The organism is Desulfovibrio desulfuricans DSM 642, from assembly GCF_000420465.1.
Lineage (GTDB): Bacteria > Desulfobacterota > Desulfovibrionia > Desulfovibrionales > Desulfovibrionaceae > Desulfovibrio > Desulfovibrio desulfuricans.
In genome coordinates this window covers 626,028-680,846 of sequence record NZ_ATUZ01000011.1, presented here as the reverse complement: position 1 = coordinate 680,846, position 54,819 = coordinate 626,028, and the positions used below count along the sequence as shown (strand labels likewise).

Genomic DNA, 54,819 nt, shown 5'->3' with positions numbered 1-54,819 from the left:
GCGTACCCTAGCCAGCCGTGCGCGGCGCGGCAGTAGATGTGCGCGTAATGAGCTTGTGGCTGTATTCCACGCGGGTGATATTTCTGTCAGAAGCAGCACCACTGATTTTATTGTGCAGAATTTCCAGCGCGTTGCGGCCTTTATCTCGCATATAATGCTCAACCGTGGTCAGGGCCACGCCCGCAAAACCTGAGGGGAAAATATTGTCAAAGCCGCAAACGCTGTAATCGCCGGGAATGGTAAAGCCTGCTCCGCGCACGGCATCTATAACGCCGTAGGCCACCATGTCGTTCACCGCCACAAAGGCGGTGATTTTTTTGTCATCAAGGCACTTGCGCGTCAGTTCAAGCCCCACAATGTGCTCAATCTGCAAATTCTCCAGCTCCGTCTCGGGGCTGATATCCCGGCTTTTTACCAGTACCGAGCCTTGCGGGCACAATTGGGCAAAGGTGTCGCGCAGGCCCTGCAATCGCTGCATGCGGATGGGGTTGGCCTGATCCAGAGTGGTGGAAATGTAGGCCAGATGCTGATGCCCCAGATCGTACATATGCCGGGCAATGAGGCTGCCTGCATCATAATTGTTCAATTCCACCGTATCCACGTTAAGATCCTGCCGCCTGTCGCCAATAACGACCATGGGCAACTTGCGGTCAGCCTTTTCAAGTACTTCTTCCGGATGGGCCAGCATGGCAAAAATAATACCCGCCATGCCCATATTGCGATTGCGGGCAAGGCGCAGGGCCGCCAGCTCGCTCTCAAGGCTGCGGTAGGTGGTATAGATGCTGGTGGCGTAGCCCTTGAGCGCGGCAGCCTGCTGCATGGCCTGAATAACCGTGGAATAATATGGATTGGTGACGTTAGGGGCCACCACAAGCACTGAGGGAACGTTTGCACACCCCGTTGCCCTTCTTGCCCCCCGATAACCCAGGCTTTCCGCCGCCGCAAAGACTGCGGCAATGGTTTCGTCTGCAAACGAAACCCCTTCGCGCCCGTTGAGCACCATTGAAACTGTAGCCTGGGAAACTCCGGCTGCTTTTGCCACATGGGCAAGCGTGACTTTTTTTGCGGCGGTATGCCTGACGCGACTCTTGCTGCTTGCTTCTGCCGTCATGGCAGCCTCCTGTTCAGTCATGGGCGATCCCACACGTCAGACGCATGGCAACCAGGCCTAAGGCTTTATTCAGATTTTTATGTATCAAAAAAATTATTTTTTATTTAATAAATATTCAATTGACACAATTTTTTTCAGCGTGATATCAAACCCTAAATTTAGCCATATTCAACATTATTTTTGCAGTGGAGGCAATTAAAAAATTTTATATTAAAATTTTATTGCACAGCATGATTAAAATTCAATTAAAATTTTAATTGCACCCGCAAAAAAAATTGCGGTGCTGACAGCCCACACGGAGGGTGTCTGTATGGACGACAGCTCACAGCAAAAATACGTTCCTTCCAAAAAAGAAATGCGCAAGGTCGTAATTGCCAGCCTGCTTGGCGCCACCATTGAGTGGTACGACTTTTTCCTCTATGGCGTGGTGGCGGGCATTGTGTTCAACAAGCTCTACTTCCCCACCGCCGACCCCTTCATCGGCACCATCATGGCCTACAGCACCTTTGCCATCGGCTATCTTGCACGCCCCCTTGGCGGCTTTATCTTCGGCCATTACGGCGACAAGCTGGGCCGCAAGCGTATGCTCATTCTCACCATGCTCATCATGGGCATTGCCACAATGGGTATTGGCCTTGTACCCACCTATGCCTCCATTGGCATTGCCGCGCCCATCATCCTGCAAACGCTGCGCCTGTGTCAGGGCCTTGGCCTTGGCGGCGAATGGGGCGGCGCGGTGCTCATGACCTACGAATACGCCAGTGATCGCCAAAAGGCCTTTTACGCCAGTATCCCCCAGATGGGTCTTGCCACCGGCCTGTGCCTTTCTTCCGGCATGGTCGCCCTGCTTTCGTGGCTGCTGGACAACGAGCAGTTTCTGGAGTGGGGCTGGCGCTTTGCCTTCCTTGTGAGCGTGGTGCTCATCGCCATTGCCCTGTATGTGCGTACGCATATTCTGGAAACCCCCGAATTCCGCAAGGCCGAAGCCAAGGGCGATACAAGCAAAAAGACCCTGCCCATCGTGACCGTGTGCAAAAACTACCCCGGCAACATTGCCCTGGGTGTTGGCGCGCGGTGGATTGACGGCGTGTTCTTCAACGTGCTGGCCGTGTTTTCCATCACCTACCTTGTGCAGCAGATCCACACCACGCGCACCGAGGCCCTTACGGCGGTCATGTTTGCGGCCCTGCTCATGTGCCCCTTTATCCTGCTCGCCGGCCGCCTGGCCGACCGCTTTGGCCGGGGCCGCATTTACGGCCTTGCCAGCCTTGCCTGCGGCATTTCCATCTTCCCTTCGTTCTGGCTTATGCAGAGCAGCGGCGGCAACATGTTTCTGGTTGGCCTTGCCATCGCCATCCCGCTGAGCATTTTTTACGCTGGTGTTTTTGGGCCTGAGGCCGCGCTGTTCTCGGATCTCTTCCCGGCTGAAGTGCGCTACACGGGCATTTCCATAGTGTACCAGTTCCCGGGCTTTCTGGTTGCGGGCATAGTGCCTGGCGTATGCACCGCCCTGATCCAGTGGAACGACGGCGATCCCTTCTACATCTGCATCTTTGTACTCGTAGCCGCAGCAACCAGCGCGTTCTCGGCCTTTACCATCCAGGCGCGGCACAACAGATTGGCTGCGCACGCTGCGGGAACCGCACAGGATTAGCATCATGCGTATATTGCAACTTTCAGACACGCACCTGCGGGGCGACCACAGCCTGTCTTTCAGGGTGGTAGATACCCGGCGTTGCCTGGACGAAGCCGTAGCTCACGTAAAAAGCCTGACGCAACAGCCGGATATCATTGTCATCACAGGTGACCTTGCCGACAGCGGAGACCTTAACGCATATCACATCCTGCACGACGAGCTCTCGCCCCTTGGGGTGCCAGTGTACGCCGTGCCCGGCAACCACGACAGGCGCGACCGCCTGCGCGGGGTAATGCCCCACTGGTGCCCGGCCAAGGAAGATATTGCGCCCTACCTCTGCTATACGGTGGAAGAAGAAAACCTGCGGCTGATCATGATGGACAGCATGAGCCCAGGCTCCCATTCCGGCCACTTTCCCGCCGAAACCGGCGCCTGGCTGGAACGTGAACTGTCAAAGCGCCCGGATACGCCAACCATGTTCTTCATGCACCACCCCCCGTTTGTTACGGGCATGGGTGCCATGGACGAACCTTTTGAAAATATGGAGCGCTTCGCAGCAATTGTAGAGCGCAACCCGCAGATGCGACTGAGCTTCGGGCACATGCACCGCCCCATCGTCACCGAATGGCACGGGCGGATCGCCATGACGGCACCTGCGGTTTCCATGCAGATAGATCTTGATCTCTCCCCCGAAGGCGGCGACACCTTCCGCATGGAGACACCGGGCTATCTGCTCCACCACTTTGACAAGGGCGTGTGGAATTCCCACATCTGCCAGATTGCAGTGCAGGCTACGTTTGCCGGGCCGTATCCCTTTGCTGGCTCGGTGAATCCTACCCAATAGTGTTTCCCGACATGAAACACCCGCGCAAGCGGGCCGGGGCTGCCGACATCGGGTCGGCAGCCCCGGCACCCTCCCGAAATCACGCCGCCAAATCTGCCTGCCTGCTTTTTCCTGCCCCTTTTCTGCCAAATCCGCTTATTTTGAAACAGATTTCGCAATTCAGATAAATTTCTGCCCACGTCTCCATGCACAGAACAAGTGCAGAATCTTGGTCACATTACCTGCATCAAGTTGATACAAGACTGAGCATAGCAGATATTGACATCACTAGCAGACCGGTCTAATTTTTTAGCCATGAAAGAAAGCGCACGAGAAAAAATCATTGCTGTAGGTGTTGAAATTGTCGCTGTTTCCGGCTTCAACGCCACAGGCATAGACGCCATACTCAAGGCGGCGGGCGTACCGAAAGGCTCGTTCTACCACCATTTTGGCACCAAGGAAAACTTCGGCATTGAGGTCATCAACCTCTTTGCAGAAAACTATACAAAAAAATTGCACGGCTACCTTGATGATGAAACGATGGCCCCGCTCCAGCGCATCCGCAGGTATCTGGAAGAAAGTATTGAACGTACAGTACAGGACAACTTCAGCAAGGGTTGCCTCATCGGGAATCTGGGGCAGGAGCTGGCCGCTCAGAGCGAACGGTTCAGATGCCGCCTGGAAGAAGTCTTCCACGACTGGCTCGGACTTTTTGCCAACTGCCTGCACGAAGCGCAACTGGTTGGCGAACTGAACCCGGGGCTTGATGCGCAATCGCTTGCAGGCTTTCTCCTCTCTGGCTGGGAAGGAGCCATTTTGCGGGCAAAGGTCATGCGCTCGCCCGAGCCACTGAAACAATTTGTGAACGTGCTGTTCTCAAGGGTTTTAACAGCAGGGTAAGTGTTATGCCGCAGCAAAACCGGCTGAGCCTGAAGCTGCGGGCCAAGCCTGCACATACTCAGGCCACTGCCAGCCAAAATCTGCGGCATCCCAACCCACACCACACATACAACAGCGAGCATTCTTATGAACGCGCAGAAAAAAATACTCATGGTTACAACCAGCGCCGATGCCCTGACCAACGGCAGAAAAACAGGCGTGTGGCTTGAAGAAATCGCAGTTCCCTATCTTGCTTTGTCAAAGGCTGGCCTCTCCATAACCGTTGCCAGCCCCAAGGGCGGGGCGGTGCCCGTTGATCCCCACAGCCTTGATGATGCATCCGTTGCCAAATGGCCCGACATCCTTGAACTGCTGAAAAATTCTGCACCGCTCAAGGATATTCAGGCCGAGGGCTTTGACGCCATCTTTCTGCCTGGCGGGCACGGCGCCATGATGGATTTTGCCACCGATGCCGAGCTGAAACGCCTGCTCAACGATTTTGCCAAAGCAGACAAGGTAATTGCGGCAGTGTGCCACAGCCCGGCCGGGCTGGTAGGTGCCAAAAAGCCTGACGGCTCCCCCCTTGTGGCGGGCAAAACCATAACGGCCTTTACCGATGATGAAGAAATTGCCATGCAGCTGGAAAAGGCAGTTCCTTTTATGCTCGAAACAACGTTGCGTAGCGAAGGCGCGAACTTTGTAGTCGGCCCCATGTGGGCGCCGCATGTGGAAGTGGACGGCAAGCTCATAACCGGGCAAAACCCGGCCTCCAGCGAACCCATTGCCCAGGCGGTTCTTGAACGTCTGCGGTAAGTGCTCACGCACAAATACATCAACGCCCGGTTCCCCTTATTATGGAGAACCGGGCGTTTTTCGTTGCCTTGGCCCGCCGTCGACACAAGGCCGGAAGCCGGGCCCCAAATTATTTCACGTAGTGGATGCGCTCCGCATTAAACCTGTCTTGCTGCGTTTTTTGCTCCGCAGGATAGCCCAGGGGGAAAATGGCAAAGGCCCTCTGCCCTGCTGCCACAGGCAGAATTTTTTCTACCTTTTCCATCCGGTCTTCATCAGGAGCCACACCAAGCCACACGCCGCCCAAGCCCAGCGAATCCACCGCCAGCCAGAGGTTTTGCATGGCTATGGCAAGATCAATCTGCGCATATTGTGGAAAGCGGCAGCCCTCTTGCCGATAGGCAGCCACAATGGTCAGGGGGGCATTTGCGGCGCACCCGGCATATGGGCTGACCTGAGCAAGCGCGTGCAGCTTTTCTCTGGATGTCACCACATAAAAATCCCACGGCTGCTGATTGCCCGCAGAAGGTGCGGCCATGGCGGCGCGCAATATCTGCTCGACCTTGTCACTTTCAACGGCGCGGTCTTCAAACTTGCGCACGCTGACCCTGTGGAAAATCTCCTTCATGGGAACCCCCTTGGTTATTGTGCTGCCAATTTCAACTTATTGCAGAATATATGCGCTGACAATTTCGCCATAATAGGCAATGTGCGCATCCCTGTTTGCCCCAACTGCGGAGCCGTCAACATCCTGAGGGTAAAACTTTGACTGGTATTCGGTGATCAGGCTGGGGAGATCCTGCTTCTGCTTGTATACGATCTTGCACTCAAGGGTGAGGGGTAGCTCCTTGATTGCGGGCACAGAAACAAGTTCTGAATCCACAAGGGTCAGGCCAGCTTCAGAAATTTTGTCCAGGTTGCGCCCGCACTTGGAGCCGCAAACGCCGAGGATTTTTTTGCTGTATTCGCCAAAGGGCACATTGACCGTGAATTCTGGATTTTTATCCAGCAATTCACGTGTAAAGCGGTGTTCACGCACATAGGCCACAAATACCGGGCTGGACCAGTCAATGCCGAGGGTTCCCCAGCCAATGGTCATGCTGTTTACCCTGCCATCCGCCTTTGAGGTAAGCAATATGCCCTTGGGCAGAGCTTCAAGAATATTTTTGGCGTAATCGGCAACGATAATTTTTTTCCTTTCCATAATTCAATCCTCATTGGGGTGGTGACATACTGCTGGCTTAAAAGCCACTCGGCAGATTTGTGGGTGCAGCCAGGACGGGTTTGGTGGGGCATTGATGATTCTCACGAAAAGAGCTTGTATTCCCTTGAAAAAAATTTGTCTGCTTCCCGTGTTGTGAATTAATTATTAGACCGGTCGTATAATAAGTCAAGCAGATTTCTTTCAAAATCCATATGGGGGAGGCACGGGAGCGTAGCCATCAGCATAACATTGTGATTTTGCAGAATCAGGCAAATAAACAGGAGAATCGTGCTAGCAAGCAAGCCTTGCCAGAGGTATGAAAATGTCGGGGTTATGGCGTGCCCGCTCTTGGCAGCCCACTGTTGCTGGCAGTATTCTCCCAATGATCGCCGCGACCATGAAGACGAAAAAACGACATCGGGCAACTGCACGTCAGGTGCGGACTTTTTTAACCTTCGCACAATTGTGCAATACCATCATTACGCCAACACTGCTAAACGCAAAGGTGAATATTTATGGAAAAAGCAAAGGTGTACTTTACAGATTTTCGCACCAAGGCTTTTGGCGATGGCTTGCCCACCAAGCTGAAGAAAATGATCAAAAAAGCAGGCATCGGCCATATTGATATGAAGGGCCGCTTTGTTGCCATCAAACTGCACTTTGGTGAGCTTGGCAACATCAGTTATCTGCGCCCCAACTATGCACGGGCTGTTGTTGACACGGTCAAGGATTTCGGCGGTAAGCCTTTCTTGACCGACTGCAACACCATGTATCCCGGTAGCCGCAAAAATGCCCTGGAGCATCTGGAATGCGCATGGCAGAACGGTTTTACGCCCCTTACTGTGAATTGCCCCATCATCATTGGTGACGGACTCAAAGGCACGGACGAAGCCCTGGTGCCTGTTGTGGGCGGCGAATATGTCAAGGAAGCCAAGATTGGCCGCGCCGTTATGGATGCAGATATTTTTATCAGCCTCACCCACTTTAAGGGGCATGAGATGACCGGCTTTGGCGGAGCCATCAAGAACATCGGCATGGGTTGCGGATCGCGCGCCGGTAAAACGGAGCAGCACAGCAACGGCCAGGCCAACATAAACGAATCGCTGTGCGTTGGCTGTAAGGCCTGCATCAAGCAATGCGCCAATGACGCCTTGCACTACTCTACAGAAACCAAGAAAACCACGGTTGACCACAACAACTGCGTGGGCTGTGGCCGCTGCCTGGGCGCGTGTAATTTTGACGCCATTTCTTTCGCGCATGATGCCGCCATTGAAATGCTCAACTATAAAATGGCAGAATACACCAAGGCCGTGCTGGACGGTCGCCCGCATTTCCATATTTCGCTGATTGTGGATGTTTCACCCAACTGCGATTGCCACGGCGAAAATGACGCGCCCATTCTGCCCAATATCGGCATGTTCGCCTCATTTGACCCATTGGCGCTTGATCAGGCCTGCGTAGATGCCTGCATGAAGGCAAAACCCCTGCCCGGCAGTCAGCTTGCAGAAAATCTTGCGAAAAAAGGATTTGTGGATCACCACGACCACTTTAAAAATTCTGGCCCCGAATCCGAGTGGCGTACCTGTATGGAGCATGCCGAAAAAATCGGCCTTGGCACGCGCGAATATGATCTGATTGTGGTGAAGTAAGTAAAAGTTATTGCAGTAGTAAAACTGGCCGCGCAATGGTCTGCACCCGTCAAATGGACAGGTCAAAAAAGGCCAACGCAAATAATCAAGCGGCCAGCTTTTTCCGAAATTCTCTCGGAGAGAGCTGGCCGAGCCTTTTTTGAAATCTCTCCATGTTGTAAAAACGTATGTGCTCTTCTACCAAAGCAATGGTCCCCTGCGGACGGCATAAACTCTTCCCTCCAAACACTCCGGTTTTAAGGTGGGAAAAGAACGATTCCATGTAGGAGTTATCCAGGCAGTTGCTCCGCCGAGAATGGCAGCTGCGCAAGCCCAGGCGTTCCAGTTCCACTTGGTAAAATTTGTGGGTATACAGAAATCCTTGATCGGAATGCAGTATTGCTCCTGCCATGGCGGAAAGTTTGCCCAAGCTGGCAAACGTTAGATCGAGAGTTTTTCTGGCTGAAAAGCTGTAGGCCACAATCTCGTTATTGTATAAATCTTGGATGGCTGACAGGTAGACAAAGCCCGTCAAGGTGGGCAGGTAGGTGATATCTGTAGCAAGCTTTTTGCGGGCTAGGCAGTAGATTTCTCTGAGAACTACTACCTGCAAAGGTGGGGAAAGAATATGGCAGTGTACAGCGCGCTGTAATTGGCGAATGAGACAATGGCGGGGTATTGATAGGCAGGATCAGCTTCGAAAAAGTGGCCAGAAGTCAGCGCAAATCCTGCATGCGGCGTTAATGAACGCTGAGCAAAACGACAAAGGGGCGCAATGCGCCCCTTTGTCAGTATTCATCAAACCAGCAAAGCTCTTACGCTTCAGCGGTTTCTTCAGCCTTGGGCTTGCGGGTACGCTTGGGCTTGGCAGGCGCTTCCTCAGCGGCGGCTTCCGTAACAGGAGCAGCTTCAAGAGCGCGGGAAAGCTCAATAATGGCCATGGGGGCGTTGTCGCCCTTACGGGGCATGGCCAGCTTAAGGATACGGGTGTAACCGCCGGGAACACCAGCGAAAACAGGACCGATCTCGTCAAAAAGGCGCTTAACCAGAGCGTGATCGTTCAACACACGGTATGCCTGACGGCGGGCGTGCAAGTCGTTGCGCTTGGCAAGGGTGATCAGGGGTTCCACCACCCGGCGCAGCTCCTTGGCCTTAATTTCCGTGGTGCGGATTTTGCCGTGGATCAGCAGGGCCTTAGCGAGATTTTGCAACAGGGCCTTACGGTGCGCAGGCGTACGCGAGAGTTTCCTGCCGGAATTGCTATGCCTCATTTTGCTGCTTCCTTTTCCATTCCTGATATTTCTTGTCGAAGGAATCGACCTTCATACCGAAGTCAAGGCCCATGTCCAAAAGAACACCCTTGATTTCATCCAACGACTTGCGACCAAAATTCTTGGTCTTGAGCATCTCGCCTTCCGAACGCTGCACCAGTTCGCCCACAAGGGCAATGTTGGCGCCGCGCAGGCAGTTGGTGGCGCGCACCGACAACTCAAGATCGTCAATGCTCTTGTACAGATGCTCATTGATTTCGCCGCTCTCGCCGCTGCCGTGCCGCATATCGCCAGACACGCGTTCATCAAAGTTGATGAACACAGAAATCTGGTCCTTGATGATCTTGGCACTGTAGGCAATGGCATCCTCGGGTGTGAGGGAGCCGTCGGTCCATACTTCCAGCAACAGGCGGTCATAGTTGGTCATTTGACCAACACGGGCCTGTTCCACGGTGTAGGCCACCTTGCGCACAGGGGAGAAACTGGAATCCAGCTTGATAACGCCGATTTCCTCGTTCAGTCCCTCGTGCATGTCCGCAGGCACATAGCCCTTGCCCATGCGAGCCTCAAATTCCATCTCAAGCACAACATCCTCGGTGAGGGTGGCGATGTGCTGATCAGGGTTGAGCACTTCAACATGCTGGTTGCCCATGATGTGCCCGGCGGTCACCGGACCCTTCTGGTCAACGCGCAGGGTAATGCGCTGCGGCTCATCGGTGTCCATGCGCAGGCGCACCTGCTTGATGTTCAGAATGACATCTGTAATGTCTTCAAGAACACCATGCACCGTGGTGAATTCATGCTGCACACCGATGATTTTCACCGACACGAAGGCCGCACCCTGAAGGGACGACAAAAGAACCCGGCGCATTGCATTGCCGATGGTGGTGCCGTAGCCCCGTTCCAACGGTTCGCAAATGAATTTGCCATGCGTGATGCTGGCGGTTTCTTCTTCGCGCATGATCTGATCGGGCTTCACAAGCTCTGACCAGTTGCGTGCATTTATAAGGCGTTCGCCCTGTTTTATAAGCATGCGAACCCCCGCTTATTTCGAGTAAAGTTCGACAATCAGCTGCTCGTTGACGGGGAACTGGATATCGTCACGCTGCGGCAGCGCCTTGACAGAGCCTTTAAAAGCTGCTCCATCGGCCTCAAGCCATGCGGGGCAACCACGACGCGCAATGACTTCCTGGGCTTCAGCGAGCACGGGAATCTTGCGGTTCTTTTCGGGCACTTCAATGCTGTCACCCACACGAACCTGCAAGGAAGGAATGTTCACCTTGCGGCCGTTAAGGGTGAAAATGCCGTGCCGCACGAGCTGACGAGCCTGGTTGCGCGAGTTGGCAAAACCAAGGCGGTAGACCACGTTGTCGAGGCGGCGTTCAAGAATAACGAGCAGGTTGGTACCAGTAACGCCCTTCTGCATTTCGGCCTTCTCGAAGTAGCCATGGAACTGGCGTTCGAGAATGCCGTAAGCGCGGCGGGTCTTCTGCTTCTCACGCAGCTGCACTGCGTATTCGCTGACCTTCTTGCGCGCGCGGCCATGCTGGCCGGGGGCATAAGGACGACGGTCGTATGCACACTTGTCAGTGAAGCAACGGTCGCCCTTCAGAAAAAGCTTGCAGCCTTCGCGACGGCACATGCGGCACTTGGCTTCAGTATATTTAGCCATCTATCTTTACCTCTTACGGTTTAGGCGCGGTTTACGCTAGGCGCAAACTAGACGCGGCGGCGCTTGGGCGGCCGGCAGCCATTGTGCGGAATAGGCGTAACGTCGCGGATGAACGCCACCTTGAAGCCGATAGCCGAAATAGCGCGCATGGCGGCTTCACGACCGGAACCGGGGCCTTTCACATAGATGCCCACGGTACGCATGCCGTTGTCCTGAGCCTTGCGGGCAGCCGTTTCAGCGGCAACCTGCGCAGCAAAGGGGGTGGACTTACGCGAACCCTTAAAGCCGCTCTGGCCCGAGGAGGCCCAAGAGACAGCATTGCCGCGCGTATCCGTAAAAGTAATGATGGTGTTGTTGAACGAAGCCTGGATGTGGGCAATGCCCACCGGCACGTTCTTCTTTTCCTTTTTCTTGACCACTTTCTTGGATCTGGCCATAACTAACCTCAAATTGGAAGCTTGTCAGATTCTTTTCCGCCAATGGCGGAAAAATCCGTTCGTCCTCACGGCAGCACTATTGCTGCATCCGCTTTACAAACTGCGACAAGCGCAGCCGCACCGCTACTTCTTCTTGCCTACGGCGCCGCGGCGGGGTCCCTTACGGGTGCGGGCATTGGTATGGGTGCGCTGACCATGCACGGGCAAACCGCGACGGTGACGCAGACCACGGAAACAACCAATGTCCATAAGGCGCTTAATGTTGCTGGAGATTTCGCGACGCAGGTCGCCTTCCACCTTGTAGTTCTGTTCGAGTTCCTTACGGATCTCGTTAACTTCGTCAGCTGAGAGGTCGTCAATGCTACGCTCCCAGTTAACGCCGGTGGTATCCAGAATTTTCATGGCCGTGGTACGGCCAATGCCATAAATGTAGGTGAGCGCAATGTCCACCCGTTTGCCGCGAGGCAAATCAACACCTGCTATTCTCGCCACAATTAGTCTCCTGCCCTAGCCCTGGCGCTGCTTGTGCCGGGGGTTTTCGCAGATAACTCGAAGCACTCCCTTGCGCCGGATAACCTTACACTTGGGGCATATTTTCTTGACGGAAGGTCTTACTTTCATACCTCATCTCCAATAAGAAACCATTGCATTGACCAAATAAAGATCCGGCTTGCGGCTTCGCCACGATAGAACAACAGGCCGCAGTCCTCAAAATTAAGGACGGGAACGGAAATCTTTATCCAGCTTTAACGCTGATGTCAACCTTCAATTGTGTGCCGGTTCAAACCACGGTCCGAAATGCTGAGAATCTGGGGGCCATTTGGGGTTATGGCAACACTGTGTTCAAAGTGAGCGGCCCACAAACCGTCGCGAGTCACGGCGGTCCACTGATCGTCCAGAATGTCCACTTCGTAGGTGCCAACAGTTACCATGGGTTCGATGGCAATGACCATGCCGTTTTGCAAGGTCAACCCACGCATGCCAGGCCTAAAGTTCGGAACTTCGGGCTTTTCATGCATTTTCGCGCCCACGCCATGCCCAACAAAACGTCGCACAACGTTGAAACCGGCTGCCTCAACATAATCCTGAACTGCTGCGCCGATGTCGTAGACATCATTGCCAGCCCGGGCCTGTTCAATGCCAACGTACAGGCTTTCTTCCGTTATCTTCATGAGCTTGCGGGCTTCATCGCTGACCTTTCCAACCGGAAAGGTACGAGCGGCATCGCCCACAAAACCTTCATAAACAACGCCCATGTCGATGCTGACGATATCGCCTTCCTTAAGCAGCCGCGCAGAAGGAAAACCATGCACCACCTGCTCGTTGACCGAGCAGCACAGGGCGAAAGGATAACCGCAGTAGCCCAAAAACGCCGGCTTTACCTTATAGTCGGAGCACATGTCGCGCGCCAACTCTTCAAGACGCATGGTAGGCAGACCCGGCTCCACCACATCGCCCACGGCATCCAGTATGTTGGCCACCATGCGGTTTGCTTCCCGCAGGCAGGCCACTTCCCTTTCATTCTTGATGAATGCGCCGTGATACTTTTTCATTATACAATCACCATCCGCGCTTGCGAAAGCGGGGGCAAGCCAGCGAGGCCTGCCCTGGCTTTCTAGAGCCTGCCGCTCTTCCGCGCCTTGGCCATGAGGCCCTGATACTGGCTGGAAATCATGTGTGATTCCACCTGATTCATGAAGTCCATGGCCACGCCCACAAGGATCAGCAAGCTCGTGCCGCCAAAATAGAAAGGCACGTTGAAGTTGCTGATGAGCAGCATGGGCAGCAGGCAGACTATTGAAATATAGGTGGCCCCCGAAAGGGTCAGCCGCGAAAGCACCGTGTCCACGTATTCCTGGGTTTTTTCACCAGGACGAATCCCGGGGATGAACCCGCCGTTCTTCTTCAGATTCTCAGCCATATCCTTGGGATCAAAAATGATGGCCGTGTAAAAATAACAGAAGAAGAACATCAAGGCCACATACAGGACGTTGTAAGCAACGCCGTGCGGCGAGAAGAAATCAGCTGCCTGCTTCACATAATGGTTGGTCGAAAACTGACCAATGGTAGCAGGGAACAGCAACAGCGAAGATGCGAAAATAGGCGGAATAACGCCCGCCGTGTTCAGACGCAAAGGCAGGTGCGAATTCTGACCACCGTACATTTTACGCCCAACCTGACGCTTGGCGTAACTGATGGGGATTCTTCTCTGCGAACGTTCAACGAACACGATGGCTACCGTAACCGCAGCCATCAAGACCACGATAACAATTGCCATGAAAATGCTCATGTCGCCAGCCTGTATAAGAGCCACAGACTGGATAACGCCGCGGGGTATGCCCACAACGATACCGCAGAAAATGATCAGCGAAATACCGTTGCCGATACCACGCTCCGTGATCTGCTCGCCAAGCCACATGACCAGCACGGAACCAGCCGTAAAGGTAGCCATGGTCACAAGACGGAAATGCCAGCCGGGTGCCAGAACCACGGGCGCGCCAGCGGGGCTGGTCATATTTTCCAGACCAACGGCAATGCCGAGGCCCTGCACCAGGGTGATAAGCACTGTGAGGTAACGGGTGTACTGCGTAATTTTACGCCGCCCCGCCTGCCCTTCTTCCTTGGCCATGCGCTTGATGTCGGGGCTGACCACCTGCAAAAGCTGGATGATAATGCTTGCCGAAATGTAAGGCATGACGCCCAGAGCGAACACCGAGACGTTGGACAGGCCGCCGCCGGAAAACATGTCGAACAAGCTGAAAAGCGTGCCGGACATGCTTTGAAAAAACGACGCCAGCGCAGAAGCGTCAACACCCGGAATGGGTACATGAACGCCAATGCGGTAGCAGCACAAAATCAGGAAGGTCCAGCCGATGCGTTTGGTCAGCGAAGCCTGGCCCGCCATATTGTTTGCCGATCCTACTGCCATGAAACACTCGTTGCGTTTGTGCGCCTGTGGCGCAGTATGTGCGCAACGTCATTGCCCGCCTCGCGGCGGGCAATGACGCCAGTGAAAGCCGTGAGGCCGCGCTTGCGCGCGGCCACCTGAATTATTCAGCGGCAGAAACCGCTTCCAGCTCAGTGACGTTGCCGCCGGCCTGGCGGATCTTTTCCGCAGCAGCCTGGCTGAACTTGTGAGCCTCCACCGACAGTGCGCCTGAGACTTCGCCGCGCGAAAGAATTTTCACGGGCGCGCCCATGCGGACAATACCGCGAGCGTACATGTCGTCAAGGGTGATGGTGGTCTTGCCCGGAAAGGCCGACACGAGCGCATCAAGATTGACGATGTCGTAGGTGACCTTAAAGGGGGCGTTTTTAAAACCGTGCTTGGGCAAACGGCGTTGCAGGGGCATCTGGCCACCTTCGAAACCAGGGCGGACACCGCCACCGGCGCGAGCGTTCTGCCCTTTGTGGCCCTTGCCCGCAGTGCAGCCCAGACCGGAGCCAGAGCCACGGCCCACGCGACGGCGGGTCTTACGCTCTTCCGGAAAAGGAAACAGATTGTGCAGTTGCATGGTATATCCTTTGGCCGTTACTCAACAACGGCAACCATATGCGGAACTTTGGCGATAATGCCCCGGATAGCCGGGGTATCCTTGAACGTCTTGACCATCTCGCGGCGCTTGAGGCCAAGGGAGTCCAGCAGTTTGCGCTGCGCAGGCGTGGAGCCAATGCGCGAACGCACGAGTTTTACCTTGATTTCTGCCATGGTTACTTCCTCGGGGCTTCCAGCTTCTTGCCGCGCAGGGCCGAAACATCTTCGGCGCTGCGCAGGGAAACGAGGCCCTGCATGGTGGCACGAAGCACGTTGTGCGGATTGTTGGTACCAATGGCCTTAGCGAGGACGTCGCGGATGCCTACGGCTTCCATGACGGCGCGCACGGCACCGCCGGCAATAATGCCGGTACCTTCAGAGGCGGGCTTCAGCATGACGCGACCGGCGCCGAAACGACCGAGCACTTCATAAGGAAGGGTGCCTTCAACAAGGGCAACCTGGACGCGGTTTTTGCGAGCGCGTTCAGTGGCTTTGCGCAGTGCTTCCGGCACTTCCTGGGCCTTGCCCAGACCGAAGCCCACGCCGCCCTTGCCATCGCCCACAACAACGAGGGCGCTGAAGCTGAAACGGCGACCGCCCTTGACGACCTTGGCCACGCGGTTGAGGGAAACGATCTTTTCGATTTCGCCCAACTCGTTCTGCTGAGTTTCAGTATTTTCCTGACGCATATTAGAACTCCAAGCCGCCTTCGCGGGCGCCGTCGGCTACGGCCTTGACGCGACCGTGATAAATGTACCCGTTGCGATCGAATACCACCTGATTGATATTCTTCTCCTTGGCCATCCGGGCAATTTCCTTGCCCACCATCTCGGCGCCGCTCTTGTTGCAGTGCATGCCGGCTTCGGTCTTGGAAAGCGTAAGGGTAGAGGCGGCAGCCAGGGTCACGCCGTCCAGATCGTTGATGATCTGGGCGTAGATGTGCAGGTTGGACCTGAACACAACCAGACGCGGGCGCACAAAGGTGCCGTTGACTTTCTTGCGGATACGGATCTTGCGGCGCTGCCGGGATTCGTTCTTGCTGTATTTCATGACGCGCCCCCCTACTTCTTGCCGCCGGACTTACCAACCTTGCGGCGGATAGTCTCGGTAACGTACTTGATGCCCTTGCCCTTGTAGGGTTCAGGCTTACGAATGCGGCGAATCTTGGCGGCCATTTCGCCCACAAGTTCCTTGTCGATGCCGGAGAGGGTCAGAACCTGACCTTCAACCACGGCCTTGATGCCGTCGGGCAGTTCAACGAGCACAGGGTGGGAATAGCCCACAGAAAGCTCGATAATGTTGCCCTTGACCGCCACGCGGTAACCGACGCCGATAACTTCCAGGCCCTTGGAGAAGCCCTTGGTAACGCCTTCAATGCAGTTGGCAAGAAGGGTGCGGCGCAGGCCGTGCTGCGAACGGCTCTGGCGGGTATCTTCTATACGGCCAAGGGTCACATGACCATCGGCCTGCTCGTAAGTGAGCAGAGAGCAGACAGGGGTGCTCAGCGAGCCCTTGGGCCCTTTAACTTCCACAACATCCGTTCCGATCTTGACTTCAACGCCATTGGGAACGGCAACGGGCAGTCTACCTATTCTCGACATGGTGCACCGCCTACCAGATTTCGCACAGAAGTTCGCCGCCCACCTTCTTCTCATGGGCGGTCATGCCGTCCAGCACGCCGCTGGACGTGGACAAAATGCAGATGCCGAGGCCGTTCTGCACCCTGGGGATGTTATGCGCGCCAACATAAACCCGGCGACCGGGCGTGCTCACACGCTTCAGCCCGCTGATGACGGGCTTTCCCTTCTGGTACTTAAGGGTAATAACAATGTTTTTTTCGGCCACGGCCACGTCTTCGACGTAACCTTCCTGCTTGAGGATGGCGGCTAAAGATTCCTTCATCTTCGAGCTCGGCACATTTACTTCCTTGTGCAGGGCCAAATGCGCGTTGCGGATACGGGTGAGCATATCCGCAATGGGATCTGTCAACATCGAATGCTCCTGAGAGTTTGGGGGCGGGGTTGACGGCACTATGCCGCCACTTCCCGCTGGCGCGCAGGGCGCGCCTCCCGGGCGTTTTCACGCCCGGAAATTTTACCAGCTCGACTTGCGCACGCCAGGCAGTTCACCACGAAGGGCCATGTTGCGGAAGCAGATACGGCAGATGCCGAACTGACGCAGGAAAGCCCTGGGGCGACCGCAAAGCGGGCAGCGATTGTAGGCGCGGGCGCTGAACTTAGGCTTGCGCTTGGCCTTTACTTCCAGAGAAGTACGGGACATGGCTTAACTCCTACTTGCGGAACGGCATGCCAAGCTGGTCGAGAAGGAACTTGCCTTCTTTGTCCGTGGCTGCCGTGGTGACGATGGTGATGTTCATGCCCTTGGGGTTTTCAACACGGTCAGCTTCCAGTTCGGGGAAGATGGTGTGTTCTTTGATGCCCAGGGTGAAATTGCCGCGTCCATCGAAACCGCGGTCAGGGATACCACGGAAGTCACGCACTCGGGGCAAGGCAAAGTTCATGAGCTTGTCCAGAAAGTCCCACATGCGTTCCTTGCGCAGGGTGACGCGCACACCAATGGGCATGCCCTCGCGCAGCTTAAATGCGGCGATGGACTTTTTAGCCCGGGTAACCACAGCTTTCTGGCCAGCAATCGCGGTAAGTTCCGCCATGGCTTCTTCCATCAGCTTGTTGTTCGAGCTAGCGGCGCCAAGGCCGATGTTCAGAGAGATCTTTTCGATACCGGGCAGTTGCATCGAAGAGGAGTAACTGAACTCCTTCTGCAGTACCGGAACCACCTTCTCTCTATATATCTTTTCAAGGCGTGTCATCGTATCACCTTATTCCATTACTTCGTTGCACTTTTTGCAGAAGCGCACTTTCTTTTCCTTGCCCTCGGACTCGATGGTCTTGTAACCCACTCGAGTGGCCTTGCCGCAGGCAGAGCAGACAACCATAAGGTTGGACACGTGGATAGGCATTTCCTTTTCCACGATACCGCCAGGCTGCTGGGCATAGGGGTTGGGGCGCATGTGGCGCTTGACCATGTTGGTCTTTTCCACAAGCACGCGATCCTTCTTGCGCAGGATCTTCAGCACCTTGCCGATTTTGCCCGCGTCCTTGCCGGCGATTACCATCACCTTGTCGTCCTTGCGGATGCGATACATTTTCATGACGGTCTCCTACAGCACTTCCGGGGCCAGCGAAATAATTTTCATAAAGTTCTGGGCGCGCAGCTCACGGGCCACGGGGCCAAAGATACGCGTACCTACCGGCTCACCCTGGTTGGAGAGCAACACAGCGGCGTTGCCGTCGAACTTGATGTAGCTGCCGTCCATGCGACGCACTTCTTTAGCGGTACGCACGATAACAGCCTTCATAACATCGCCCTTCTTAACCTTGCTGTGGGGCATTGCTTCCTTAACGGAAACCACGATAATGTCGCCCACCGAGGCGTAGCGGCGGTGTGAACCGCCCAGCACCTTGATGCAGGCAACCTTTTTGGCGCCGGAATTATCGGCCACCTGAAGCGTCGATTCTACCTGGATCATGGCACTACCCTACACGGCTTTTTCAATGATGGAGACCAGATGCCAGCGCTTGTTGCGCGAAAGCGGACGGAACTCCACAATTTTAACCTTGTCGCCCATACCGCATTCGTTCATGGGATCATGAGCCGTGAACTTCTTGCGGCGCCTCACATACTTCTTAAGCAGAGGATGCTTGACCAGGGTCTCGACGCGCACGACAATGGTTTTGTCGTTCTTGTCGCTCACCACAATGCCGGTCAGCATTCTGCCCTTGCGATCTTCCAGAGCTTGCATGTTCAGGCCCTCTGTTCCTTTTCGTTCAATACGGTCTCGATGCGCGCCACCTGCTTTCGCATGACTTTCAGTTCGGAAGTCTTTTCAAGCTGCGCAGCGGCATGCTTGAAGCGGGCGTTCATCAGTTCCTGGCGCTGCTCGGTAAGAGCCGTGCGCAGTTCTTCCACGTTCATGGAACGCAGATCCTGTGCGGCGGGCCGGGCGGCGGTTTCGGTCTTTTTCTTGGCAGCCATTTAGATGCCCTCCCTCACCACAATGATGGTCTTAACGGGCAGCTTGTGAGCGGCGCGAGTCAGCGCCTCACGCGCGAGGTCAAGGCTCACGCCCTTGATTTCATACAGCACGCGGCCGGGCTTGACCGGAGCGCACCAACCCACGGGCGCGCCCTTACCGGAACCCTGACGGGTTTCCAGAGGCTTGGCCGTTACGGGGCGGTCGGGGAACACACGGATCCACACTTTGCCGCCACGCTTGATGTGACGCATCATGGCGATACGAGCAGCTTCAATCTGCTGGCTGGAAAGCTGGCCATGCTGCACGGTTTTAAGGCCGATATCACCAAACGCAATGGTGGCGCCGCGGGTGGCCAGGCCACGCAGGCGGCCTTTCTGCCACTTGCGGAATTTAACTCTTTTGGGCGCAAGCATTACTGATCAACCTCTTTGTCAAGGATTTCACCCTTATAGATCCACACCTTGACACCAATGATGCCGTAGGTGGTGTGCGCTTCGGCAAAACCGTAGTCAATGTCGGCACGCAGGGTCTGCAAGGGCACTCGGCCATCGCGGTACCATTCGGTACGGGCGATTTCTGCACCGGCCAGACGTCCGGCGCAGGTTACCTTGATGCCTTCGCCGCCAAACTTGCGGGCCATGGACACGGTACGCTTCATGGCGCGCCGGAAGGCCACGCGGCGCTCAAGCTGCTGGGCGATGTTCTCGGCCACCAGCTGGGCGTCCACTTCGGGGCGACGAATTTCGTTCACTTCAAGAGAGAACTCGCGGCCGAACTTCTGACGAAGATCGTTGCGAAGCTTTTCGATTTCCACACCCTTGCGACCGATAACAATACCGGGGCGAGCGGTGGAAAGGATAAGCCGTACCTTGCCGCCGGCACGTTCGATCTCGATCTTGGAAACCCCGGCATGAAACAGGAGCTTCTTCACGAACGCGCGGATTTTGCTGTCTTCATAGACAAAGGCAGGGTAGTCCTTCTTGCTGAACCAGCGGGACTGCCAATTCTTGTTATACCCAAGCCGGAACCCGAACGGATGTACTTTCTGACCCATAGCCTATTCCTGCCCTTCTGCGAGTATAACGGTGATGTGGCTGGTGCGCTTGTGAATCTTGGTCGCCCGGCCCTGAGCCCGGGGCATAAAGCGCTTCCAGGTGGGGCCTTCGTTCACCACGATTTCCTTCACCACCATGGCATCCACATCAACGCCGCCCAGCTGCGAGGCATTGGCCAACGCGCTCTTGAGCACGCCGAAAAGCACGCCAGCGGGCTTGTTGGGCGTGAAGCGCAGAAGGTTCATAGCCTCCTCCACTCCAAGACCCTGCACGTTCTTGGCCACAAGACGGGTCTTGCGCGGCGAAACGCGCTGGAATTTTGCAATAGCTTTAGATTCCATATGCCTACCCTACTTCTTGCCGGCCTTGGCCTTTTTGTCGGCGGCATGCCCATGGAAGGTACGAGTGGGCGAAAATTCACCCAGCTTGTGGCCAACCATGTTTTCGGTAACGAACACCGGCACGAACTTCTTGCCATTGTGCACCGCAAAGGTCAGTCCCACCATTTCGGGCAGGATGGTCGAGCGGCGCGACCAGGTCTTGACTACACGGCGGTCGCTGTTGGCCACGGTGCTGTCGACCTTTTTCATCAGATGGCCGTCAACAAACGGCCCTTTTTTCAACGATCTCGGCATGAGCTACTCCTACTTCTGGCCGCGGCGTTTGATGATCAGCCGGGAAGAGGCCTTCTTCTTGTCGCGGGTCTTGTAACCCTTGGCAGGCATACCCCAAGGCGACACAGGATGACGGCCACCAGAGCTTCTGCCTTCGCCACCGCCCAGGGGGTGGTCGATGGGGTTCATGGCAACGCCGCGAACCTTGGGACGACGACCCAGCCAGCGGTTGCGGCCAGCTTTGCCCAGAGAGATGGTTTCGTGATGCACATTGCCAACCTGACCCACGGTAGCCACGCAGGTAGCAAGCACCTTGCGCACTTCGCCCGAGGGCAGACGCAGCAGGGCGTAGTTGCCTTCCTTGGCGACCAGCTGGGCGTAGGTACCGGCGGCGCGGCACATCTGGCCGCCCTTGCCGGGGTAAAGCTCAATGTTGTGCACGACGGTACCCACAGGGATGCGGGCCATCTGCAAAGCATTGCCGGGCTTGATGTCGGCCACGACGCCATTGCGCTCGTTGATGCCGGACATGATTTTGTCACCCTGTTTCAAGCCAACCGGAGCGAGGATGTAGCGCTTTTCGCCGTCCGAATAATGGAGCAGCGCGATACGGGCGGTACGGTTGGGATCGTATTCAATGTGCGCAACAGTGGCTTCAACGCCAGCCTTATCGCGCTTGAAATCGATGATACGGTACAGACGCTTGACACCACCACCACGACGGCGGCTGGTGACTCGACCCAGATTGTTGCGACCGGCCTTTTTGGTGAGGCCTTCAGTGAGCGACTTCTCAGGGCGCGTCCGGGTGATTTCCTCAAAGTCGGAAACCGTCTGGAAGCGACGCCCCGCGGAGGTCGGTTTCAGCTTGCGGACAGCCATGATTACACTCCCTCGAAGAACTCAATTTTATCGCCCTGGCGCAGCGTAACATACGCTTTCTTCCAGCCGGGCTTACGGCCTACAACGCGACCCTGGCGCTCCCTGTTCATGGGGGCGCGGCGCACAACGTTGACCGCTTCCACTTTAACATCAAAAGCCTTTTCCACGGCCAGCTTGATTTCAAGCTTGTTGGCCAGGGTATGAACCATAAAGGCCACCTGCTGGGCTTCGTCCTTGATCAAGGTCGTCTTTTCGGTCAGCAGGGGCTTGAGCAGAACAGAAGTAGTTTCCATCTTACGCCCCCTTCTTTGCGAAACGCGCCTGAACAGGTTCGATAGCGCCTTCAAGCAGAACGAGCTGCTTGTGCTTGAGGATTTCAAGCACGCTCAGGCGATCGACAGTGGTCAAGGTGAGACCCGGAATGTTGCGAGCGGAACGAACCAGCGCGCTGTCTTCTGCGGGCGTCACGATGAGAGCCTTGGAAAGGCCCAGCGTGTCGGCAACCTTGGCGAAATGCTTGGTTTTGGCTTCGGGCAGTTCAATACCCTTGACCACCATCAGGGTTGCGGCAGCCAGGCGGCTCGACAGGGCCATCTTCATGGCCAGGGCGCGCACCTTGCTGTTAACCTTGAAACTGTAATCGCGGGGGCTGGGTCCGAAGATAACGGCACCACCGCGCCAAATGGGCGAACGGTTGGAGCCAGAGCGTGCACGGCCCGTACCCTTCTGCTTCCAGGGCTTAGCACCGCCGCCGGAAACCAGCGCACGGGTCTTTACCATATGCGTGCCGGCACGTTTGGCCGCCATCTGGGCGCGCGCCACGAGATTGAGGATTTCGGGCCTCACCTCGATTTCGAACACGTCGGAAGCCAGCGTGATTTCGCCGCTTTCCTGCTTGTTCTGGTCATATACTTTCACGGTAGCCATTGCTGCTTCCTCTACTGCTTGCGGATCAGCACCAGCCCGTTCTTGGGGCCGGGCACGGAACCTTTGACCAGAATGACGTTGTCCTCAGGACGCACATCAACGATGGTCAGGCCCATTTCCGTAACGGTTTCATTGCCCCAATGGCCCGCCATTTTCCGACCCTTAAAAACGTGGCCAGGAAAGGTGTTGTTACCAATGGAACCATTGTTGCGGTGCACCTTTTCGCAGCCGTGGGTATCTTTGGAACCGGCGAAATTCCAGCGGCGCATACGCCCCTGGTAGCCTTTACCCATGCTTGTGCCGGTCACCTTGACCGTATCGCCTGCGGCGAAAATTTCAACGGTCAGTTCCTGACCCAGCTCCTGTTCCGGCGCACCCGCAAGGCGGATTTCGCGCAGATGGCGGAAAAGACCCTTGCCAGCCTTGGCAAAGTGTCCCTGCAAAGCCTTGGTGCTGTGCTTTTCCTTAGCGGGGGTCAGCGCGATCTGAACGGCGTTGTAGCCGTCCGTCTCCGCAGTTTTGACCTGGGTGACGGGGCACGGACCGGCCTCTATCACCGTGACAGGCACGGCAGCGCCAGCGCCGTCAAATATGCGGGTCATACCAAGTTTGCGACCCAAAATTCCCATTTTCTCAGCCATGACTGCCTCTCGCTAGAGCTTGATTTCCACGTCCACACCGGCGGGCAACGAAAGCTTGCCCAGCGCGTCGACGGTCTGCTGCGTGGGTTCCAGGATATCCATGAGCCGCTTGTGAATGCGCATTTCAAACTGCTCACGGGACTTTTTGTCCACATGCACGGAACGCTGCACGGTGTACTTGTGAATGTTGGTGGGCAGGGGAATTGGTCCCGCCACACCGGCACCGGTATTGCGCGCCGTATCCACGATTTCCGCAACGGCTTTATCCAGAATGCGGTAATCGTAGGCTTTGAGCTTGATCCGAATGCGATCGCTGCTAACTGTCGTCATTGTGCCTACTCCGTTTGCAAAAACATCCCGCGCGGCCTTTTGGGCTAAGAGCGCGGGCTCCTTCACAGCATACGCGGGCCATGAAGCATGGCCCGAAGGGCCGACCTCACCCTGGCAAGGAACGGAAAACGGAGCAACGTAAGGGGTTGCGCTAATGCGCGCATCACGCCTGAAATTTCAGGAAGAATTCGGAAGATTGGACGCCTGAACGCGCCTGCATCATCCGCGTGATGCTCCCCAGCGTCGCCCAGGCTAAGCCACTCCATAGAAGGAGCGGCCAAGCGGTCCCGCAGGGTCACCAAATGGGGGCTATCCCCCTACCTTACAGCCCCGGGTCACGCGCGGCCTGGGGGCTGCGGTGGGATCCGTCTTTGGGCTGGAACGGCTCGACATTGTCCGGCATTCGGTAACGCCTGCACATGTCAAAACCCTCTGCAACCAGATACTCTGGTCGCTTTGGGTGCATCAGGATGGGCTCAACCCACCCTTCCCTGCCGTCCAGGGACGCCGATAAAAATTGCTTCTTATCGCGCGGAGATTTTTTCTATCCAAGTTCCCCTTGAACGTCAAGCCATTTTTGCATTATTTTTATCGCGTCATCAAGGTTTTTTGCCGCGCCAATCATACTCCTTGACGCTCACCCCTGCAAAAAACTAAAAGAGCCGCACCCCTCCGGCAATTTGCCAAGATGACTCCCTTTTGTCGCACAGTCTTCACCATTTTGCGCTAACTTGTCATCTTGGCTGTCAATATTTTCAGGAGATCCCATGTCCATGATTGATGCCGCAAACAGGGCAAAACTTAATTCATACCAAGACACTGTCATTAATTATATTACGAAAGAGAATGGACATATCCTGGCAGTGAGCGATGACCAGGCCTTTTGCACGCAGTTGCGCCTTACCCTTGCCAAAGAGATGGGGCTTACGGCGCAGAGCAATTTTACCGCCACTGCGGACCCCCGCATGATGCTGCGCGAGCTGCGCGACATACTGGCGCGGCACCCAGCACCACTTATCTTTATGGAACGCAGTATCGGCGGACAGGATCTGAGCTTCCTCGTGGGCCAGATCAAGCAGGCCTTTACCGCGCTTAAGATTATTGTGCTTACAAGCGATGTGCAGCGCGACCGCCTCATGCTGCTCCACGAGGTCGGGGCGGACAACTTTATCGCCAAGCCTGTTTCTGCCAATACGCTCATTGAAAAAATGGCTTTTACCCTGAGGCCGCAAAGCAAGCTGGGGCAGGTCATTGACGTGGCAAAGAAACTGTTGGCGCAAAAAAAATACGATATGGCTTTGACCGCCTGTCAGAAAGTTTTGCAGCTCAAGCCTGGCAGCGCTGCGGCGTTTCTGCTTATGGGCGATATTTTTCGCGCCACCCAGCAATACGACAAAGCCCGTATTGCCTATGAATCTGCCGCCAAATCTGCCGATCTCTACCTCGCCCCGCTTCAACGCCTTGCAGAAATGTACGCGGAAATAGGGGATGTGCCCCAGCAGGTACGTTACCTCGAAAAGCTGGATTCGATCTCGCCCCTCAACGTGAACCGCAAGGTCAGCCTTGGTGAGGCTCATCTTGCCAACGGCGATGTGGAAAAGGCCGAGGCCTTTTTTGAAAAAGCTGTGGTGCAGATGAACCGGGAAGCTGCCGATGGCCTCAGCGCGCTTTCAAGCCGCATTGCCAGCATTTATGGCGAGCGCGACCCGGAGAAGGCAGAAAAATTTCTCCGCAGCAGTCTGGAAGCCAAGGGCAAACGACTTGGACGGGAAGATCTGGCCCTGTTCAACCAGCTGGGCATCAGCCTGCGCAGGCAGGGCCGCTGGCAGGACGCCATTACGGAATACAAGCGCGCCATCAAAATCGCCCCTGATGATCCAACGCTCTATTATAATGTAGGCATGGCCTTTGCTGAAGGCGCGGATTTTATTCAGGCCAAGGCAAATCTGGTAAAGGCTCTGGATCTGGAACCAGAAATGGTCAAGAGCAGCGCTTCCATCGCCTGTAACTTTGGAGCGGTCTTTCTTCAGTCGGGCGACCGTGACAGGTCGGTACAGTTTTTTCAGTTGGCCCTTGCCCTCAAGCCCGGCATGAAACTTGCCCTTCAAGGCTTGGAGCGCGCAAAAAAATGATTCTGTGAGGTTGCCTGCTGGCACGGGTATTGGCGCACTTGCACCTCCCCACCGGCTCTCTAACCAATAATATTTTTGCCGCGTCACATTGCCAACCGCAATGTTATGTCTTATTTTTAAGAGATGCCGTGAATTGTCCCCTTTGGGGTAAGACATTGCGCTTTAAGCATATTCCGCAGCGCACCCAACATTGGTGTTTGCGCCGCGCAAGCGACCGGCCATTGTGCTAGACAGATCAGATCGAAAATGTTTGTCTGCACAGCGCGGATACTGAAAAATCCGCGCCACAGTTGCTTTTCCGTTACGGACGAGACAGTAGAGATACTTAGGCGGTAAGCGAGCATTTCAAAGTGAAAATGCTCTAGTAAGGAGACTTCATGTTTGGTTTTCTTTTCAAAAAAATCTTCGGCAGCACCAACGACCGCTACTTGCACAAGCTCCGCCCCATGGTGCAGCGCATCAATGCGTTCGAGCCTGAAATGCAGCAACTGGCCGATGCCGATTTTCCTGTACGCATAGCGCAATACCGTCAGGAAGTGCAGGACGGCACCAGGACTCTGGACGCTCTGCTGCCCGAAGTTTTTGCTCTGGTGCGCGAGGCCTCAAGCCGCAGACTGGGCATGCGTCACTATGACGTGCAGCTCATCGGCGGCATGGTGCTGCACAAGGGCAAAATTGCCGAAATGAAGACTGGTGAAGGCAAAACCCTTGTAGCTACCCTGCCCGTAGTGCTCAACGCCCTGTCGGGCAAAGGCGTGCATGTCGTCACGGTCAACGACTACCTCGCCAAGCGCGACTCGGCCTGGATGGGCCAGCTGTATGAATTCCTCGGCCTGAGCACGGGCGTTATCGTGCATGGCCTTGATGACGAAGAGCGCAAAGCCGAATACGCCAAGGACATCACCTACGGCACCAACAATGAATTCGGCTTTGACTACCTGCGCGACAACATGAAGTTCTACGCCAACCAGCTGGTGCAGCGCGGGCACAATTTTGCCATTGTGGACGAAGTGGACTCCATCCTCATCGACGAAGCCAGAACGCCGCTCATCATTTCCGGCGCATCTGATGAATCGGTGGGCATGTACCGCACGGTGGACGACATTGTCCGTCAGCTCACCGCCGAGCACTACACGGTTGACGAAAAAGCCCGCACCGCCATGCTCACCGATGAAGGCGTAGCCCGGTGTGAGGAACTGCTCAAGCTGGACAATCTTTTTGACCCCGCAAACATCACGGCCCAGCACCATGTGATGCAGTCGCTCAAGGCACATCAGATTTTCAAGCGCGATGTGGATTATATTGTTCAGGAAGATCAGGTAATTATTGTTGACGAATTCACTGGCCGCCTAATGGCTGGCCGCCGCTATTCAGATGGCCTGCATCAGGCGCTGGAAGCCAAGGAACACGTCACCATCGCTGCGGAAAACCAGACGCTTGCCTCCATCACTTTCCAGAACTACTTCCGCCTGTACGACAAACTTTCGGGCATGACGGGTACTGCGGATACCGAAGCTGTGGAGTTCCATCAGATCTACAGCCTTGAGGTTATCTCCATTCCGCCCAACAGGCCCATGGTCCGCAAGGATTATCCTGACCTCATCTACCGTTCGCGGCAGGAAAAGTTTGACGCCATTGTTGAAGCCATTGCCGAACTGCACAAAAAAGAGCAGCCCGTGCTTGTGGGCACAATTTCCATTGAAACGTCCGAAATGCTTTCGCACAGACTGAGCAAACTCGGCATTCCGCACAGCGTGCTCAATGCCAAGCAGCATGAGAAAGAAGCCGAGATTGTGGCGCTGGCAGGCCAGAAAGGCCGCGTCACCATCGCCACCAACATGGCTGGCCGCGGCACAGACATCATGCTGGGCGAAGGCGTTGTGGATCTGGGCGGCCTGCACATTCTTGGCACAGAACGGCACGAAAGCCGCCGCATCGACAACCAGCTGCGTGGCCGCTCGGGCCGTCAGGGCGATCCTGGCTCTTCGCGCTTCTACCTTTCGCTGGAAGACGACCTCATGCGCCTCTTTGGCTCTGACCGTATCAAGGGCCTCATGGAAAAACTTGGCCTGCGCGATGGCGAAGCCATTGAGAACGCCATGGTTACCCGCGCGGTGGAAGGCGCGCAAAAGCGTGTGGAAGCCCACCACTTTGAAATACGCAAAACCCTGCTCGATTATGACAACGTCATGAACCAGCAACGCGAAGTTATCTACACCCTGCGCCGCGAGCTCATGGTTGAGGAAAACCTTGAGCCTGTTTTGCAGGAATTCATGAGTGATGTGCTGGATGACGTGTACAGCCCGCTGGCATCCCTGCCTGTGGACGGCCAGGACGAAGCACGCGCCGCAGCTCTGGCGCGTCTGCGCGAGGTCTTCAACCTCGACAGGGTGCTTGAAGAAGGCGCGCGCCTGCCCGAGCGCGAAGAAACCGAGGTTATGGCACAGGGCATTCTTGACAAGCTCAGGGCGGAAACCGGCCCCACCTATGCCGACATTCTTCGTTACTTCCTGCTGGAAGAGCTTGACCGCTGCTGGAAAGAACATTTGCGCAACATGGACGCCCTGCGCGACGGCATAGGTCTGCGCGGCTACGGCCAGCGCGATCCCAAGCTGGAATACAAGCGCGAAGGCTTTGAAATGTTCCAGGCCATGCTGTTCCAGATTCGCGAAAGCGTGTTCCGCGCCCTTACGCGCATCCGTGTACAGATTGAGCCTATCCCCGCCGAACCCGAGCAGCAGGAAGTGGAAGCGCCGGTCCAAGAGATGCAGCATTCCCCCGTGTCGCGGGAATACCGCCATAAGGAAAGCAACTCGCAGCTTTCTTACTCCAGCGGCGGCAGCATTTCGGAAGACCCCAAGAAGCCCGCCAAGGCCGCGCCGCGTATTGGCCGCAATGACCTTTGCCCCTGCGGCAGCGGCAAAAAGTACAAAAAGTGCTGCGGGCAGGATAAGTAGCCAAGTAATTGCATTAGATCGCTATACCAAGAGACACAAAAGGCGGGGACAACCCCGCCTTTCTATGTTCCATGCTCTGTGCGTACCAGCAACCATGCTTCAGCTCGCCGATCACGCGGCGCGGCAGACAAAACGTCCTATGCCTGGGATGAAAAAAACTTTGTCCCGACGCTGCCAATGATAATCAGGGCGATGAAAAACAGCTGGGGCAGCGAAACCTTGTCGCCGAAAAAAAGCGCCCCGCCCAGAACCACGCCCACCGTGCCAGCGCCTGTCCAGAGGGCATAGGTCATCCCCGCCGGTAGCCCGCGCATGGCCAGCGCCAGCAGGCCCATATTCACAAAGCTCAGCACAATGGGCACTGCCGCGGCCTGCCAGTTGCCCAGCGAAGAAGCCCACTTGAGGCTGAGCGCCCACAAAATCTCGGTCACCACGGCCAAACTCAATGCAAACCATGCCATATCCAATACTCCTCTGCGTGGGCTCGGATAAAAAGGCACGGCCTGCGGAAACCCAAAAGAACAGAACAATGCATCCACGGAACGGCGTACAACTGCCATCTGTCCACAGATGTGTCAACCCGCGAATCCTGCTCCCGAAAATCAGAAATAATCCGAAAAATACGGTTTGTCCGGCGGAATCAGCGTCTCCAGCGTTTTCAGCAGGTGGTAGTCCATGTCGATGCGGTCATTGTTGTACAGGTAGGTGGGCCGCTTGTAGCCCATCAGCATCGTTGTGAGCGTTTTGATATCCAGCGAGAGGCGATGCCCTGTGCTCCAGGTGCTTACCTTTTCGCAAAAAGTACGCCCGTCACGCCAGCTCACATGGAAGATGCCATTGTTCCACGGGGCCATGACATCGCTCACTTCCAGTTCAAGCGTCAGCTTGGGGTCTTCGAACTGGAAGGAATACTGTTCGATAAAGCGCTGTACATCCACAATACGGGCCATGGCGTAGGGCTGAATGCTCTCGTCAATTTCACTGTCTTCAAACTGGAAGGCAATGGGTTCGCCAGTGTAATTGGCTCCTTCCACCTTGGTAATCATGGAGAAATGGGCGCTGATGTAGTTCCAGATGCCGTACTTGGCCTCCTGGTTCAGGTAGACCATTTCCTTGATGCTGAAAACTTCGTTCTCAATGTAGTAGATAACATAGCCCAGAGGCTTGCCGTCGGCGCTGTAGTACACCGCCGCCATGACGTCGTCCGAATCCCAGCGCCAGTATTCCTCCCACTCCAGCTTGCCGCGAATCAGCGCGCCGTGTTCCTGAAGCGCAAAATACTTGTAAACGCGGTGCAGGTCTTCGCACTCGATGTCCACGCGCTCGATCTGCCCGTCCACGGGGTGGCGCTTGGGCAACTGGGTATCCTTGATGGCAAAGGTCATCTTGTCCGAAACAATTTCCCAGCCGTGCTTGCGGTACAGGGGGATGGAATAGGGGCAGAGGTAGGAAACTATCTGCTGCTGCGAGCGCATGTATTCAAGGCTTTTGCCAATGAGCGAATGGATCAGCCCACGCCCCGTGTATTCGGGATAGGTGGCCACGCCGGTGATGCCGCCCATTTTGCAGATTTCGCCCTGGATGTTCACTTCCATCGGGTAGATGACGATCTGCGAGGCAAGATGCCCCTTGTAGAACCAGCCCATGACGTGCGATGCCTCAAATATGGGCATCTTGGACTGCTTCATCTCCATGTCGGACCAGCCGATGCGGGCCATTTCAGATGTGCTGACCTGAAAGGCGTAGCGCAGCAGAGCCTCAAACTCCTCAAAATCTTCTTCGCCAAGCTGGCGCAGTTCAAAGGCTTCGGTGCCTACGTCCTTGCCCGAAGGGGCTTCTCTGTGGGGGGCGGCAATGCCCTGCGCGGCTGACCCGCGCTCGGGTCGGGCAACGGGAACAAGCGGCGCGCCATCGCGTTCGTCAGGGGGAACCCCTGCGCCACGAAAAGGATGCGGCTCCAGCCGTGGCCCCTCAAGAGGGGGAAGATGTTGCTGTTTATGAAGAATACGCATGCAATGCCTTCCAGATAAGTGTGGAAAACCGCTGTACATCGGGTGACCCGATTGCGCAAGAGGTTTGACTTGGCCGCCGCAAACGGGCGATGGTAGGCGCGGTCAGATATGGAGGCCAGCAGCGTCGCGGCGTTCTTTCAGGCCTTCAAGCACAGCCGAGCTGACGCGCAAGCCCCCGTAGCCCTGTCCCAGACGGATAGTGGGCTTGTTTGATCCGTGATAGTCCGATCCGCCGGAAACGCCAAGGTCAAAACGCTTGGCCAGGGCCAGACAGGTGCGCACATCGGCTTCGGAATGCTCACTGTGGTAGGCTTCAATGGCGCTGAGCCCGTATTCCTTGAGGCGGGCCACCATGGAGTCCAGCCACCCGGCGGGGGCCTTCCAGAGCAGCGGATGCGCCAGACATACCGTCGCCCCCATGGAGGCCAGCAACCGAACGCTTTCATCAGGTTCCAGCACAGTTTTGGGCAAATATGCCTTGCCCCGGCTGCCCAGAAATTCCTTGAAAACCTGCCGGGGATCCTTGGCAAAGCCCTTTCGCAGCATCACAGCTGCTATGTGCGGTCGCCCCACGCTCTCGCCCCTGGCCGCCGCCAGCACTTCTTCCATGCTGATGTCGTAGCCGAGATCCTGCAACTTTTTTACTATGCCTACATTGCGCTCTGCCCGCATTTCGCGCAGCCAGCGCAGTTTTTCCAGCAAAGGCTGGGGATTTTCCGGTAGCCACAGGCCAAGGATGTGCAGTTCGCCCAGTTCCGTGCCTGTCGAAATTTCGCAGCCGCGCACAACTTCAATACCAAGCTCCCGCCCGGTCTGCTGCCCCTCATCAAGGCCAGACAGGGTATCGTGGTCAGTAATAGCCACTGCGGCAAGGCCTGCTGCATGGGCCTTGCCCACAAGCTGGGTCGGGGTGTCCGTACCGTCAGAAGCGGTGGAATGCGTGTGCAGATCGATGAATTTCATACTATCTTTCATGGGATAACTATTATACCGCAAAATGACAATATGGGGCAAGTCTTGAACTGGAAGACGCTTGGAGATAGACTACCCCCTCACGATTAACAGAAGGATTCTTTATGCCTATGGAAACCCGCGAGTTACTGCAAATTCTTGCTTGCCCCAAATGCCTGGGCAACCTTGTGGCGCTGGAAGACAACGGTTCAGTCGCCGCCTTTGCCTGCAAGGCCTGCGGCGTGGTCTATCCAGTGCGCGACAATATTCCCATCATGCTTGTGGAAGAAGCTATTCCTCTTGAAGACTGGAACAGGGAACACCCTGCTGCCAAGGAATGCGCCTGATGCGTCTGCTTGTTGCCTCCGACCTGCACGGGTCTGTTGAAAGTCTGCTTTTTTTGCTGGAAAAAGCGCGTGAGCTTACCCCTGACGCACTGGTGCTGCTGGGCGATCTGGTTTACCACGGCCCGCGCAACCCCCTGCCGCAGGGCTACGACACCCGCTCTGTACTGCAAACCATGCCCGATCTTTCGGCCTTGCCCTGCCCGGTGATGGCAGTGCGCGGCAACTGCGATGCCGAGGTTGATCTGTGCCTTTTGCCCTTTGCAGTCACAGAATCCACCTGGATTGAAGCAGACGGCCTGAGCATTTTTGCCAGCCACGGGCACCACCTGCCCGAGCACCCGCCGTGCCCCGGCATCAAGGCCGGAACGGTTCTCTTGCGCGGGCATACCCATGTGCCGCGCGGCGAAAGCATTGATGGCCTGCACTTCTGGAACCCCGGCTCCCTTTCCCTGCCCAAGAGCGGCTCGCCCCGCACCTACGGCCTTATAGAAAACGGCGTCTTTTGCGTGCTGGACATGCAGGGCGGCGAAATCTTGCGCCACGCCCCCGCACCGCGCTAATCAGGCTTTACCATGTCCTACAATCTTGCCCCGTGCCCGGCTGCCGCCGATTCGTCCTCATTTTTGCGCCCGCTGTTCCGCATGGCCTCAGGCCTTGAACTGCTCCTGGCCTCTGCCTCGCCACGCAGGCGGCAGTTTTTGAACGAATGGGGAATCCCCTTCCATCTGGCCCTCACCAATGCTGATGAACCACGCCCGGAACTGGGCGAATCACCGGAGGCCTATACCCGGCGCGCTGCTACTGCCAAGGCCTTGGCATCAGGGCATGCCGTTCGCCAGCAAGGCGCAGCCAACCATGAATTGCAACCAGTGATTCTGGCCGCAGATACCGTAGTGGCTGTGGACGGCGATATTCTTGGCAAGCCGGAAAACCCGGCCCATGCCTTGCGCATGCTGGAGCGCCTCAACGGTCGTGGGCATGAAGTTATCAGCGCCGTGTGCCTGCTGCTGCCTGCCGATGCAGCCTTTAGCCCAGCACAAGCCTCAGGGCCTGCCGGAACCAATACTGGCCCCAATGTGGACGAATGCGGTATCGATTCGTTCCGCATGCTGTTATTCAGCGACACCAGCCGTGTTATCTTCCACCACTGGCCTCAGCCTGTGCTGCAAGCCTATCTCGACACCGGTGAGCCGCACGACAAAGCAGGCGCATATGCCATCCAGGGGCAGGGAGCCATGCTTGTTGAGCGCATTGACGGTTCATGGAGCACCGTGGTGGGCCTGCCCGTCACCCAGCTTGCCCAGGTCATGCTGGATAGGGGCCTCATGCTGCCCTGCGCCTGACTACTCCCTTTTCACCGTGACACAGCTGCCCTATGGGCTGTGTCATGGCTGCTTTCCCTTCCCCACCGGCCAACCCCAGTCATCCTTGCGCCACGAAAGCAGGGAAACATGCGCCCACGCTTTTTGCTGTCCCCGCCCGCGCTGCCGAGAAATTCGCCGCTGCGCCGCTGCCCTCGTGGTCATATTCCTTTTCTTTCACTGCGCACCGGATTACCGCAAACGTCTGGTGGTGCTTTCTGTTTGCCTCAGCCTAACTGTTTTGAATGGCAGAAGCGTTTTTTTGCCCTTTGTATAATGGTGCTGAAAAAAATCAAAAAAAGTTTGCCGTTAATTGTGAATTATTTCTTCAATTGGTATGGCGTTCCAATCCGCATAGACTGGTATCCTAGGTTGCCATTTATGCCACTTTGTGAAAATATGTACAGGTATGACTGAAAGATCAATCAATTCCAGGCTCTTGACGCCTCTCTAAAATATTTTTAGTGCTGTACCATGGAATCATTTCACCTCTAGAAATTCTATGCAACACACAGGAGGGAGGATTTAATCATGTCCCAGGAAAGGATCACAACGCTGTTAAATGAGAACCGCAGCTATCTTCCACCTGAGCACGGCAAAACTTCTGCATGGGTATGTGGGCCAGAAGAATATGACGCTCTCTGCAGCCGCGCACTGGAAGACCCCAACGACTTTTGGGGTGCGCGAGCATCGCAGTTGATCCATTGGTTCAAACGCTGGGACAAAGTACTGGAAGCAGATGAGGTAAACCATAAATACAAGTGGTTTACAGGCGGCAAACTTAATGCCTCCTTTAACTGTATCGACAGGCACCTCATCTCTGGGCGGCGCAACAAGGCCGCGCTTATCTGGCAGGGCGAAAAAGAAACAGACGTTCGCTGCTACACCTACCAGATGCTCTATACAGAGGTGTGCCGCGTTGCGCATGCTTTGAGTTCGCTGCGCATCCGCAAGGGCGATCATGTGGCTTTGTACATGCCCATGATTCCGGAACTTTTTATTGCCATGCTGGCCTGCGCCCGCATTGGCGCCATCCACACGGCCATCTTTTCCGGCTATGCGGAGGGCGGCGTGCGCAGTCGTATTCAGGGTTGCAAAGCTCGCGTTGTCATCACGGCGGACGCGGCGGTGCGCGGGGGCAAGTTCAAGCCCCTCAAGGCCAATCTTGATCCCATCCTTGAAAAGTGCCCCTCGGTGGCGCACGTGGTTGTGGTCAAGCATGCCGGTATTGACGGCGTCAACATGCAGCGCAACCGCGATGTGTGGTGGCATGACCTGATTGATGACTTTACCCTTAACCCGGACTTTCCCTGCGAGCCCATGGATGCCAACGATACGCTCTTCCTGCTGCACACAAGCGGCAGCACGGGCAAGCCCACGGGCGTCATGCATTCCACGGGCGGCTACCTCACATACGCGGCGCACTCCACGCAGTGGTGCTTCGACATGCGCGACGACGATGTGTACTGGTGCACGGCAGATGCAGGCTGGATCACAGGCCACACCTATGGCGTGTACGGGCCGCTTTCGCTTGGGGCCACCACGCTCATGTTTGAAGGCGTACCCACATGGCCATACCCTGACCGCTACTGGCGCATTGTGGAGAACTTCCGGGTCAACATCTTCTATACCGCGCCCACGGTCATCCGCTCGCTCATGCGTATGAACGAGGCCTGGACAGAGCGCTACGACCTGCGCAGCCTCCGCATTCTCGGCAGTGTGGGCGAGCCCATCAACCCCGAAGCGTGGCAGTGGTACCACAAAAACATCGGCGGCGGCGAACTGCCCATCGTGGACACATGGTGGCAGACCGAAACCGGCGGCGCCATGATCGCCCCCATGCCCTATGCCACCAAGCTCAAGCCCGGGTCGGCCTCCAAGCCCCTGCCTGGCATTGACGCTGCGGTTATAGGCACTGCCTCGCGTGACGGCGACGAAGCCGAAGCGGGCAGCAAGGCCGGGCATCTCGTCATCCGCCGCCCCTGGCCCGGCATGATGCAGGGCGTGTATAATGATGAAGAAAAGTACCAGTCCTACTTCTCACGCTTTGGCTGCTATTCGTCAGGCGATGCGGCAGAAGTTGATCAGGACGGCTACTTCTGGATTCTGGGACGCGTGGACGACTCCATCAACGTGTCTGGGCATCGGCTTTCCACGGCAGAAATCGAAGCCGTGCTGGCTGCCTGCCCCGAAGTTGGCGAAGCCGCAGTGGTGCCCATGCCCCACGCCCTCAAGGGCGAAGGCATCTACGCCTATGTGGTGACCCGGGATGAAGTGCCGTGGAGCGCGCAACTGCGCGTAAAACTGCGCGATGCCGTGCGACGCGACATCGGCGCGCTTGCCAGCCCGGAATTCATCCAGTTTGTGGACGCCATGCCCAAGACCACCTCGGGCAAGATCATCCGCCGTATGCTGCGCAAGATCGCTGGCGACAGCTATGAAGACATCGGCGACACCACTTCGCTGGCAGAACCGGAAGTCATCGGCAAAATAATTGAAGGACACCGCAACCTTGTTGCAGGCAGGCACGAAACGGAAGGCGCCCCCGAAGGCGCTGCCGAAACCGCGCAGGTCTGATACTTCAGGTGCAGGGCTGCCCGGAGCGGCTTTGCACTCTAACCGGGGCGCACCCTCAACGTCCCGGCAAAACAGCACACCCCCGCAGATTGTGCCATCGCGGGGGTGTGCTGCTGTCTGATGTACAGCAAAGCCAGACTGATAAAATGAGCCTGACCGCAGGCTCGCGCTGGTTTGTTGAGGTATGTTCCGGTCGCTGGCCTGCAAAAAGAGGATTTTCTGCGTCAGCCAAGCTGCCGCCAACCGCCAATCAGACCAGGCCATTGTGCCCTGGCCCGAGGCTGACCGCGGATTTACAGATTCCTCTGAGAGGCTCTGTCTACTTTGATGGTTCTTCCCGCCGGGAGTCGCCTTTCTGCGGGTCATTCAGGGCAGCACCTGCAGCCTGCACCGATTCATTTTGCGCCGATTTATTCTGCATAGGTTCACCCTGCACAGGTTCAGCGGGCGATTGCGCACCATCCGTCTTATCGGTTCCAGCCACAGCGCTCCAGCGCCCCAGCGTGTCACGCATCCACGCCCACACAGCCCGGCTTTCTTCAGGCATGCACATGGAGGCAAGGCACAAGGCAATCAGCAAGAGGGCAAGAGCCGCCAGCACCAGAGCCAGAGCCTGCGCCGCAAGAGCAAAGGCTGCCACAGCCACAAATATCGTCAGCAGCCACTTGCCTGCAAATGCGCCGCAACGCGCACAGGCAGCGCGTACACTGTCAACGGAAGCTTTCATTAAACAGCCTTGCGCCGAACCCACACGTGGCGGCTGGCCATCAAGGCCCAGGCAAGGCCCGCCAGCAGATGCAGCGGCTTGGGCCCGGACAGGCCGGAAGCCAGGCACACCCCTGCCACGCCCAGCATGGCCCGAACTTCGAGCTTTCGCTGTGAAATGCCCAGAATATTTCTCTTGTCACCCCTGCTGCCTAAAGAAAAACCCTTGGTTGCAGCGCTCTTGTCACCCCACTTGCTCCGCCACTGCTCCCCCCGACGGGCGCGTGCCGCGGCGCGCAGCTCAGCAGCTACCTCGGCCTGAGGACGGGCCAGAATCGGCACGCTCTGTTCCAGCCGCTGGCACAGGCTGGCAACGTTCACACCGGGTTTGAGAATCAGCAGCACGGATTCAGAGCCGGGGCGCACCTCAAGCACGTCCTTCTCTTTGCCAAGCGCTTTCTGCACAGCGCTGCGCACGGCAACCTCACCCAGAGCAGGATGGCGCAAACGCGCCCGGCCTTCCATACTATGTGCTACATATTGAGGAAACATGGCCTCTCCTTGTTGCAGGGCTAAAGCCCTGATCTGCTATCAAATTTGAAAACGACTTTCTTTTCTCTTGACACAGAACCGTAATGAAGGCAAGGTTGTTCTGTGGATTACAGCAAGGGTTACACACCCAGGCTGCTCATCCAGAACGGTTAAAAGCCATTGAACAAATTTGCCACCAGCATCAAACATAGAGAGTGCACGCATGAGCCAGATTGTCAATCTGCGTCAGATGCAAGTAGGACAGCAGGGAAAGATTGCAGCCGTTGAAGCCCTCGGCGAAATGAACCGCCGCATCCGCGACATGGGTCTTATCCCCGGCACCACGGTCTCCATTGTAGGCCGCGCGCCTCTTAAGGATCCTGTCGCCTTGCGCCTTTCAGGCGTAACCATCTCCTTGCGCAACAGCGAAGCCGACTTTATCAAGGTTGACCTTTCCGGCGCGTCCAGCTAGCTTTTATCTAAGCATCCTACCCTGAAAATTTGCCAGTTTTACCGTCCGGTCGCAAGTAAGCGACCGGACGGAGGCTGGACTATTATCTCGATTCGGCCATCTGCCGCATGCTGGAATCGCTGACCGAATCTGGACACACACGAGCAAGGAGAAGGAAAATGAACGAAGGCATGAAGTGCGGATTGTGGTTTTTGGGCGGCGTTGCCCTGGGTGTGCTCGGCGCGGTGGCCGTAAGCAAGGGCAAACTGGATTTCAAGCCCCTGGCCACTGACCTTTTGAGCCGCGGCATGGACGTAAAAGACGCCCTGCTGAGCAAGGTTGAAGCCATCAAGGAAGATGTGGAAGACCTCACCGCCGAGGCCCGCCTTGCCGCAGAAAAGCGCAAGACCACCAAGGACGCCGCCGAGGTCTAATCCAGCAGTTGTTTGCAGCGCCTTTTCCGGTGCTGAAGCTGCCAGTGCCGCCCGAGCTTTCGGGCGGCACGCAAACTCTCAATCCTCCGCTGTAGGCAGAGGATCGTTCAGGACAGTGCGGCCCAGGCCGCCTCGCTTCAAGGAGCGCGCATGCGTTTTTTTATTGTTCATGAATTGCGTGGCATCACAACGCCGGAATCCGGCAGAATGCGCGTACGCGCATCGAGCTGCCTTGGCGAGGGGCGCATTGAGGCGTTGGCCGGGGCTCTGGCTTCGCTTGAGGGCATCACAGAAGTGCGCGCCAATGCCCTGATCGGCAGCCTGCTGATTTTTTATGACAAGGAAGAAGCGCGCGTTACCGCCCTCACCCTGCTGGTAGGCGCGGCTGACGCAGGCGGTCAGTTTGATATCCAGGGGCAGCACTACGAGAGCGCTCTTTCGCCCGGTCAGGGGTTTATGCCTCTGGTGCGCTATGTTTTTGTGCGCCCCTTTTTACCGCTGGCCCTGCGCGTGTTCAACAGCGTCATGGGCGCGCTGCCCTTTTTGTTCAAAGGTCTGGGCGCGCTTTTGCGCGGCACCCTGAGCGTTGACGTGCTGGACGCTGCCGCCATTGGCGCGTCGCTCATCATGGGCGACTTCCGCACGGTCAGCATGCTTACCCTGCTGCTGGGGCTGGGCGAAACCCTTGAAGACTGGACAAGACGCCGCTCCATGGCTTCGCTGACCGAAAGCCTTGCCCTGAATGTGGAAAACGTCTGGCTGCTGGTAGACGGCACCGAAGTTTCCGTTCCTCTGGCGCAGGTGCGCGAGGGCGACCTTGTGGTTGTGCATGCTGGCGGCTCCATCCCGGTGGACGGCGAAGTTGCCGAAGGCTGCGGCCTTGTGAACCAGTCGTCCATGACAGGCGAACCCCTTGGCGTGCGCCGCACAGAAGGTGCTTCTGTATACGCCGGAACAGCCCTTGAAGAAGGGCGGATTGTGATCCGCGCCCGCCATGTGGGCGATGGCACACGCCTGCGGCAGGTTGTAAAATTCATTGAAGAGTCCGAATCGCTCAAGGCGGGCGTGCAGGGCAAGTTTGAAAGGCTGGCTGATCTGGCCGTGCCCTTTACCTTTGGCCTTGCCGGGCTTGTGTGGCTGATCACCCGCGATTTCCGCCGCGCATCATCCGTGCTGCTGGTGGATTACTCGTGCGCCCTCAAGCTCGCCACGCCGCTGGCGGTGCTGGCCTCCATGCGCGAAGGCGCGCGCCACGGCATTGCCATCAAGGGCGGCCGCTACCTTGAGGCCCTGAGCGAGGCTGATACGCTGGTCTTTGACAAAACAGGCACCCTCACCCAGGCCAGCCCCAAGGTTGTGGAGGTCATCCCGGCCCCTGGCTTTGAGCGGGACGAAGTGCTACGCATCATGGCCTGCCTTGAAGAACATTTTCCCCACCCTGTGGCCCGCGCGGTTGTGCGCAAGGCTGAGGAAGAAAACCTGCAACACGCAGAGGAACACGCCCACGTGGAATACGTGGTGGCGCACGGCGTTGCCTCCACCCTGCACGGCAAAAAAATGCGGGTGGGAAGCCGCCACTATATTGAGCACGATGAAGGCGTTGACCTTTCGCCCCTTGCTGAAGCTATCGGCCAGCAGACCGAACTTGGCCGTTCCCTGCTGTTCATGAGCGAGGACGGACAGGCCGCCGGGCTGGTATCCATTGAAGACCCCCTGCGGCCCGAGGCGGCACGTGTGGTTGAAGCCATGCGTGGCCTTGGCATGCGCCGGGTACTCATGCTGACTGGAGATGACGAGCGCACGGCCAGAGCCGTAGCGGCGCAGGTGGGCATTACGGAATTTCGCGCACAGGTGCTGCCTACGGACAAAGCCCGCATTGTGCAGGAACTGGCGGCAGAAGGCTGCAAGGTGCTCATGGTGGGCGACGGCATCAACGATGCCCCTGCCCTGTCAGCGGCGCATGTGGGCGTTGCCATGAGCGACGGTACAGACCTGGCCCGCGAAGTGGCCAACGTGCTGCTGACCCATCCCAGCCTTGAGGGGTTGGTCAGCGCCCGCCTGTTGGGCAACCACACCCTGCGCCGCATTCACGGGAATTTTGTGGCCACAATGACCCTCAACAGCCTGTTCCTGATGGGAGGCCTGTTCATGGTGCTTGGGCCGGGCGTTTCCGCCCTGCTGCACAACCTGACTACCCTTGGCGTTGCCCTTAACGCCATGCGCCCCCACCTGCCGAAAAGTCTGCCCGGCGAGGAGTTCCATTATGAACGCCATCCATCTGCTTAGGTATGTACGCAGTTTTGTAGACGGCAGGGTGCGCATACGCCACCCCGCCCTGCGACACGAAAGCGTACTGCGGCTGGCCCGCGAGAAAATGGAAGCCATCAACGGTGTGCATGCTGTGGAAGGCAACAGCGTCAGCGGCTCAATACTGATTACGTATGACAGCGCGGCAATCCCCCGCGAAAAACTTTTTGCCATTGGCGAAGCCTGGGCGCGATATCTTGATGCCGTCAACGCTGGCAAAGACAGCGCTGTCCCCCAGTTCTGAAAACAAACCCCGCAGGGCAAAGCCTCGCGGGGTTTGTTGCATATGGTGGGGTAATCCCCAAACATTTTAAGCCATTTTTATGCAAGGCCCGTTTTCACCAGCCATTGCTCAAACCGGGAGAGGTGGGCCTCAAAACTTTTACGGCCATAACCCATGCGGAAATAGGGTTCCTTGATGCCGTATACTGAACCCGGCAACAGCAAAACCCCGGCTTCATGAGCCAGCCTTTCGCAAAAATCGCTCACAGGTTCGCTGAGCCGTATGCGCGGAAAGCCAATGGGGCCAGCCTGAGGGCGGTTGTAGGTAAACATGTGGGCATGGCGGGCAAAAAAAGCGTCTGCCGTCTTGAGGTTCTCGCTGATAATGCCCCGATTTTTTGACAGCAGATGCTCCCCGTGCCGCAGAGCCACAAGGGCCAGCGCCTCTGAAGGCGTTGCCCCGCAAATGCTCAGATAGTTTTTGTAGCGCGCCACGTCTTCCATCAGTGCGGTGTCCCGGCAGGCCAGCCAGCCCACGCGCAAGCCCGGCAGGCCATAGGCCTTGCTGAGCACGCCGAGCGAAATACCCTTTTCGTACGCATCTGCAATCCAGGGCGCATTGTCGCCTGCCCGCAGCGCACCTGCGGTAGCCTCTGACCTTACGCTTTCCGGGTTCCAGCCCAATCCCCGGTAGACTTCATCGCAGAAAATCCAGGCTCCACGCTGGCGAGCCAGCTCGCACAGCCTGTCGGTCTGTTCCCGGTTCAGGGTAAAACCCGTGGGATTGTTCGGCGTATTGAGCACGATGGCCTTGGTGTCGGGCCGCAGCAACGCTGCCAGTTCGTCCATATCACCCTGCCAGCCCTGCTCCGTCTGTCGCAGATGCCAGAAGTCCACGTGGCCGCCCAGGCTTCGGGCCACCTCATACAAGGACTGATAGGCCGGGAACATGCACACCACGTGGTCCCCCGGCTCAAGCAGGGAGTTCATGCAGGCAAAAATGCCCTCCTGCGCGCCGGTGAACAGCACCACATTTTCTTCGGGCATGTTTGCGTACAGGCCCGCCACCGCGCGGCGAAGATCGGGCCTGCCGTTGTTTTCGCCATAGCCAAGGCTGGTATTCAAAAAATCCTGCCGGGCTGAGGCCGCATCCGGCTCCAACCCCAGCAGGGCGTCAATGCTCATGGCCTCGCAGTCTGACTGCGCCAGAAGATATGGCGTGGAAAATTCGTATTTGCCAAAAAATACTTCAAGCTCAAATGCTGGAACACGCATGGTCTGCACCCGAATCCGGCCCGTACCCGGCCCGTGTCTGCCCTGTGACAGGGGGCGTTTCCACCGGGAACGCCCTGCCCGCTACTCAAGGCTGGTTGTGTAAAAACAGTAACGTCTCTTGCCAAGGCGCTTTGCCGTATACATGGCCAGATCGCCCCGCCGCACCATATCTTCGCGCGAAAGCCCCTGATCCTCAACCAGCGCAACGCCAATGCTGGCCGAAAGCCCCTGATACGCCTCGTGCGCGTCATACGCTTCAATCATGGCGTCCAGCAAATCGCTGGCACAGGTGCGCAGGTTTTCTTCCGTACACCCTTCGGGAAAGTAGGCGGCAAACTCATCCCCGCCCAAACGGGCGATCACCGCACCCCGCAGGTGCTTGCGCAACAACTGGGCTGTCAGCACCAGAGCTTTGTCGCCCGTGTAATGGCCATACTTGTCGTTGACGTGCTTGAAGTTGTCCAGATCCACATAGGCAAGCCCCGCGCCCAGGGGCAAGGTGACAGGTATCTGCCTGAAAAAATAATGACGGTTGAAAAGGCCCGTCAGTTCATCCGTATTGGCCCGCTCTTTGAGCCGCTTTTCAATCTGCCTTTGCCGGGTCACATCCCGGTAGATACAGATCATGCCTATCACATTGTTGAATATGTCGAGGATATTCTCCTCATACATATCAATAAAGCGCCCATGTCCATCCACGGCTGACCGCATCTTGACGTACTTGCCGTTGCGGGCAAAGCCCAGGCGCTCAATGGCCCTTTTGCGAAATACCTCGCGCTTCTCGCCGATGATGTAATCCGTATCCGTAATGCCAAAGAGCTTTCTGAACCGCCCGTTAAAATTGACAATACGCATGTCCGCATCCAGAAGCATGACAGCATACGGGATACTTTGCAAAACAAGATCAAGCTCAGCAGTCATGTTGGCAATATCGGTCACATCGCGGGCAATGCTCACGGTTCCCATAACGCTGCCGTCGACATTGAACAGGGGGGCCTTGCGCGTCTTGAACTGGCGCATGCCCTGCGGGGCCTTGACCACCTCGTCAAAAAAACCAACATCACGCGAGTTCATGACGATCTGATCCGTCTCAAGACAGACAAATTCGCCCTGGGCGTATTCCTCCGGCTCAAGATTCCATATGAAGTAATGCCCGCGCCCTTCAACAACCTCGCGGCTCTTGCCCACAAGGCGGCAAAAGGCTTCGTTCACCTTTACGTGTGCGCCCTTGGCATCCTTGAACCACACAAGATCCGTGGTCAGGTCAATGGCGGCGTTCAGGTGCAGGGTTGTGAGGTCATGATCCCGGCGCTGGCGCACCGCATCCAGCAGGCGGGCCACGTGAAAGTCGTACAGGCTGGCGCTTGCGGGGCCTAGCCATACATCATCGAGCAGCGGCAGATATTCTGCCTCGGGCTGGGCATCGCCCGCAAAGATGAAAAGGGCGTCAGGTCTGGCAACGCGGCGAATGCCAGGCAGATGCCCAAGCCGGGCCGCGTCCAGCAACACAATATCGGCCCCGGCGCATTGGGCCTGAGCGTCAGACTCCGGATTTTGGTCGGCACTGAATATGTGGGCAAAGCCGGGACGCGGCGCGGCAGCGCGCAACGAAGCCTCCAGCAAAGGATCGGAACTGAGCAACAGGATGTGCAGCGTGTGGTGGTACATGGCATTCCTCGCTGGATCATCAGATGAGGGAATGACCATATCCTTTCCCAAATGCAGGCAAAGGGCAATGGGGCTGCGCTAAAAACTTATGGTTTGACTATGATTTCTTTGCTCTGCCGCGTCACTGCCCGACGCCTTGTTTTGCGCCAGAGATTGAAGCGGCGGCTCAGGCGGTCAAGGCACAGATAGACCACCGGGGTCGTGTAGAGCGTCAGCAGCTGGCTGACCAGCAGGCCACCCACGATGGTGACGCCCAAAGGCTGGCGGATTTCCGCGCCATCGCCATGCCCAAGGGCCAGCGGCACAGCGCCAAGAATGGCCGCAGCCGTGGTCATCATAATGGGCCGGAAGCGCAGCATGCAGGCCTCGAAAATCGCTTTATCCGGCGGCAGATTGCGTGTGCGCGAAGCCTCCAGGGCAAAGTCGATCATCATGATGGCGTTCTTTTTGACAATGCCGCAGAGCAGCAACACGCCAATAAGCGCAATAACGCTAAACTCCATGCCGCAGGCCATCAAGGCCAGCAAGGCCCCGCCGCCCGCCGAAGGCAGGGTTGAAAGGATGGTCAGCGGATGGATGAGGCTTTCGTAAAGCATGCCCAGCACAATATACAGCGCGGCCAGAGCCGCCAGCACCAGCACAACCTGATTGCCTGCGGTATCGCTGAACATTTTTGCCGTACCCTGAAAACCGCTTACCACAGATGATGGCATGGCAAGCTCCGTCTTGATGGCAGCCAGAGCCTCCTGCGCCTGCGAAAGAGACACGCCGTGCGCAAGGTTGAAAGAAAGGGTCACTGCGGCAAACTGCCCCTGATGCGCCACAGAAAGGGGCGCAAAAGCGGGAACCACCGTGGCGACGCTGAGCAGCGGCACGAGGCCGTTGGCGCCCGGCAGGCGCACCTTGCCAAGAGCATCGGCCCCGGTCAGCCAGTCCGGCCCGTATTCCAGCACCACGTGATACTGGTTTTTATCCTGATAGATGGTCGATGCCTGACTTTGCCCAAAGGCATTGCCAAGGGCGGCGTCCACATCCTTCATGCTCAGGCCATAACGGGCCAAGGCGTCACGATCCACCTTGACCAGCGTTTCAAGGCCGCGCTCCTCAATATCGCTGTCCACATCCTTGAACAGGGGGTTGGCGGCCATAGCCCTTTGCAACTTGCGCCCCCATGAGCGCAGATCATCCAGATTGTCGGCCTGCAAGGTATACTGGTACTGCGAGCGCGAGCCGCGCCCCCCCATCATGATGTCCTGCGCCGGTTGCAGAAAAATCTGCAAGCCCGGTTCCGCAGCCAGTTTGGCGCGCAGCCGCCCAATAACGCCCATGGCGTCTATCTTGCGCTCCGGCAAGGGCTTAAGGGCTATGAACACCCCACCGCCGCCGCGGCCTCCGTTGATATGCCCCGAAACATGCTGTACGGCTGGATCGGCCTTGATGACGTCAATAAGTTTGCGCAGCTTTTCCTGCATTGCCTGGAACGAAGCGCTCTGATCGGCACGTATGCCGCCCATGATGACGCCAGTATCCTGCTGCGGGAAAAATCCTTTTGGCACAACCACATACATCCACACATTGGCGGCAATGACCAGCAACAACGAGCAGATGGTCAGGCGCGGGTGCCGCAGCACCACGGGCAGGGTTGCGGCATACCCCTTTTGCATGCCGGAGAGCATGCGCCCCCAGAAGTCGCCCACGCGGGCAAGCAACCGCCGGCACCAGCCCACAAGCCCGCCCGCGCCAATCCGGGCGGCCTGAGCTGCTGCGGCCTCCTCATGGGCCTTGGAGCGCAGCAGGCGGGCGCTCATCATGGGCGTGGTGGTCAGCGAAACCACCATGGAAACCAGCACGGCAGTGGTAAGAACCACCGAAAATTCACGGAACAGCCGCCCCACCAGCCCACCCATGAACAGGATGGGAGTGAATACCGCCACCAGCGAAATAGAAATGGAAACAACGGTAAAGCCCACCTCGCGAGCGCCACGCAGGGCGGCGCGCAGAGGGGTTTCGCCCATTTCCAGCCGCCGCACAATATTTTCCAGCACCACAATGGCGTCGTCCACCACAAAGCCCGTGGAAACCGTCAGGGCCATGAGTGAAAGATTATCCAGGCTGTAGCCGCACAGATACATGACGCCAAAGGTCGCCAGCAAGGACACTGGAGCAGCCACCGCCGGAATGGCCGTGGCCCTGCCGTTGCGCAAAAACAGAAACGTCACCAGCACGACCAGAGCCATGGAAAGCGCCAGGCTTTTTTCCACTTCGCGCAGCGAGGCGCGAATGGTCAGCGAGCGGTCTAGCCTCTGCCCCAGATCGGCGCTCTCCGGTAGCCATGAGCGCAACTGCGGCAGCATTTCCTTTACCTGATCAACAGTCTCAATGATGTTGGCCCCGGGCGAACGGAACACAATCAGCAGCACCGCCGGTTTGCCGTCAGATACAGCCATGGCGCGCACGTCTTCCGGCCCGTCTTTGACCTCGGCGACATCAGAAAGGCGTATGGTTTTATCCCCCCTGCGGGCAACAATAAGCGACTTATAGTCTTCAGGCCTGCGCAACTGGTCGCTGGCCCCGATCAGCCAAAACTGGCCCCCGCTCTCCACCTGCCCCTTGGGCATGAATGCGTTGGCAGCCGCCAGGGCGCTGCGCACATCACTCATGGTCAGGCCCGCGCGATTGAGCGCATCGGGGATTACATCCACCCTCACTGCGGGCAGCGCGCCGCCGCCCACAATAACCTCGCCCACACCCGGCAACTGCGAAATTTTTTGCGCAAGTACGGTGGAGGCCGTATCGTACAACTGGGTACGGGTCAGCACATCGGAGGTAATAGCCAGAATCATGATGGGCGCGCCCGCCGGATTCACCTTACGGTAGGTGGGATTGGAAGGCATGGTGGGCAGATTGGAACGGGCGGCGTTGATGGACGACTGCACGTCTCTGGCCGCGCCATCAATGTTCCGGTCAAGGTCGAACTGGAGGATGACTTCCGTATTGGACAATGTGCTGTTGGAGGTCATTTCCGTGACCCCTGCAATGCGCCCAAGCGAGCGCTCAAGCGGCGTGGCCACCGTGGCGGCCATGGTTTCCGGCCCTGCGCCGGGCAGCTTTGCACGCACGATCACCACGGGAAAATCCACCTGCGGCAAGGGAGCCACGGGCAACAGGCCAAAAGCCACTATACCCGCAAGGGCAAGGGCAAAGGTCAGCAAGGCTGTGGCTACAGGCCGCCGGATAAAAGGAGCGGAAAGATTGGCTGGCAATGCCTCAGGGCCAAAACGATGCCTGCGGCCCTGTTCCAGCAGAGCTTTGAGCCTGCTTGCACGGCCAGGGCGGGCAGATGCCTCCGGCCTAGGCGGAGTGACGGCATTGTCGGCCTGTTCAGCAGAATGGCCTTGCAGAGGCGGATTTTCCGCGTCTTGCCGCTCTGTACTCATGGCCGGGCCTCTTGCTGTGGCTTGCTCTGCGCTGCGGTTCCGTCCTGCCCTGCCCCGCTGGCTGCCTTATGGCCCTTGAAGCGGCGGCTCACGCGGTCAAACCACAGATAGATGACAGGCGTTGTGAACAGGGTGAGCGCCTGACTGAAAATAAGCCCGCCCACCATGGTCACGCCCAGAGGGCGCCGCAGTTCCGCGCCCATGCCCCAGCCGACCATGAGAGGCAATGCGCCCAGCAGGGCCGCCATTGTGGTCATGAGGATGGGCCGCAGCCGCAGCAGGCAGGCCTGACGAATGGCGGCAAGCGGCTCCTTGCCTTCGTTGCGTTCCGCATCCAGCGCAAAGTCGATCATCATGATGGCGTTTTTCTTGACGATGCCGATAAGCAGAATGATGCCGATGATGCCCACCACGCCAAGATCCATATCTGCCAGTATCAGGGCCAGCAGCGCCCCCACGCCCGCAGACGGCAGGGTGGAAAGGATGGTGACGGGGTGAACGTAACTCTCGTACAGCACGCCCAGCACAATATACATGGTGATGATGGCCGCCAGAATAAGCCAGACCTGATTGTCCGTAGACGTGGTGAAGGCCTTGGCCGCGCCCTGCAACTGGGTGCGCAGGGCCGTGGGCAGTTCCAGTTCTTTTTCGGTTTCCTCCACAGCCTTGACCGCCGCGCCCAGCGAAGAACCACGCGCCACGTTGAAAGAAATGGTCGCCACAGGGAACTGCCCCTGACGCGCGATGGAAAGCCGCACGGGGCGCTCCTCAAGCGTTGCCAGGCTTGTGAGCGGCACTGGTTTGCCGTCGCCGCCCGAAACATAGATATTTTCAATGGACTGCGGCCCCATGCGGAAGCGGGGGGCGGTTTCGAGCACGACCTTGTACTGGTTGGTCTGAGTGAAAATGGTTGAAATCAGCCGCTGCCCAAGGGCATCGTACAGGGCGTTGTCAATGGTCGACATGCTTATGCCAAGGCGGCCGGCGGCGTCACGGTTAATGTTCAGCCATGCCATGCGGCCCGGATTCAGGTAGTCGCTTGTGACCATTTCAAGCTCTGGCCGCTGGGCAAGGGCGTTCACAATGCGCGGCAACCAGTGATCCAGCTGATCCCTGTCCAGTGCTTCAATTGAAAACTGGTACTGGGTGCGCGAAATACGGTCTTCTATGGTCAGGTCCTGCACGGGCTGCAAATACAGGGTCATGCCGGGCAGGGCGGTGGACTTTTCCATAATACGGCGCGCTATGGCAGGCGCGCGGGCATCACGGTCTTCCAGCGGCTTCAGTTCCACAGAAAGGCGCGAAGTCCCCATGCTCTGGTTGACGCCGTCCACGCCCACAAAAAACACCACGCTCTCAACCGCCTGGTCTTGCAGTATGAGGTCGGCCAGTTGGCGTTGCCGCCCAGCCATGGCCTCAAAGGACGTATCCTGCGGCGCTTCGGCCACCCCCTGGATGACGCCCGTATCCTGCACGGGGAAAAATCCTTTGGGTACGCCGATATACAGCAGAACCGTGAGCACCAGCGTGCCCACCGCCACTGCCAGGGTCAGGCTCTGGTGTTGCAGTACCCAGTCGAGTTTTTCTTCATACCAGGCGAGCAGGCGAGTAAAAAATCGGCCACTCCCCTGCTGCGCGTGGTTCCCGTCATGCTGCTCTGGCCGCAGCATGATGGCGCAGAGCATGGGCGTGAGCGTGAGCGAAATAACCGCAGAAATAAGAATGGTCACGGCCAGGGTTACCGCAAACTCGCGGAACAGCCGCCCCACCACATCTCCCATGAACAGCAGGGGAATAAGCACCGCCACCAGCGAAATGGTCAGCGAAATAATGGTAAAGCCTATCTGCCCTGCCCCGGTCAGGGCGGCCTGTACGGGTTTTTGCCCCTGCTCCAGATACCGCGAGATATTTTCGATCACCACGATGGCGTCATCCACCACAAAGCCGGTGGCGATAACCAGAGCCATGAGCGTGAGATTGTTCAGCGAGTACCCGGCAAGATGCATGACCCCAAGGGTGCCTACCAGCGAAAGAGGCACGGCCAGAGCGGGAATAATGGTGGCTCTGGCATTGCGCAAAAACAGCCAGATGACCCAGATCACCAGAGCCACAGCCAGCAGCAACTCAAGCTGCACGTCGTGCACCGTGGCGCGGATGGTGGTGGTGCGGTCTGTAACCACGCGCACGTCCACATTGCCGGGCAAGGTCTGTTTGAGCACAGGCAAAAGCCGCAAAACCCTGTCCGCAACGTCTATGACGTTGGCTCCTGGCTGGCGCTGCACCGAGAGTACGATAGCAGGCCGAAAGCTCATGCCCTCCCCTGCCACATAGGCCGCGAGGCGGGCGTTCTCGGCACCCTCCACCACTTCGGCCACATCGCGCAGGCGCAGTGGGCCGCCGCCCTTGTAGCCGATTATGGCCTCGGCATAGGCATCGGCAGAGGCAAGCTGATCGTTGGCGTCAATGGTGCTGGCCCGTTCCGGGCCGTCAAAGCTGCCCTTGGCGTTGTTGACGTTGGCCGTGGAAATAGCCGTACGCACATCAGCGAGGGTAAGCCCCACATTGGCCAGCGCCTTGGGGTTCACCTGCACCCGCACGGCGGGGCGCTGCCCGCCCGAAAGCGTCACAAGGCCCACGCCGGGCAGTTGCGAAATTTTCTGGGCCATGCGTGTGTCTACCAGGTCTTCCAGCCGGGTAAGAGGCATGGCATCGCTGGTGACGGCAAGGGTGATAACCGGGGGATCAGCCGGGTTGACCTTGTTGTAAATTGGCGGCGAAGGCAGATCGCTTGGCAGCAGGTTATTGGCAGCATTGATAGCCGCCTGCACTTCCTGCTCGGCCACATCCAGCGCCAGCGTGAGGTCGAATTGCAGGGTCACCACCGAGGCCCCGGCGGAGGAAAGGGAACTCATCTGCACAAGCCCGGGCATGAGGCCAAACTGGCGCTCAAGGGGAGCCGTGATGACAGAGGCCATAACATCAGGCGATGCGCCGGGATACAGCGTCTGGACCTGAATGGTGGGGTAATCTATCTGCGGCAGGGCCGCCACGGGCAAATACCGGTAACCCAGCAGCCCTGAAAGAAACAGGGCCACCATGAGCAGGGAGGTGGCGATGGGCCGTAAAATAAATATGCGCGATAGGTTCATATGGAGGATGCTCCCCCTTGCGGGAAGGGGTGGAAGACACGGAGGGCATTCCGGCAAAGCCGGGCTACTACTCCGCAGGCTGTGCCTTGGGCGTTTCTGCGGTGGCCGTAATTTTCACTTCAATACCATCCCGCAGGCGGTCAAGACCGTCCACCACAACCTGTTCGCCCGGTTCAAGGCCCTTATCAATAACTGTCAGGGCGTCAGTGGCAATGCCGGGGGTTACAGGCCGCACCGTTGCGGCTTCCAGCCCCTTGCCATTCTTGGCCGCCACATAGACATAAGCCCCGCGTGATCCCAGCTGCACCGCCGAGGTGGGGACTGTGACGGCATTTTTAATGATGCGCACCTGCAAACGGGCGTTGACAAACTGGTTGGGGTACAAGGCCCCTTCAGTGTTGGGGAAACGCGCCTTGAGCTTCACCGTGCCGGTAGAAAGATCAATCTGGTTGTCCAGTGAAAGCAGCCCGCCCACGTCAAGCAGGCGTTTCTGCTCCCTGTCCCAGGCCTGAACAGGCAAGGGGCGGCGGTCAACGTCATCCTCGTGGGCGCGCAGGGCCTGCACGACCAGCGGCACCTGACTTTCCGGCAGGGTGAACACGACATCACAGGGGCTGACCTCGGTAATGCGTACAATGCCGGATGTGTCCGAGGCTTTTATCATGTTGCCTTCGTCCACATTGCGCAGGCCCAGGCGACCCGATGTGGGGGCCGTGATGCGGCTGTAGCTCAACTGGAGAGCGGCGGAATCCACGGAGGCCTTGTCGGCCTCTACCGTGCCCTCATACTGGCGCACAAGGGCGCGCTGGGTTTCAAACTGCTGTGTCGCAATAAAGTTGCCCTGCGCAAGCTTGGCATAGCGGGCCAGATCCTTGCGGGCATTGTCCAGCTGGGCCTGATCCTTGGCAAGAGTCCCGCGCGCCTGATCCAGCGTGGCCTGAAAGGGTCTGGGGTCGATCTCCGCCAGCAGATCGCCAGCCTTGACCCGCTGCCCTTCCTCGAAATGCAGGCGCTGCAACTGGCCGTCCACACGGCTGGTCACAAGCACGTCACTGGAGGGCAGCACCGTGCCCAAACCATTGAGAAAATGGGGAACATCCTGAGCAAGAGCGGCGGCAACCCGCACGGGCGGCGTATCCATACCCATGCCGCGGCGCGCCTGATTGCCGCTGAAAAATAAACGCCAGCACAGCAGCGCAACCACTGCCAGCAGCAACAGCAGCACCCATCGGCGCTTGCCTGAAAACAAAACGGAAGCAGAGGCCATGCTCTGCCGAGATTGAAGACCGGGCATTATATGTCAACTCCCTGAGATATCGGAGGAAAGATTACACGAAAGACAGCTTCGCCGTCTGCCGGATCTGAAACCATATCAAGCCGCCAGCCAAGCCTTTCGCAGGCTCTGAGCGCCAGCGAAAGACCAAGGCCACTGCCGCTGACTGCTTTTTGGGTACAGCGCACACCCCTGGCAAAAATATCAACGCCGGGGGGGATACACCCGCGATTGCGAACAAGCAGCTCTCCCTGACAAAGAGAAACACTGGCGCGCCCATTTTCAGTATACTGGCAGGCATTGTCCAGCAGATTGTTGAACACGATCGCCGCCAGTTCTTTTTGCCCACGGGCTCGCACAGTGGGGGCGATATAAGTCTGCAAAGCTACAGGCGGGCGCTGTTCCGGGCCTCGCCCAACCGCGTTTTTGCCAGTGTGGCGTGGCGCAATGGCCGTGACAGCTTCAGGGAGATTTACATCAGTACCTGAAACAGAAGGTTGAAAAGATGCTTCCGCAGGGGCAAAAGCAGTAATAATATCACGATCTGGATCGGGCAAGCGGTCAGAAGCAGAAGAGCAATGCAGCAGGCCGTCCCCTTCCATTTCCCGCACGATTCCCCACAGCAAAGCGCTGCAATCCAGCGTTTGAAATTCTATTTCTTCAGGGCGGCGGGCCAGCATCAGCAAGGTGCGCACGGTATTGGACATACGGGCCGTGGTGCGCAACAGCCGCTGCACCACCGGGGCGAGACTTTCAGCCTGCGGCAGCCTTTGCAGTTGCAGTTCAAGAATCTCAAGGCCGCCCTGCATGACGGTTAGCGGCGTACGCAACTCGTGGCTCACATCACCCGTGAAGTTGCTTTCACGCAGGACAAACCGTTGCAAGGCTTCTTCGCGCGCAGCAATGGCCCGCGCCAATACGCCCACCTCGTCATCAAGACCGGTCAGCGGAATGGGAGCCAAGCCGTCCGGTGTTTCCTGCGCATTGGCCTGCATGCGCTCCGGGGGTCGGCTTTCCACCGCAGTTGTGAGCCTGCTGAGCGGCCCGGTAAGGCGGCGGCTCAGCACAACCGCCAGCACCACAGCCAGCGCAAGGCCGCTGACGGCGCAGAGCAGCAAAATACGGTTCAGACGCTGTTTCAGGGCCAGAAAGGCACCCGTTCCGCCAGTGAGCACATAGATGACGTCATCCCTGCGCTCAATAAGAATAAATTCTTCCATGTGGTTGATGAAGTGCAGGCCGTCCGGCATCTCCTGCCACGGCTGCGGCACCTGCTTGCCCACAAGAAAACGCCAGTGCATGACCACGGCAAGGTCTTCGCCGTAATAGAGGTTGCCGCCGCCGTTATCTTCGGCTTCCCAGGCCCGCTTTTCAGCCTCAATAAAGGCCTCCATCACGGGCCTTGCGTGCCAGCCCACAAGATAGGTTGCCAGCGAATCAAAGGAGAGCCGCCCAACTATGCCCAGGGCCGCGCTCATGATCAGGGCCAGAAACACAAAAGCCGCCAGCAGACGACGGCGGATGCTGGTTCTGCGGCGGGGTGCGGCTGCGTAGCTGCCTGCGAGCGGTGGTTCTGGCCGGGGCATCAGTCGTTGTCTCCGGGGTCGGTACTCAGGCGGTAGCCCACATGCGGCACGGTGTGCAGCAGGGACTCGGCAAAGGGTTTGTCCAGTTCGCGCCGTAGCTCATGAATATGGGTGCGCAGGGCGCTGCCTTCCGGCGGGTCGTCTCCCCAGAGGGCGTGCTCCAGGTCTTCGCGCCGCACAAGGCCGGGCGCAACACGTATCAGTTCATCAAGGATGCGAAAACCCGTTGGGCTCAGGCGTAGGCGGCGGCCCTGCCGCTCGGCCCAGTGCTCGCCCGAATTAAATGTCAGATCCGCATATGTCCACACGGCCCCGCCATCGGCGCTATTGCCGGAAGACATGCGCCCACGCCGCAGCAGGGCTCGTATGCGGGCTTCAAGCTCCTTGAGGGCAAAGGGTTTGACGAGGTAATCGTCAGCCCCGGCTTCAAGCCCCTGTACCCGGTCTGCCACGGCATCCCTGGCTGTGAGCATGATGATGGGGGTGTGTTTGTGGTGCTTGTCCCGCAGCTCGCGGCACAGGCTTATGCCGTCAATGCCGGGCAGCATTATGTCCAGCACAATGCAGTCAAAGTGCTGGTCAATCGCCATGGCAAGGCCTGTTCTGCCGTTGCGCGCGCAGTCAAGCTCATAGCCAAGCGGCTCCAAAAAGGCATAGAGGTTGGCGAGAATATCCTCGTTGTCCTCCACAAGCAAAAGGGCAACGGCCATTGTCAGCGCCTTGCGGGGCCAGTTTTTTGCGCCGGAGCTGCTGTCTCAGGCAGATCCTTTGGTGATATGGGACCCATGACGGATAGGGAATCCACTTCTACCTCGTTGGGGCGCTTGCGGTTCCAGTCCACATGCCCTTGCAGACGCACCTTGTCCTTGGGCGTGATTGTCAGTTGCTCAAAAACCTTGTTGTCGATTTCCACAACAACCTGACCACTGTGATCCTCAAACAGATAGCGGTGCTTGCGGCGGGGCAGTTTTTCCACCAGATGCCCCTCAAGAACGCATGGCGCATCATCCTGCGCGCCCAGCACGTCAACGGCCCTCGTTACTGTGGCGGCAACGCCAGGCCCTTCAAAACCCGCTGCGACCGGGGCTGATTCCATAGAAAACATGAGACTGAACGCAAGGAGCAGAATAAAAAGATACGGGGCGGGGCGCACTGTTTGCATGCTGTTCTCCAGAAAGGCCGGGCTGCGCCGCCGGATGGATTAATGTACTGTGGGGAGTGAAGGCAGGAGGCAAAAGATATTTAAAAAGCAGTTCCCGATGCCCGCGCACTGTGGCGCAGCCTGCGGACATCGGGAAATTTCCGCAATTTCGCGGCTTACTGCTGCATTTCAGCCTTACGCACGGCCATCACACCTTCCTTGCCAGATTTGACCACCATGACGCCGGTCAGGTGAACCTTGCTCTGCGCTTCAACGTGCGCGGCAGCGGCGGCCTTTTTGCCAAGGGCCACGGTCATGCGGCCAGTGCCGTCTTCAAAGACGTAGCGGTTTTTCTTGCCCTGCACAGGTTCCACAATGGTGCCGGTAACGGACACAGGGGTTTTGTTGGCAGCGGCCAAAGCCTTGGCTACCGTATCGACCGGAGCGACTTTTGTCACGCCCTTGGCCTTGCGGGCAGCGTGAGGAGCAGCAGGGGCATCGGCGGTGTTGGCGGCAAAAGCCGGGGCGGCAAGCATGAGGGACATGATCATAACGAGCAGATAACGCATATTTCCTCCAGAAAGGTGCTTAAAAAAATTGCAACGCGCCACATGTCGCGTGCGGACTTACATTGCAAATATGCACGTCAGCAAAACGTTAAGAATGTCCCCCCCTGCAAAAAAAAACATTTTTCTGCTGCGTCTTTCACACAGGTGCTCTTTATTAACAGGCGCAGTCCTTGTGATACCGGTTCAAAACTGGTATGGTGGCCTATATGAAAGAGCTTGATCCGCACACCATCCGCCCTTGCC

General features: G+C 57.3%; 64 protein-coding genes (1 of these 64 cut by a window edge). 17 read left to right on the top strand and 47 right to left on the bottom strand.

All coding sequences use genetic code 11. The features are described from left to right. Positions 1–7: 7 nt before the first annotated feature. Positions 8–1,111, bottom strand: coding sequence for a LacI family DNA-binding transcriptional regulator (locus G449_RS0104820; protein WP_051135367.1), 1,104 nt, complete (start codon positions 1,109–1,111; stop codon positions 8–10). 310 nt (positions 1,112–1,421) lie between these two features. Here G449_RS0104820 and G449_RS0104815 point away from each other — a divergent pair, with 310 nt between their 5' ends. From G449_RS0104815 to G449_RS0104800, 4 genes are all read left to right on the top strand, one after another. Beyond that, on the top strand, positions 1,422–2,765 hold the full coding sequence (locus G449_RS0104815) for an MFS transporter (RefSeq protein ID WP_022658181.1): 1,344 nt from the start codon (positions 1,422–1,424) through the stop codon (positions 2,763–2,765). Positions 2,766–2,769: 4 nt separating this feature from the next. Continuing rightward, positions 2,770–3,591 (top strand): phosphodiesterase, encoded by an 822-nt coding sequence (locus G449_RS0104810; RefSeq protein ID WP_022658180.1) that lies wholly within the window; start codon positions 2,770–2,772, stop codon positions 3,589–3,591. A 294-nt stretch (positions 3,592–3,885) separates the two neighbouring features. After that, entirely contained in the window at positions 3,886–4,470 is a 585-nt protein-coding gene (locus G449_RS0104805) for a TetR/AcrR family transcriptional regulator (RefSeq protein ID WP_022658179.1), read from the top strand. Positions 4,471–4,596: 126 nt separating this feature from the next. After that, positions 4,597–5,262, top strand: coding sequence for a type 1 glutamine amidotransferase domain-containing protein (locus tag G449_RS0104800; RefSeq protein WP_022658178.1), 666 nt, complete (start codon positions 4,597–4,599; stop codon positions 5,260–5,262). A gap of 109 nt (positions 5,263–5,371) precedes the next feature. On the opposite strand, the gene G449_RS0104795 is transcribed toward G449_RS0104800, so the two are convergent. Both G449_RS0104795 and G449_RS0104790 read right to left on the bottom strand, forming a co-directional pair. Next, positions 5,372–5,869 carry a nitroreductase family protein gene (locus G449_RS0104795; protein WP_022658177.1) on the bottom strand — a complete coding sequence of 166 codons (498 nt, stop codon included), beginning with the start codon at positions 5,867–5,869 and terminating at the stop codon, positions 5,372–5,374. Between the two features lie 36 nt (positions 5,870–5,905). Next, positions 5,906–6,445: a flavin reductase family protein gene (locus G449_RS0104790; protein WP_022658176.1), complete on the bottom strand. Its 540-nt coding sequence runs from the start codon at positions 6,443–6,445 to the stop codon at positions 5,906–5,908. 515 nt (positions 6,446–6,960) lie between these two features. Here G449_RS0104790 and G449_RS0104785 point away from each other — a divergent pair. After that, positions 6,961–8,094 (top strand): DUF362 domain-containing protein, encoded by a 1,134-nt coding sequence (locus G449_RS0104785; RefSeq protein WP_022658175.1) that lies wholly within the window; start codon positions 6,961–6,963, stop codon positions 8,092–8,094. 85 nt (positions 8,095–8,179) lie between these two features. Here the strand turns inward: G449_RS0104785 and G449_RS18055 are convergent, their stop codons facing one another. From G449_RS18055 to rpsJ, 30 genes are all read right to left on the bottom strand, one after another. Further along, complete coding sequence (locus tag G449_RS18055) at positions 8,180–8,686, bottom strand: DDE-type integrase/transposase/recombinase (protein WP_022658174.1); 507 nt, start codon at positions 8,684–8,686, stop codon at positions 8,180–8,182. A gap of 202 nt (positions 8,687–8,888) precedes the next feature. Beyond that, positions 8,889–9,344, bottom strand: a complete 456-nt coding sequence (gene rplQ / locus G449_RS0104775) for a 50S ribosomal protein L17 (RefSeq protein ID WP_022658173.1) — start codon at positions 9,342–9,344, stop codon at positions 8,889–8,891. Continuing rightward, positions 9,334–10,377, bottom strand: a complete 1,044-nt coding sequence (locus G449_RS0104770) for a DNA-directed RNA polymerase subunit alpha (RefSeq protein ID WP_022658172.1) — start codon at positions 10,375–10,377, stop codon at positions 9,334–9,336. The genes rplQ and G449_RS0104770 overlap by 11 nt, the downstream gene beginning before the upstream one ends. 12 nt (positions 10,378–10,389) lie before the next feature. Next, positions 10,390–11,016 carry a 30S ribosomal protein S4 gene (rpsD, locus tag G449_RS0104765; RefSeq protein WP_022658171.1) on the bottom strand — a complete coding sequence of 209 codons (627 nt, stop codon included), beginning with the start codon at positions 11,014–11,016 and terminating at the stop codon, positions 10,390–10,392. Positions 11,017–11,063: 47 nt separating this feature from the next. After that, positions 11,064–11,453 (bottom strand): 30S ribosomal protein S11, encoded by a 390-nt coding sequence (gene rpsK / locus G449_RS0104760; RefSeq protein WP_022658170.1) that lies wholly within the window; start codon positions 11,451–11,453, stop codon positions 11,064–11,066. Between the two features lie 123 nt (positions 11,454–11,576). Beyond that, positions 11,577–11,945, bottom strand: coding sequence for a 30S ribosomal protein S13 (rpsM, locus tag G449_RS0104755; protein ID WP_022658169.1), 369 nt, complete (start codon positions 11,943–11,945; stop codon positions 11,577–11,579). A gap of 15 nt (positions 11,946–11,960) precedes the next feature. Continuing rightward, a complete protein-coding gene (rpmJ, locus tag G449_RS18050) occupies positions 11,961–12,074 on the bottom strand; it encodes a 50S ribosomal protein L36 (protein WP_005027799.1) in 114 nt (37 codons plus the stop codon). Between the two features lie 137 nt (positions 12,075–12,211). Then, positions 12,212–13,006 (bottom strand): type I methionyl aminopeptidase, encoded by a 795-nt coding sequence (map, locus tag G449_RS0104750; protein ID WP_022658168.1) that lies wholly within the window; start codon positions 13,004–13,006, stop codon positions 12,212–12,214. Positions 13,007–13,068: 62 nt separating this feature from the next. Beyond that, positions 13,069–14,382: a preprotein translocase subunit SecY gene (gene secY, locus G449_RS0104745; RefSeq protein ID WP_022658167.1), complete on the bottom strand. Its 1,314-nt coding sequence runs from the start codon at positions 14,380–14,382 to the stop codon at positions 13,069–13,071. 121 nt (positions 14,383–14,503) lie between these two features. Further along, complete coding sequence (gene rplO, locus G449_RS0104735) at positions 14,504–14,968, bottom strand: 50S ribosomal protein L15 (RefSeq protein ID WP_022658165.1); 465 nt, start codon at positions 14,966–14,968, stop codon at positions 14,504–14,506. Positions 14,969–14,985: 17 nt separating this feature from the next. Next, entirely contained in the window at positions 14,986–15,162 is a 177-nt protein-coding gene (gene rpmD / locus G449_RS0104730) for a 50S ribosomal protein L30 (RefSeq protein ID WP_022658164.1), read from the bottom strand. A 2-nt stretch (positions 15,163–15,164) separates the two neighbouring features. Next, positions 15,165–15,677, bottom strand: coding sequence for a 30S ribosomal protein S5 (gene rpsE, locus G449_RS0104725; RefSeq protein ID WP_022658163.1), 513 nt, complete (start codon positions 15,675–15,677; stop codon positions 15,165–15,167). Position 15,678: 1 nt separating this feature from the next. After that, positions 15,679–16,038 carry a 50S ribosomal protein L18 gene (gene rplR / locus G449_RS0104720; RefSeq protein ID WP_022658162.1) on the bottom strand — a complete coding sequence of 120 codons (360 nt, stop codon included), beginning with the start codon at positions 16,036–16,038 and terminating at the stop codon, positions 15,679–15,681. 11 nt (positions 16,039–16,049) lie between these two features. Then, a complete protein-coding gene (gene rplF / locus G449_RS0104715; RefSeq protein ID WP_022658161.1) occupies positions 16,050–16,589 on the bottom strand; it encodes a 50S ribosomal protein L6 in 540 nt (179 codons plus the stop codon). Between the two features lie 10 nt (positions 16,590–16,599). Then, entirely contained in the window at positions 16,600–16,980 is a 381-nt protein-coding gene (rpsH, locus tag G449_RS0104710) for a 30S ribosomal protein S8 (RefSeq protein ID WP_022658160.1), read from the bottom strand. 102 nt (positions 16,981–17,082) lie between these two features. Then, positions 17,083–17,268: a type Z 30S ribosomal protein S14 gene (locus tag G449_RS0104705; RefSeq protein WP_012624307.1), complete on the bottom strand. Its 186-nt coding sequence runs from the start codon at positions 17,266–17,268 to the stop codon at positions 17,083–17,085. A gap of 10 nt (positions 17,269–17,278) precedes the next feature. Next, positions 17,279–17,818 (bottom strand): 50S ribosomal protein L5, encoded by a 540-nt coding sequence (rplE, locus tag G449_RS0104700; RefSeq protein WP_022658159.1) that lies wholly within the window; start codon positions 17,816–17,818, stop codon positions 17,279–17,281. Positions 17,819–17,827: 9 nt separating this feature from the next. Continuing rightward, entirely contained in the window at positions 17,828–18,160 is a 333-nt protein-coding gene (rplX, locus tag G449_RS0104695) for a 50S ribosomal protein L24 (RefSeq protein WP_022658158.1), read from the bottom strand. A gap of 9 nt (positions 18,161–18,169) precedes the next feature. Continuing rightward, a complete protein-coding gene (rplN, locus tag G449_RS0104690; RefSeq protein WP_022658157.1) occupies positions 18,170–18,538 on the bottom strand; it encodes a 50S ribosomal protein L14 in 369 nt (122 codons plus the stop codon). Positions 18,539–18,547: 9 nt separating this feature from the next. Further along, positions 18,548–18,811 (bottom strand): 30S ribosomal protein S17, encoded by a 264-nt coding sequence (gene rpsQ, locus G449_RS0104685; RefSeq protein WP_022658156.1) that lies wholly within the window; start codon positions 18,809–18,811, stop codon positions 18,548–18,550. 2 nt (positions 18,812–18,813) lie between these two features. After that, on the bottom strand, positions 18,814–19,044 hold the full coding sequence (gene rpmC, locus G449_RS0104680) for a 50S ribosomal protein L29 (protein WP_022658155.1): 231 nt from the start codon (positions 19,042–19,044) through the stop codon (positions 18,814–18,816). Continuing rightward, positions 19,045–19,458, bottom strand: a complete 414-nt coding sequence (gene rplP / locus G449_RS0104675; protein ID WP_022658154.1) for a 50S ribosomal protein L16 — start codon at positions 19,456–19,458, stop codon at positions 19,045–19,047. After that, on the bottom strand, positions 19,458–20,099 hold the full coding sequence (gene rpsC, locus G449_RS0104670) for a 30S ribosomal protein S3 (protein WP_022658153.1): 642 nt from the start codon (positions 20,097–20,099) through the stop codon (positions 19,458–19,460). Before rpsC ends, rplP begins: the two co-directional genes overlap by 1 nt. Positions 20,100–20,102: 3 nt before the next feature. Continuing rightward, a complete protein-coding gene (gene rplV, locus G449_RS0104665; protein WP_022658152.1) occupies positions 20,103–20,441 on the bottom strand; it encodes a 50S ribosomal protein L22 in 339 nt (112 codons plus the stop codon). Positions 20,442–20,450: 9 nt separating this feature from the next. Beyond that, positions 20,451–20,735, bottom strand: coding sequence for a 30S ribosomal protein S19 (rpsS, locus tag G449_RS0104660; RefSeq protein WP_022658151.1), 285 nt, complete (start codon positions 20,733–20,735; stop codon positions 20,451–20,453). Positions 20,736–20,744: 9 nt separating this feature from the next. Beyond that, the gene (gene rplB, locus G449_RS0104655) at positions 20,745–21,593 is read right to left on the bottom strand and encodes a 50S ribosomal protein L2 (protein WP_022658150.1); all 849 of its coding nucleotides are present in this window, start codon (positions 21,591–21,593) and stop codon (positions 20,745–20,747) included. Positions 21,594–21,595: 2 nt separating this feature from the next. Further along, positions 21,596–21,886, bottom strand: coding sequence for a 50S ribosomal protein L23 (rplW, locus tag G449_RS0104650; RefSeq protein ID WP_022658149.1), 291 nt, complete (start codon positions 21,884–21,886; stop codon positions 21,596–21,598). A gap of 1 nt (position 21,887) precedes the next feature. Further along, positions 21,888–22,520, bottom strand: coding sequence for a 50S ribosomal protein L4 (rplD, locus tag G449_RS0104645; protein WP_022658148.1), 633 nt, complete (start codon positions 22,518–22,520; stop codon positions 21,888–21,890). Between the two features lie 11 nt (positions 22,521–22,531). Continuing rightward, entirely contained in the window at positions 22,532–23,161 is a 630-nt protein-coding gene (gene rplC, locus G449_RS0104640) for a 50S ribosomal protein L3 (RefSeq protein ID WP_022658147.1), read from the bottom strand. Between the two features lie 12 nt (positions 23,162–23,173). Continuing rightward, complete coding sequence (rpsJ, locus tag G449_RS0104635) at positions 23,174–23,491, bottom strand: 30S ribosomal protein S10 (RefSeq protein ID WP_022658146.1); 318 nt, start codon at positions 23,489–23,491, stop codon at positions 23,174–23,176. Positions 23,492–24,354: 863 nt separating this feature from the next. On the opposite strand from rpsJ, the gene G449_RS0104625 reads away from it, so the two are divergent. Continuing rightward, positions 24,355–25,623, top strand: a complete 1,269-nt coding sequence (locus tag G449_RS0104625; protein WP_245559814.1) for a tetratricopeptide repeat protein — start codon at positions 24,355–24,357, stop codon at positions 25,621–25,623. Positions 25,624–26,000: 377 nt separating this feature from the next. Next, positions 26,001–28,580 carry a preprotein translocase subunit SecA gene (secA, locus tag G449_RS0104620; protein ID WP_022658144.1) on the top strand — a complete coding sequence of 860 codons (2,580 nt, stop codon included), beginning with the start codon at positions 26,001–26,003 and terminating at the stop codon, positions 28,578–28,580. A 137-nt stretch (positions 28,581–28,717) separates the two neighbouring features. On the opposite strand, the gene G449_RS0104615 is transcribed toward secA, so the two are convergent. From G449_RS0104615 to G449_RS0104605, 3 genes are all read right to left on the bottom strand, one after another. After that, a complete protein-coding gene (locus G449_RS0104615) occupies positions 28,718–29,041 on the bottom strand; it encodes a DMT family transporter (protein ID WP_022658143.1) in 324 nt (107 codons plus the stop codon). Positions 29,042–29,182: 141 nt separating this feature from the next. Beyond that, entirely contained in the window at positions 29,183–30,592 is a 1,410-nt protein-coding gene (locus G449_RS0104610) for a GNAT family N-acetyltransferase (protein WP_022658142.1), read from the bottom strand. A 102-nt stretch (positions 30,593–30,694) separates the two neighbouring features. Continuing rightward, the gene (locus tag G449_RS0104605; protein ID WP_022658141.1) at positions 30,695–31,555 is read right to left on the bottom strand and encodes a PHP domain-containing protein; all 861 of its coding nucleotides are present in this window, start codon (positions 31,553–31,555) and stop codon (positions 30,695–30,697) included. A gap of 113 nt (positions 31,556–31,668) precedes the next feature. On the opposite strand from G449_RS0104605, the gene G449_RS0104600 reads away from it, so the two are divergent. The 5 genes from G449_RS0104600 (at position 31,669) to acs (ending at position 35,828) form a co-directional block, all read left to right on the top strand. After that, complete coding sequence (locus G449_RS0104600) at positions 31,669–31,890, top strand: Trm112 family protein (RefSeq protein WP_022658140.1); 222 nt, start codon at positions 31,669–31,671, stop codon at positions 31,888–31,890. Beyond that, positions 31,890–32,450 (top strand): phosphodiesterase, encoded by a 561-nt coding sequence (gene yfcE / locus G449_RS0104595; protein ID WP_022658139.1) that lies wholly within the window; start codon positions 31,890–31,892, stop codon positions 32,448–32,450. Before G449_RS0104600 ends, yfcE begins: the two co-directional genes overlap by 1 nt. Positions 32,451–32,462: 12 nt before the next feature. Next, positions 32,463–33,233, top strand: coding sequence for a Maf family protein (locus G449_RS0104590; protein ID WP_022658138.1), 771 nt, complete (start codon positions 32,463–32,465; stop codon positions 33,231–33,233). Positions 33,234–33,341: 108 nt separating this feature from the next. Then, positions 33,342–33,668: a hypothetical protein gene (locus G449_RS18395; protein WP_159060429.1), complete on the top strand. Its 327-nt coding sequence runs from the start codon at positions 33,342–33,344 to the stop codon at positions 33,666–33,668. A gap of 114 nt (positions 33,669–33,782) precedes the next feature. Next, on the top strand, positions 33,783–35,828 hold the full coding sequence (acs, locus tag G449_RS0104585; RefSeq protein ID WP_022658137.1) for an acetate--CoA ligase: 2,046 nt from the start codon (positions 33,783–33,785) through the stop codon (positions 35,826–35,828). A 319-nt stretch (positions 35,829–36,147) separates the two neighbouring features. Here acs and G449_RS0104580 read toward each other — a convergent pair whose 3' ends face one another. Beyond that, positions 36,148–36,555: a hypothetical protein gene (locus G449_RS0104580; protein WP_022658136.1), complete on the bottom strand. Its 408-nt coding sequence runs from the start codon at positions 36,553–36,555 to the stop codon at positions 36,148–36,150. Further along, a complete protein-coding gene (locus G449_RS0104575; RefSeq protein ID WP_034604855.1) occupies positions 36,555–37,085 on the bottom strand; it encodes a hypothetical protein in 531 nt (176 codons plus the stop codon). The genes G449_RS0104580 and G449_RS0104575 overlap by 1 nt, the downstream gene beginning before the upstream one ends. A 202-nt stretch (positions 37,086–37,287) precedes the next feature. On the opposite strand from G449_RS0104575, the gene G449_RS0104570 reads away from it, so the two are divergent. The 4 genes from G449_RS0104570 to G449_RS0104555 all read left to right on the top strand — a co-directional run bounded on the left by G449_RS0104570 (position 37,288) and on the right by G449_RS0104555 (position 40,500). Then, on the top strand, positions 37,288–37,536 hold the full coding sequence (locus G449_RS0104570; protein WP_022658134.1) for a FeoA family protein: 249 nt from the start codon (positions 37,288–37,290) through the stop codon (positions 37,534–37,536). A 158-nt stretch (positions 37,537–37,694) separates the two neighbouring features. Beyond that, positions 37,695–37,949, top strand: a complete 255-nt coding sequence (locus G449_RS0104565; RefSeq protein ID WP_022658133.1) for a hypothetical protein — start codon at positions 37,695–37,697, stop codon at positions 37,947–37,949. A 150-nt stretch (positions 37,950–38,099) separates the two neighbouring features. Then, positions 38,100–40,235, top strand: a complete 2,136-nt coding sequence (locus G449_RS0104560; RefSeq protein ID WP_022658132.1) for a heavy metal translocating P-type ATPase — start codon at positions 38,100–38,102, stop codon at positions 40,233–40,235. Further along, on the top strand, positions 40,213–40,500 hold the full coding sequence (locus tag G449_RS0104555; protein ID WP_022658131.1) for an HMA2 domain-containing protein: 288 nt from the start codon (positions 40,213–40,215) through the stop codon (positions 40,498–40,500). The genes G449_RS0104560 and G449_RS0104555 overlap by 23 nt, the downstream gene beginning before the upstream one ends. Positions 40,501–40,577: 77 nt before the next feature. Here the strand turns inward: G449_RS0104555 and G449_RS0104550 are convergent, their stop codons facing one another. The 9 genes from G449_RS0104550 to G449_RS15995 all read right to left on the bottom strand — a co-directional run bounded on the left by G449_RS0104550 (position 40,578) and on the right by G449_RS15995 (position 54,576). Then, on the bottom strand, positions 40,578–41,753 hold the full coding sequence (locus G449_RS0104550; RefSeq protein ID WP_027180711.1) for an aminotransferase class I/II-fold pyridoxal phosphate-dependent enzyme: 1,176 nt from the start codon (positions 41,751–41,753) through the stop codon (positions 40,578–40,580). Between the two features lie 81 nt (positions 41,754–41,834). After that, entirely contained in the window at positions 41,835–43,460 is a 1,626-nt protein-coding gene (locus G449_RS0104545) for a diguanylate cyclase (RefSeq protein WP_081640449.1), read from the bottom strand. A gap of 47 nt (positions 43,461–43,507) precedes the next feature. Beyond that, a complete protein-coding gene (locus G449_RS16010) occupies positions 43,508–46,858 on the bottom strand; it encodes an efflux RND transporter permease subunit (RefSeq protein ID WP_022658128.1) in 3,351 nt (1,116 codons plus the stop codon). Then, the gene (locus G449_RS0104535; protein ID WP_027180710.1) at positions 46,855–50,007 is read right to left on the bottom strand and encodes an MdtB/MuxB family multidrug efflux RND transporter permease subunit; all 3,153 of its coding nucleotides are present in this window, start codon (positions 50,005–50,007) and stop codon (positions 46,855–46,857) included. Before G449_RS0104535 ends, G449_RS16010 begins: the two co-directional genes overlap by 4 nt. Positions 50,008–50,074: 67 nt before the next feature. After that, a complete protein-coding gene (locus G449_RS16005; protein WP_022658126.1) occupies positions 50,075–51,301 on the bottom strand; it encodes an MdtA/MuxA family multidrug efflux RND transporter periplasmic adaptor subunit in 1,227 nt (408 codons plus the stop codon). Then, the gene (locus G449_RS0104525; protein ID WP_022658125.1) at positions 51,301–52,866 is read right to left on the bottom strand and encodes a sensor histidine kinase; all 1,566 of its coding nucleotides are present in this window, start codon (positions 52,864–52,866) and stop codon (positions 51,301–51,303) included. Before G449_RS0104525 ends, G449_RS16005 begins: the two co-directional genes overlap by 1 nt. Next, positions 52,866–53,576 (bottom strand): response regulator transcription factor, encoded by a 711-nt coding sequence (locus G449_RS0104520; RefSeq protein WP_022658124.1) that lies wholly within the window; start codon positions 53,574–53,576, stop codon positions 52,866–52,868. The genes G449_RS0104525 and G449_RS0104520 overlap by 1 nt, the downstream gene beginning before the upstream one ends. Positions 53,577–53,578: 2 nt before the next feature. Further along, positions 53,579–54,028 (bottom strand): NirD/YgiW/YdeI family stress tolerance protein, encoded by a 450-nt coding sequence (locus tag G449_RS16000; RefSeq protein ID WP_022658123.1) that lies wholly within the window; start codon positions 54,026–54,028, stop codon positions 53,579–53,581. 155 nt (positions 54,029–54,183) lie between these two features. Further along, complete coding sequence (locus G449_RS15995; protein WP_022658122.1) at positions 54,184–54,576, bottom strand: NirD/YgiW/YdeI family stress tolerance protein; 393 nt, start codon at positions 54,574–54,576, stop codon at positions 54,184–54,186. 206 nt (positions 54,577–54,782) lie between these two features. Here G449_RS15995 and G449_RS0104505 point away from each other — a divergent pair, with 206 nt between their 5' ends. Beyond that, positions 54,783–54,819: the beginning of a hypothetical protein gene (locus tag G449_RS0104505; protein WP_027180708.1), read on the top strand. Its footprint extends 209 nt past the window's final position; only the first 37 of its 246 coding nucleotides appear in the window; the start codon lies at positions 54,783–54,785; its stop codon lies off the right edge, out of view.

Bases quoted from the DNA above. Each gene is read 5' to 3' on its own strand.
- G449_RS0104790 (WP_022658176.1), bottom strand. From the start codon at position 6,445: ATGGAAAGGAAAAAAATTATCGTTGCCGATTACGCCAAAAATATTCTT.
- G449_RS0104555 (WP_022658131.1), top strand. From the start codon at position 40,213: ATGAACGCCATCCATCTGCTTAGGTATGTACGCAGTTTTGTAGACGGC.
- G449_RS0104785 (WP_022658175.1), top strand. From the start codon at position 6,961: ATGGAAAAAGCAAAGGTGTACTTTACAGATTTTCGCACCAAGGCTTTT.
- G449_RS0104600 (WP_022658140.1), top strand. From the start codon at position 31,669: ATGCCTATGGAAACCCGCGAGTTACTGCAAATTCTTGCTTGCCCCAAA.
- G449_RS0104575 (WP_034604855.1), bottom strand. From the start codon at position 37,085: ATGTTTCCTCAATATGTAGCACATAGTATGGAAGGCCGGGCGCGTTTG.
- secY (WP_022658167.1), bottom strand. From the start codon at position 14,382: ATGGCAGTAGGATCGGCAAACAATATGGCGGGCCAGGCTTCGCTGACC.
- secA (WP_022658144.1), top strand. From the start codon at position 26,001: ATGTTTGGTTTTCTTTTCAAAAAAATCTTCGGCAGCACCAACGACCGC.
- G449_RS0104805 (WP_022658179.1), top strand. From the start codon at position 3,886: ATGAAAGAAAGCGCACGAGAAAAAATCATTGCTGTAGGTGTTGAAATT.
- G449_RS0104820 (WP_051135367.1), bottom strand. From the start codon at position 1,111: ATGACGGCAGAAGCAAGCAGCAAGAGTCGCGTCAGGCATACCGCCGCA.
- rpmJ (WP_005027799.1), bottom strand. From the start codon at position 12,074: ATGAAAGTAAGACCTTCCGTCAAGAAAATATGCCCCAAGTGTAAGGTT.
- rplQ (WP_022658173.1), bottom strand. From the start codon at position 9,344: ATGAGGCATAGCAATTCCGGCAGGAAACTCTCGCGTACGCCTGCGCAC.
- G449_RS0104545 (WP_081640449.1), bottom strand. From the start codon at position 43,460: ATGGTCATTCCCTCATCTGATGATCCAGCGAGGAATGCCATGTACCAC.
- rplN (WP_022658157.1), bottom strand. From the start codon at position 18,538: ATGATCCAGGTAGAATCGACGCTTCAGGTGGCCGATAATTCCGGCGCC.
- rplO (WP_022658165.1), bottom strand. From the start codon at position 14,968: ATGCAACTGCACAATCTGTTTCCTTTTCCGGAAGAGCGTAAGACCCGC.
- G449_RS0104580 (WP_022658136.1), bottom strand. From the start codon at position 36,555: ATGAAAGCTTCCGTTGACAGTGTACGCGCTGCCTGTGCGCGTTGCGGC.
- G449_RS0104565 (WP_022658133.1), top strand. From the start codon at position 37,695: ATGAACGAAGGCATGAAGTGCGGATTGTGGTTTTTGGGCGGCGTTGCC.
- G449_RS18395 (WP_159060429.1), top strand. From the start codon at position 33,342: ATGCGCCCACGCTTTTTGCTGTCCCCGCCCGCGCTGCCGAGAAATTCG.
- yfcE (WP_022658139.1), top strand. From the start codon at position 31,890: ATGCGTCTGCTTGTTGCCTCCGACCTGCACGGGTCTGTTGAAAGTCTG.
- rplE (WP_022658159.1), bottom strand. From the start codon at position 17,818: ATGACACGCCTTGAAAAGATATATAGAGAGAAGGTGGTTCCGGTACTG.
- rpsS (WP_022658151.1), bottom strand. From the start codon at position 20,735: ATGCCGAGATCGTTGAAAAAAGGGCCGTTTGTTGACGGCCATCTGATG.
- G449_RS0104590 (WP_022658138.1), top strand. From the start codon at position 32,463: ATGTCCTACAATCTTGCCCCGTGCCCGGCTGCCGCCGATTCGTCCTCA.
- rpsQ (WP_022658156.1), bottom strand. From the start codon at position 18,811: ATGCAAGCTCTGGAAGATCGCAAGGGCAGAATGCTGACCGGCATTGTG.
- G449_RS0104795 (WP_022658177.1), bottom strand. From the start codon at position 5,869: ATGAAGGAGATTTTCCACAGGGTCAGCGTGCGCAAGTTTGAAGACCGC.
- G449_RS0104705 (WP_012624307.1), bottom strand. From the start codon at position 17,268: ATGTCCCGTACTTCTCTGGAAGTAAAGGCCAAGCGCAAGCCTAAGTTC.
- rpsE (WP_022658163.1), bottom strand. From the start codon at position 15,677: ATGCGTCAGGAAAATACTGAAACTCAGCAGAACGAGTTGGGCGAAATC.
- rpsD (WP_022658171.1), bottom strand. From the start codon at position 11,016: ATGGCTAAATATACTGAAGCCAAGTGCCGCATGTGCCGTCGCGAAGGC.
- rpsK (WP_022658170.1), bottom strand. From the start codon at position 11,453: ATGGCCAGATCCAAGAAAGTGGTCAAGAAAAAGGAAAAGAAGAACGTG.
- map (WP_022658168.1), bottom strand. From the start codon at position 13,006: ATGAAAAAGTATCACGGCGCATTCATCAAGAATGAAAGGGAAGTGGCC.
- rplR (WP_022658162.1), bottom strand. From the start codon at position 16,038: ATGAAATACAGCAAGAACGAATCCCGGCAGCGCCGCAAGATCCGTATC.
- rplW (WP_022658149.1), bottom strand. From the start codon at position 21,886: ATGGAAACTACTTCTGTTCTGCTCAAGCCCCTGCTGACCGAAAAGACG.
- G449_RS0104770 (WP_022658172.1), bottom strand. From the start codon at position 10,377: ATGCTTATAAAACAGGGCGAACGCCTTATAAATGCACGCAACTGGTCA.
- G449_RS0104520 (WP_022658124.1), bottom strand. From the start codon at position 53,576: ATGGCCGTTGCCCTTTTGCTTGTGGAGGACAACGAGGATATTCTCGCC.
- rpmC (WP_022658155.1), bottom strand. From the start codon at position 19,044: ATGGCTGCCAAGAAAAAGACCGAAACCGCCGCCCGGCCCGCCGCACAG.
- rplD (WP_022658148.1), bottom strand. From the start codon at position 22,520: ATGGCTACCGTGAAAGTATATGACCAGAACAAGCAGGAAAGCGGCGAA.
- G449_RS0104610 (WP_022658142.1), bottom strand. From the start codon at position 30,592: ATGCGTATTCTTCATAAACAGCAACATCTTCCCCCTCTTGAGGGGCCA.
- G449_RS16000 (WP_022658123.1), bottom strand. From the start codon at position 54,028: ATGCAAACAGTGCGCCCCGCCCCGTATCTTTTTATTCTGCTCCTTGCG.
- G449_RS0104525 (WP_022658125.1), bottom strand. From the start codon at position 52,866: ATGCCCCGGCCAGAACCACCGCTCGCAGGCAGCTACGCAGCCGCACCC.
- rplV (WP_022658152.1), bottom strand. From the start codon at position 20,441: ATGGAATCTAAAGCTATTGCAAAATTCCAGCGCGTTTCGCCGCGCAAG.
- G449_RS0104615 (WP_022658143.1), bottom strand. From the start codon at position 29,041: ATGGCATGGTTTGCATTGAGTTTGGCCGTGGTGACCGAGATTTTGTGG.
- G449_RS0104550 (WP_027180711.1), bottom strand. From the start codon at position 41,753: ATGCGTGTTCCAGCATTTGAGCTTGAAGTATTTTTTGGCAAATACGAA.
- G449_RS0104535 (WP_027180710.1), bottom strand. From the start codon at position 50,007: ATGAACCTATCGCGCATATTTATTTTACGGCCCATCGCCACCTCCCTG.
- rplX (WP_022658158.1), bottom strand. From the start codon at position 18,160: ATGAAAATGTATCGCATCCGCAAGGACGACAAGGTGATGGTAATCGCC.
- acs (WP_022658137.1), top strand. From the start codon at position 33,783: ATGTCCCAGGAAAGGATCACAACGCTGTTAAATGAGAACCGCAGCTAT.
- G449_RS16010 (WP_022658128.1), bottom strand. From the start codon at position 46,858: ATGAGTACAGAGCGGCAAGACGCGGAAAATCCGCCTCTGCAAGGCCAT.
- G449_RS0104810 (WP_022658180.1), top strand. From the start codon at position 2,770: ATGCGTATATTGCAACTTTCAGACACGCACCTGCGGGGCGACCACAGC.
- G449_RS0104605 (WP_022658141.1), bottom strand. From the start codon at position 31,555: ATGAAATTCATCGATCTGCACACGCATTCCACCGCTTCTGACGGTACG.
- rpsC (WP_022658153.1), bottom strand. From the start codon at position 20,099: ATGGGTCAGAAAGTACATCCGTTCGGGTTCCGGCTTGGGTATAACAAG.
- rpsH (WP_022658160.1), bottom strand. From the start codon at position 16,980: ATGTTGACAGATCCCATTGCGGATATGCTCACCCGTATCCGCAACGCG.
- G449_RS0104560 (WP_022658132.1), top strand. From the start codon at position 38,100: ATGCGTTTTTTTATTGTTCATGAATTGCGTGGCATCACAACGCCGGAA.
- rplB (WP_022658150.1), bottom strand. From the start codon at position 21,593: ATGGCTGTCCGCAAGCTGAAACCGACCTCCGCGGGGCGTCGCTTCCAG.
- rplC (WP_022658147.1), bottom strand. From the start codon at position 23,161: ATGGCTGAGAAAATGGGAATTTTGGGTCGCAAACTTGGTATGACCCGC.
- rpsJ (WP_022658146.1), bottom strand. From the start codon at position 23,491: ATGACGACAGTTAGCAGCGATCGCATTCGGATCAAGCTCAAAGCCTAC.
- G449_RS0104800 (WP_022658178.1), top strand. From the start codon at position 4,597: ATGAACGCGCAGAAAAAAATACTCATGGTTACAACCAGCGCCGATGCC.
- G449_RS15995 (WP_022658122.1), bottom strand. From the start codon at position 54,576: ATGCGTTATCTGCTCGTTATGATCATGTCCCTCATGCTTGCCGCCCCG.
- rplF (WP_022658161.1), bottom strand. From the start codon at position 16,589: ATGTCGAGAATAGGTAGACTGCCCGTTGCCGTTCCCAATGGCGTTGAA.
- rplP (WP_022658154.1), bottom strand. From the start codon at position 19,458: ATGCTTGCGCCCAAAAGAGTTAAATTCCGCAAGTGGCAGAAAGGCCGC.
- G449_RS0104570 (WP_022658134.1), top strand. From the start codon at position 37,288: ATGAGCCAGATTGTCAATCTGCGTCAGATGCAAGTAGGACAGCAGGGA.
- G449_RS0104815 (WP_022658181.1), top strand. From the start codon at position 1,422: ATGGACGACAGCTCACAGCAAAAATACGTTCCTTCCAAAAAAGAAATG.
- G449_RS16005 (WP_022658126.1), bottom strand. From the start codon at position 51,301: ATGCCCGGTCTTCAATCTCGGCAGAGCATGGCCTCTGCTTCCGTTTTG.
- rpmD (WP_022658164.1), bottom strand. From the start codon at position 15,162: ATGGCAGAAATCAAGGTAAAACTCGTGCGTTCGCGCATTGGCTCCACG.